This is a genomic window from Rhizobium herbae (assembly GCF_019511375.1).
GTDB classification, from domain to species: Bacteria; Pseudomonadota; Alphaproteobacteria; order Rhizobiales; family Rhizobiaceae; genus Pararhizobium; species Pararhizobium herbae_A.
Genome location: NZ_JAEUAO010000004.1, coordinates 114,601 through 172,271, shown reverse-complemented (window position 1 = coordinate 172,271; position 57,671 = coordinate 114,601). Strand labels below are relative to the sequence as shown.

General features: G+C 62.7%; 48 protein-coding genes (2 of these 48 only partly in view). 27 read left to right on the top strand and 21 right to left on the bottom strand.

All coding sequences use genetic code 11. The features are described 5' to 3' along the window. The 6 genes from JNB71_RS17580 to JNB71_RS17555 form a co-directional block, all read right to left on the bottom strand. On the bottom strand, positions 1-1,291 hold the 5' portion of the coding sequence (locus tag JNB71_RS17580; RefSeq protein WP_220373108.1) for a GH1 family beta-glucosidase. Its footprint begins 83 nt before the window's first position; 1,291 of the gene's 1,374 nt are visible here — the first part of the coding sequence; the start codon lies at positions 1,289-1,291; its stop codon lies off the left edge, out of view. Positions 1,292-1,716: 425 nt separating this feature from the next. Next, positions 1,717-2,901 carry a Gfo/Idh/MocA family protein gene (locus JNB71_RS17575; protein WP_220373107.1) on the bottom strand — a complete coding sequence of 395 codons (1,185 nt, stop codon included), beginning with the start codon at positions 2,899-2,901 and terminating at the stop codon, positions 1,717-1,719. Between the two features lie 166 nt (positions 2,902-3,067). After that, complete coding sequence (locus JNB71_RS17570; RefSeq protein ID WP_220373106.1) at positions 3,068-4,120, bottom strand: sugar phosphate isomerase/epimerase family protein; 1,053 nt, start codon at positions 4,118-4,120, stop codon at positions 3,068-3,070. 255 nt (positions 4,121-4,375) lie between these two features. Further along, positions 4,376-5,329: a substrate-binding domain-containing protein gene (locus tag JNB71_RS17565; protein ID WP_220373105.1), complete on the bottom strand. Its 954-nt coding sequence runs from the start codon at positions 5,327-5,329 to the stop codon at positions 4,376-4,378. Positions 5,330-5,395: 66 nt separating this feature from the next. Beyond that, on the bottom strand, positions 5,396-6,400 hold the full coding sequence (locus tag JNB71_RS17560) for an ABC transporter permease (protein WP_220373104.1): 1,005 nt from the start codon (positions 6,398-6,400) through the stop codon (positions 5,396-5,398). A gap of 63 nt (positions 6,401-6,463) precedes the next feature. Further along, a complete protein-coding gene (locus tag JNB71_RS17555; protein WP_220373103.1) occupies positions 6,464-7,990 on the bottom strand; it encodes a sugar ABC transporter ATP-binding protein in 1,527 nt (508 codons plus the stop codon). Between the two features lie 163 nt (positions 7,991-8,153). Here JNB71_RS17555 and JNB71_RS17550 point away from each other — a divergent pair, with 163 nt between their 5' ends. Together JNB71_RS17550 and JNB71_RS17545 are read left to right on the top strand one after the other, a co-directional pair. Continuing rightward, positions 8,154-9,179: a LacI family DNA-binding transcriptional regulator gene (locus JNB71_RS17550; protein ID WP_220373102.1), complete on the top strand. Its 1,026-nt coding sequence runs from the start codon at positions 8,154-8,156 to the stop codon at positions 9,177-9,179. 10 nt (positions 9,180-9,189) lie between these two features. Then, on the top strand, positions 9,190-9,561 hold the full coding sequence (locus JNB71_RS17545; protein ID WP_220373101.1) for a VOC family protein: 372 nt from the start codon (positions 9,190-9,192) through the stop codon (positions 9,559-9,561). 258 nt (positions 9,562-9,819) lie between these two features. On the opposite strand, the gene JNB71_RS17540 is transcribed toward JNB71_RS17545, so the two are convergent. The 6 genes from JNB71_RS17540 to JNB71_RS17515 form a co-directional block, all read right to left on the bottom strand. Beyond that, the gene (locus JNB71_RS17540) at positions 9,820-11,334 is read right to left on the bottom strand and encodes a methyl-accepting chemotaxis protein (RefSeq protein WP_220373100.1); all 1,515 of its coding nucleotides are present in this window, start codon (positions 11,332-11,334) and stop codon (positions 9,820-9,822) included. A gap of 300 nt (positions 11,335-11,634) precedes the next feature. Beyond that, the gene (gene xylA, locus JNB71_RS17535) at positions 11,635-12,945 is read right to left on the bottom strand and encodes a xylose isomerase (RefSeq protein ID WP_220373099.1); all 1,311 of its coding nucleotides are present in this window, start codon (positions 12,943-12,945) and stop codon (positions 11,635-11,637) included. Positions 12,946-13,113: 168 nt separating this feature from the next. Continuing rightward, entirely contained in the window at positions 13,114-14,568 is a 1,455-nt protein-coding gene (gene xylB, locus JNB71_RS17530; protein ID WP_220373098.1) for a xylulokinase, read from the bottom strand. A 65-nt stretch (positions 14,569-14,633) separates the two neighbouring features. Then, positions 14,634-15,671: a LacI family DNA-binding transcriptional regulator gene (locus tag JNB71_RS17525; RefSeq protein WP_220373097.1), complete on the bottom strand. Its 1,038-nt coding sequence runs from the start codon at positions 15,669-15,671 to the stop codon at positions 14,634-14,636. Positions 15,672-16,069: 398 nt separating this feature from the next. Next, entirely contained in the window at positions 16,070-17,662 is a 1,593-nt protein-coding gene (locus JNB71_RS17520; protein WP_220373096.1) for a DHA2 family efflux MFS transporter permease subunit, read from the bottom strand. Positions 17,663-17,916: 254 nt separating this feature from the next. Next, positions 17,917-19,140: an HlyD family secretion protein gene (locus tag JNB71_RS17515; protein ID WP_220373095.1), complete on the bottom strand. Its 1,224-nt coding sequence runs from the start codon at positions 19,138-19,140 to the stop codon at positions 17,917-17,919. 126 nt (positions 19,141-19,266) lie between these two features. Between JNB71_RS17515 and JNB71_RS17510 the strand changes: the two genes are divergently transcribed. From JNB71_RS17510 to JNB71_RS17490, 5 genes are all read left to right on the top strand, one after another. Beyond that, entirely contained in the window at positions 19,267-19,980 is a 714-nt protein-coding gene (locus JNB71_RS17510) for a TetR/AcrR family transcriptional regulator (protein ID WP_220373094.1), read from the top strand. Positions 19,981-20,148: 168 nt separating this feature from the next. After that, a complete protein-coding gene (locus JNB71_RS17505; protein ID WP_220373093.1) occupies positions 20,149-20,898 on the top strand; it encodes a TerC family protein in 750 nt (249 codons plus the stop codon). Positions 20,899-21,538: 640 nt separating this feature from the next. Beyond that, positions 21,539-22,996, top strand: coding sequence for a glutamate--tRNA ligase (gltX, locus tag JNB71_RS17500; protein ID WP_220373092.1), 1,458 nt, complete (start codon positions 21,539-21,541; stop codon positions 22,994-22,996). 199 nt (positions 22,997-23,195) lie between these two features. Further along, entirely contained in the window at positions 23,196-24,692 is a 1,497-nt protein-coding gene (gene lysS, locus JNB71_RS17495; protein ID WP_220373091.1) for a lysine--tRNA ligase, read from the top strand. A 109-nt stretch (positions 24,693-24,801) separates the two neighbouring features. After that, positions 24,802-24,975 carry a DUF1328 domain-containing protein gene (locus JNB71_RS17490; protein ID WP_220373090.1) on the top strand — a complete coding sequence of 58 codons (174 nt, stop codon included), beginning with the start codon at positions 24,802-24,804 and terminating at the stop codon, positions 24,973-24,975. A 112-nt stretch (positions 24,976-25,087) separates the two neighbouring features. Here JNB71_RS17490 and JNB71_RS24525 read toward each other — a convergent pair whose 3' ends face one another. After that, entirely contained in the window at positions 25,088-25,942 is an 855-nt protein-coding gene (locus tag JNB71_RS24525) for a hypothetical protein (protein WP_223215907.1), read from the bottom strand. 257 nt (positions 25,943-26,199) lie between these two features. On the opposite strand from JNB71_RS24525, the gene JNB71_RS17480 reads away from it, so the two are divergent. The 13 genes from JNB71_RS17480 (at position 26,200) to mnhG (ending at position 42,571) form a co-directional block, all read left to right on the top strand. Beyond that, positions 26,200-27,435: an NAD(P)/FAD-dependent oxidoreductase gene (locus JNB71_RS17480; protein ID WP_220373089.1), complete on the top strand. Its 1,236-nt coding sequence runs from the start codon at positions 26,200-26,202 to the stop codon at positions 27,433-27,435. A gap of 91 nt (positions 27,436-27,526) precedes the next feature. Then, positions 27,527-28,486 (top strand): nucleoside hydrolase, encoded by a 960-nt coding sequence (locus JNB71_RS17475; RefSeq protein ID WP_220373088.1) that lies wholly within the window; start codon positions 27,527-27,529, stop codon positions 28,484-28,486. 60 nt (positions 28,487-28,546) lie between these two features. After that, the gene (locus tag JNB71_RS17470) at positions 28,547-29,557 is read left to right on the top strand and encodes a ligase-associated DNA damage response exonuclease (RefSeq protein ID WP_220373371.1); all 1,011 of its coding nucleotides are present in this window, start codon (positions 28,547-28,549) and stop codon (positions 29,555-29,557) included. A gap of 3 nt (positions 29,558-29,560) precedes the next feature. Then, the gene (locus tag JNB71_RS17465) at positions 29,561-31,210 is read left to right on the top strand and encodes a cisplatin damage response ATP-dependent DNA ligase (protein ID WP_220373087.1); all 1,650 of its coding nucleotides are present in this window, start codon (positions 29,561-29,563) and stop codon (positions 31,208-31,210) included. 45 nt (positions 31,211-31,255) lie between these two features. Then, positions 31,256-31,444: a DUF3008 family protein gene (locus JNB71_RS17460; RefSeq protein ID WP_018328029.1), complete on the top strand. Its 189-nt coding sequence runs from the start codon at positions 31,256-31,258 to the stop codon at positions 31,442-31,444. Positions 31,445-31,566: 122 nt separating this feature from the next. Further along, positions 31,567-34,218 (top strand): bifunctional diguanylate cyclase/phosphodiesterase, encoded by a 2,652-nt coding sequence (locus tag JNB71_RS17455; RefSeq protein ID WP_346657283.1) that lies wholly within the window; start codon positions 31,567-31,569, stop codon positions 34,216-34,218. A gap of 412 nt (positions 34,219-34,630) precedes the next feature. Continuing rightward, positions 34,631-36,064, top strand: coding sequence for an efflux transporter outer membrane subunit (locus JNB71_RS17450; RefSeq protein ID WP_220373086.1), 1,434 nt, complete (start codon positions 34,631-34,633; stop codon positions 36,062-36,064). Positions 36,065-36,553: 489 nt separating this feature from the next. Continuing rightward, positions 36,554-39,466 (top strand): monovalent cation/H+ antiporter subunit A, encoded by a 2,913-nt coding sequence (locus JNB71_RS17445; protein ID WP_220373085.1) that lies wholly within the window; start codon positions 36,554-36,556, stop codon positions 39,464-39,466. Further along, entirely contained in the window at positions 39,466-39,801 is a 336-nt protein-coding gene (locus tag JNB71_RS17440) for a Na+/H+ antiporter subunit C (RefSeq protein WP_220373084.1), read from the top strand. The genes JNB71_RS17445 and JNB71_RS17440 overlap by 1 nt, the downstream gene beginning before the upstream one ends. Positions 39,802-39,807: 6 nt before the next feature. Beyond that, complete coding sequence (locus JNB71_RS17435) at positions 39,808-41,424, top strand: monovalent cation/H+ antiporter subunit D (RefSeq protein ID WP_220373083.1); 1,617 nt, start codon at positions 39,808-39,810, stop codon at positions 41,422-41,424. A gap of 3 nt (positions 41,425-41,427) precedes the next feature. Beyond that, positions 41,428-41,916, top strand: a complete 489-nt coding sequence (locus JNB71_RS17430) for a Na+/H+ antiporter subunit E (protein WP_220373082.1) — start codon at positions 41,428-41,430, stop codon at positions 41,914-41,916. Then, a complete protein-coding gene (locus JNB71_RS17425; RefSeq protein WP_220373081.1) occupies positions 41,913-42,194 on the top strand; it encodes a K+/H+ antiporter subunit F in 282 nt (93 codons plus the stop codon). The genes JNB71_RS17430 and JNB71_RS17425 overlap by 4 nt, the downstream gene beginning before the upstream one ends. Then, positions 42,191-42,571, top strand: coding sequence for a monovalent cation/H(+) antiporter subunit G (mnhG, locus tag JNB71_RS17420; protein ID WP_220373080.1), 381 nt, complete (start codon positions 42,191-42,193; stop codon positions 42,569-42,571). Before JNB71_RS17425 ends, mnhG begins: the two co-directional genes overlap by 4 nt. A gap of 10 nt (positions 42,572-42,581) precedes the next feature. Here the strand turns inward: mnhG and cobM are convergent, their stop codons facing one another. After that, positions 42,582-43,340, bottom strand: coding sequence for a precorrin-4 C(11)-methyltransferase (cobM, locus tag JNB71_RS17415; protein ID WP_220373079.1), 759 nt, complete (start codon positions 43,338-43,340; stop codon positions 42,582-42,584). After that, positions 43,337-44,599 (bottom strand): precorrin-6y C5,15-methyltransferase (decarboxylating) subunit CbiE, encoded by a 1,263-nt coding sequence (cbiE, locus tag JNB71_RS17410; protein WP_220373078.1) that lies wholly within the window; start codon positions 44,597-44,599, stop codon positions 43,337-43,339. The genes cobM and cbiE overlap by 4 nt, the downstream gene beginning before the upstream one ends. Between cbiE and JNB71_RS17405 the strand changes: the two genes are divergently transcribed. After that, a complete protein-coding gene (locus JNB71_RS17405) occupies positions 44,598-45,368 on the top strand; it encodes a cobalt-precorrin-6A reductase (protein WP_220373077.1) in 771 nt (256 codons plus the stop codon). The genes cbiE and JNB71_RS17405 overlap by 2 nt on opposite strands. Here JNB71_RS17405 and JNB71_RS17400 read toward each other — a convergent pair. The 5 genes from JNB71_RS17400 to cobF form a co-directional block, all read right to left on the bottom strand. Next, on the bottom strand, positions 45,332-46,096 hold the full coding sequence (locus JNB71_RS17400; RefSeq protein WP_220373076.1) for a precorrin-3B C(17)-methyltransferase: 765 nt from the start codon (positions 46,094-46,096) through the stop codon (positions 45,332-45,334). The two genes, JNB71_RS17405 and JNB71_RS17400, sit on opposite strands and share 37 nt — an antisense overlap. Further along, positions 46,093-46,830, bottom strand: coding sequence for a precorrin-2 C(20)-methyltransferase (locus JNB71_RS17395; protein WP_220373075.1), 738 nt, complete (start codon positions 46,828-46,830; stop codon positions 46,093-46,095). Before JNB71_RS17395 ends, JNB71_RS17400 begins: the two co-directional genes overlap by 4 nt. Next, the gene (locus tag JNB71_RS17390) at positions 46,827-47,459 is read right to left on the bottom strand and encodes a precorrin-8X methylmutase (protein WP_220373074.1); all 633 of its coding nucleotides are present in this window, start codon (positions 47,457-47,459) and stop codon (positions 46,827-46,829) included. Before JNB71_RS17390 ends, JNB71_RS17395 begins: the two co-directional genes overlap by 4 nt. A 2-nt stretch (positions 47,460-47,461) precedes the next feature. Next, a complete protein-coding gene (gene cobG / locus JNB71_RS17385) occupies positions 47,462-48,832 on the bottom strand; it encodes a precorrin-3B synthase (protein ID WP_220373073.1) in 1,371 nt (456 codons plus the stop codon). Between the two features lie 147 nt (positions 48,833-48,979). Continuing rightward, complete coding sequence (cobF, locus tag JNB71_RS17380) at positions 48,980-49,750, bottom strand: precorrin-6A synthase (deacetylating) (protein ID WP_220373072.1); 771 nt, start codon at positions 49,748-49,750, stop codon at positions 48,980-48,982. A gap of 348 nt (positions 49,751-50,098) precedes the next feature. On the opposite strand from cobF, the gene JNB71_RS17375 reads away from it, so the two are divergent. From JNB71_RS17375 to JNB71_RS17365, 3 genes are all read left to right on the top strand, one after another. Then, positions 50,099-51,865 (top strand): type I secretion system permease/ATPase, encoded by a 1,767-nt coding sequence (locus JNB71_RS17375; RefSeq protein ID WP_220373071.1) that lies wholly within the window; start codon positions 50,099-50,101, stop codon positions 51,863-51,865. 11 nt (positions 51,866-51,876) lie between these two features. Continuing rightward, entirely contained in the window at positions 51,877-53,190 is a 1,314-nt protein-coding gene (locus JNB71_RS17370; RefSeq protein WP_220373369.1) for an HlyD family type I secretion periplasmic adaptor subunit, read from the top strand. A gap of 124 nt (positions 53,191-53,314) precedes the next feature. Beyond that, positions 53,315-54,223 carry a DMT family transporter gene (locus JNB71_RS17365; protein ID WP_220373070.1) on the top strand — a complete coding sequence of 303 codons (909 nt, stop codon included), beginning with the start codon at positions 53,315-53,317 and terminating at the stop codon, positions 54,221-54,223. Here the strand turns inward: JNB71_RS17365 and ung are convergent. Beyond that, positions 54,208-54,921 carry a uracil-DNA glycosylase gene (gene ung / locus JNB71_RS17360; protein ID WP_220373069.1) on the bottom strand — a complete coding sequence of 238 codons (714 nt, stop codon included), beginning with the start codon at positions 54,919-54,921 and terminating at the stop codon, positions 54,208-54,210. The two genes, JNB71_RS17365 and ung, sit on opposite strands and share 16 nt — an antisense overlap. Before the next feature lie 185 nt (positions 54,922-55,106). Between ung and modA the strand changes: the two genes are divergently transcribed. The 3 genes in view from modA to modC are tightly spaced (at most 48 nt apart) and all read left to right on the top strand, a layout consistent with a single transcriptional unit that may run on beyond the window. Then, positions 55,107-55,901 (top strand): molybdate ABC transporter substrate-binding protein, encoded by a 795-nt coding sequence (gene modA, locus JNB71_RS17355; protein WP_220373068.1) that lies wholly within the window; start codon positions 55,107-55,109, stop codon positions 55,899-55,901. A 48-nt stretch (positions 55,902-55,949) separates the two neighbouring features. Next, complete coding sequence (modB, locus tag JNB71_RS17350; RefSeq protein WP_018328055.1) at positions 55,950-56,651, top strand: molybdate ABC transporter permease subunit; 702 nt, start codon at positions 55,950-55,952, stop codon at positions 56,649-56,651. Beyond that, positions 56,648-57,671, top strand: partial view of a molybdenum ABC transporter ATP-binding protein gene (gene modC / locus JNB71_RS17345; protein WP_220373067.1) — the 5' portion only. It continues 44 nt past the right edge of the window; 1,024 of the gene's 1,068 nt are visible here — the first part of the coding sequence; the start codon lies at positions 56,648-56,650; its stop codon lies beyond the right edge, outside the window. The genes modB and modC overlap by 4 nt, the downstream gene beginning before the upstream one ends.

Genomic DNA, 57,671 nt, shown 5'->3' with positions numbered 1-57,671 from the left:
GGGTTTCGTAGTCGACATGGACGATGCCGAAGCGCATCCTGTAGCCTTCCGCCCATTCGAAATTGTCCATCAGGCTCCAGGCGAAATAGCCCTTCATCGGATAGCCTTCGGCGATCAGGTCGGCCGTGACCGAGAGGTGGTCGGCGATATAGTCGAGCCGCGGCTGGTCGTCGACCGCGCCGTTTTCGACGCCCATATTGTAGCAGGCGCCGTTCTCGGTGATGTAGCAATCCGGCAGTTCGTAACGCGCGTTCACAGTGCGGATCAGGTCGCCGAGCGCCTGCGGGAAAACCTCCCAGCCGATATCGGTCTTGACGTTGCTGACCGGCTTGGCGCTGACCGTTGCCGGATACTCGGCGCCTTCGACCGGATCGTTGGAGACACGCATCGGCGTGTAGTAGTTGACCCCCCACCAGTCGGTCTTCTGGCTGATCGTCGCCATGTCGCCATCCTCGATCGCCGGCATGCGGCTACCGAGCGCAGAGAGGAAGCTCTCCGGATATTCACCCTTGAAGACCGGGCCGAAGAAGACGCCGTTGTGAAAATCGAAGGCACGCTCGGCCGCCGCCTTGTCTTCGGCGCTGTCGCTGCCGGCATAGACATGCATGGGGTTGATGACGATGCCGACCGGCAGTTTCGGTTGCGCCTCGCGCACGGTGGCAACGCCAAGGCCATGGGCGAGATTGGTGAAATGCAGCGCGCGAAGTGCTGCATCCATGTTGCGCTCGCCTGGCGCGTGGATGCCCCAGAGATGGCTGAGCCAGACGGAGCACCACGGCTCGTTGAACGTGGCGACCGCATCCAGCCGATCGCCGAGGCGAGCGATCACCGTCTTGGCATAGCGCTGGTAGGCATAAGCTGTTGAGCGCGCCGTCCAGCCACCGTCGCCCATCAGGGCCAGCGGCAGGTCCCAATGGTAGAGCGTCGCGAAGGCCTTGATATTACGGGCCTTAAGGCCGTCGACGAGGCGGTCGTAGAAATCCAGGCCCTTCTCGTTGACCGGGCCGGTGCCCTCCGGAATGATCCGCGGCCAGGCTATGGAAAAGCGGTAGGCCCCGACGCCGAGGCTCTCGATCAGGTCGAGGTCTTCCTCCAGCCGATTGTAGTGGTCGCACGCAATATCGCCGTTGTGGCCCTGATAGACCCGGCTCGGCATGTTGGAGAAGGCGTCCCAGATGGACGGCTTGCGCCCGTCGGCCTTCGTCGCACCCTCGATCTGGAACGAGGCTGTGGCAACGCCGAAGAGGAAATCGCCGGGAAAGCGAGCGGCAAGTGTCTTGGGGTCGATCATGAAATTGCTCCGGGAAAGCGGCTCTATCTGCAACGTTGCAGTAAAACGGTTTGCGAAAAAGTCAACCTCGCGGTTGGCGAAGGCGTGGCAAGGCTGAAAGCCACAGCAAGGATGGGCCATTCATGTTTCAGGAAAAAGAATGGCCTCGTAGTCCTGAACACCGTTCAAAATATGGAGACACGGTAGGCGAAGCCGGCTTGCCCCTCACCCTAACGCTCTCCCCGCATGCGGGGAGAGGGGACATGCTCTGCTCGACTGCGGAGATTGGGGACAACGGGTGCGGCAATGTCTCCCTTCTCCCCGTTCTAACGGGGAGAAGGTGCCCGCCAGGGCGGATGAGGGGCCATTCTTTCCGTGTGCCGACAGAGATGATAACAGTTAGCATAGCAGCAGGCGCGAGCCGGATAAAGATCGCCAAAGCAAACCTAAACCTTCACCCACGCCCCGTTGCGCTTGGACGACTGGACGCAGGCATCGACGAACACCATGCCCTTCATGCCATCGTCGATTGTCGGATAGATGACAGCCGGGTCGACAGCCTCGCCCTTGCGGCGGGCGAAGATGGCGCGGGCGGCTTCGGTGTAGATATTGGCGAAGCCTTCGAGATAGCCTTCCGGATGACCTGACGGGATGCGCGAGACGCGGGCGGCGGACGGGCCGGAACCTGCGCCGGCACGGGTGATCAGCCGCTTCGGCTCGCCGAACGGCGTGTACCACAGGTAGTTCGGATCCTTCTGCGTCCATTCCAGGCCCCCCTTGGTGCCATAGACGCGCACCATCAGGCCGTTCTCGTGCCCTGGGGCGACCTGGCTGCACCAGAGCAGGCCCTTGGCGCGCTCGCCGTCCCTTTCCTTGAAGCGCATCATCACATGGGCGTTGTCGTCCAGCGCCCGGCCCTTGACGAAGCTGTCGAGATCGGCGGCAAGCTCTTCCAGTTCGAGGCCGGAGACGAAGGCGCCGAGGTTATAGGCATGGGTGCCGATATCGCCGGTGGAACCGCCCGCACCCGACTTGGCCGGATCGGTCCGCCAGGCGGCCTGTTTCTGGCCGGACTGCTCGATGTTTTCCGTCAGCCAGTCCTGCGGATATTCCATCTGCACCAGCCGGACCGCACCGATATCGCCATTCGCGACCATCGAGCGGGCCTGGCGGACCATCGGATAGCCGGTGTAATTGTGGGTCAGCACGAACAGCGCATCGCTCTCGTCGGCCAGCTTCTTCAGCTTTTTCGCGTCCGAAAGCGTCGAGGTCAGCGGCTTGTCGCAGATCACATGGATGCCGCGCTTGAGGAATTCCTTGGCAGCTTCGTAGTGCACATGGTTCGGCGTGACGATGGCGACCGCCTCGATGCCGTTCTTCAACTTGGCTTCGCGGATCGCCATTTCCCTGAAATCGGAATAGCTGCGCGACGGATCGAGGCCGAGTTCGGCGCCTGAGGTCTTGGCCTTTTCCGGTGTCGAGGACAGGGCGCCTGCGACCAGCTCGAAGTGATCGTCGAGACGCGCCGCGATACGGTGAACCGCGCCAATGAACGCGCCCGACCCGCCGCCAACCATACCGAGCCGAATGCGCTTTTCGCGCGTTGTCGAAGAGCTTCCTTCGATTGCCATTGTGTTCTCCTGAAATTCAATTGGTGTTGATGGCCCCTAATCCGCCCTATCGGGCACCTTCTCCCCGCAGGCGAGGAGAAGGACCGTCCCCCCAGCTCCGCGCCAAATCAGGGCACGTCCCCTCTCCCCGCTTGCGGGGAGAGGGTTAGGGTGAGGGGCAAGTTTCTCAAAGCCCGAGCATCCGCCGGTTGGCCGCTTCGTCGGTGCCGCTGTCGGCGAAATCGTCGAAAGCCTTTTCGGTAACGCGGATGATGTGATGCCTGACGAATTCCGCGCCTTCCCGCGCGCCGTCTTCCGGATGCTTCAGGGCGCATTCCCATTCGACCACGGCCCAGCCGGCAAAATCGTTGGCGGCCATCTTGGAGAAGATAGCGCCGAAATCGACCTGGCCGTCGCCCAGCGAGCGGAACCGTCCGGCCCGGTTGACCCAGCCCTGATAACCGCCATAGACGCCCTGCCTGCCGGTCGGATTGAACTCGGCGTCCTTGACGTGGAACATCCGGATGCGATCCTTGTAGATGTCGATGTTTTCCAGATAGTCGAGGCATTGCAGCACGTAGTGCGAGGGGTCGTAGAGCATGTTGGCGCGGGCGTGGTTGCCGGTGCGCTCCAGGAACATCTCGTAGGTGACGCCGTCATGCAGGTCTTCGCCCGGATGGATCTCGTAGCAGACATCGACGCCGCAATCCTCCGCATGGTCGAGGATCGGCTTCCAGCGGCGGGCAAGCTCGTCGAAGGCGGTCTCCACCAGTCCGGCCGGACGCTGCGGCCACGGGTAGACAAAGGGCCAGGCGAGCGCGCCGGAAAAGCTCGCCATCGCATTGAGGCCGAGGTTTTTCGATGCGGTCAGCGCCAGCTTGACCTGATCGACCGCCCATTGCTGGCGTGCCTTGGGGTTGCCACGGACTTCGGGCGCAGCAAACCCGTCGAAGGCTTCGTCATAGGCGGGGTGGACGGCGACGAGCTGCCCCTGAAGATGGGTCGAGAGTTCGGTCACCTCGATGCCGTTGTCGCGCGCCTTGCCTGCGAACTCATCGCAATAGGCCTTGGATTCGGCCGCTTTTTTCAGGTCGATCAGGCGTCCGTCCCAGCTCGGTACCTGGACGCCCTTGTAGCCGCAATCGGCGGCCCATTTGGTGATCTCGCCCCAGGAGTTGAACGGGGCGGCATCGCCGGCGAATTGTGCGAGAAAGAGCGCGGGGCCCTTGATGGTCTTCATCTGTCGTCTCCTCCATCGAAAGAAGGCCGCTCATCCCGGCCACATCGATAAAATCTCGAAAAAACCTCTCCGTCGCACTAATATAGTAGCAACGGCTTAACCTGAAACGTTGCAGGACGCCCCGGAAGCTATCATGTTTGCGTCAGCGGGCAATCCGCTTCGGCATAGATTTCGGGAAAATCGTCGGGGCAACCAGGATGACAATGAAAGGCTGCCCGTCATCGCGCGACGGGCAGCCCAAGCATCAGATCAGCATCAGAACGGCGAATCGGGGAAATAGAAATCCTTCGCATTCTCCTTGGTGATCAGCGTCGCATCGATGGTGTAGACGCCGCGAACCGGCACCTGGCCATAGAAATTGGCAGCCGTCATCTCAAGCGCCGTACCGATCATTGCCGGCGGATAAAGCACGTCGACCGGGATCATCTTGTCGCCCTCCATCACCCTCTTGACCATGTCCTTCGAGCCGGCGCCGGCCACGACGTACTGGATGTCCGTGCGCTTGGCCTGCTCGATCGCCTGCAGCACGCCGACGGCCATGTCGTCGTCCTGGCACCAGACGACGTCGATCTTCGGATACTTGGTCAGATAGTCCTGCATGACCTTGAAGGCGTCGTCGCGGTTCCAGTTGCCGAACTGACGGTCGAGAACCTTGATGTTGGAGCCTTCGATGCCCTTGTCGAAACCGTCCTGACGCTGCTGGTCGATCGGGATCGGCAGGCCACGGATGACGACGACTTCAGCGTCCGGCGTGGTTGCCTTGATATATTCGCCCGCGGTCTGGCCCAGTGCCGGGTTGTTGCCGGCGACGTAGAGGTCGCGAACCGTGTTGTCGTTGACGCTCGGGGCGCGATCGACAAGCGCGACGAACGTACCCTTGCCCTTGACTTCCTTGATGGCGTTGACCAGCGGATCCGGGTCGGACGGCAGGATGACGAGCGCGTCGATGCCCTGGGTCTCGAGGTCCTGCACGGCATTGGCCTGACTTGCCGGATCCGGTGACGTCTTGACGATGACGTTGAGGCCCGGATGCTGCTCCATCAGGAGCTTGGCTACGCGCTCGGCGTGAAACACCACGCCTGCCGTCCAGCCGTGGTCGGCGGCCGGGATCGAAACGCCGATCGTGACCTTCTTTTCCTCCTGCGCGTGGGCCACGCCGGTCAGCGCCATCATGGCAACGGCTGCAACGCCCATTAGTCCTTTACGCATGTTTCTCTCTCCCTGGTGATGCGGGCCTTTCGTCTTTGAGACAGGGCGACCCATGAACCCGGTTGTTCACGATTTCCGCACAAGCGAGCGCTGCACGAGCATCGCGATGATGATGATCGCACCCTGGATGGCGCCGATCAGATACTCGCTGATGAAATTGGAAAGCAGCATGATGTTGCCGACGAGTTCGAGGATGAAGGCGCCGCAGATCGTGCCCCAGACACGCCCCGCCCCGCCCTTGAGCGCCGTACCGCCAACCACGACGGCGGTGATCGCCTGCAACTCCCAGAGGATGCCGGTTGTCGCCGAGGTCGATCCTAGGCGCGGCACGTAAAGGAGAACCGCGATCGCGACGCAAAGCCCCTGGATGACGAAGGCGATGGTGCGCACACGATTGACCGGAATGCCGGAATAGCGGGCGACATCGCTGTTCGACCCGACGGCGACGACATGTCGGCCATAGCGGGTGCGGTAAAGGACGAAAGCGGCAATGCCAGTGACCGCAAGAATGACCGCGATGGGAACCGGCATGCCGAGGATCGAACCGAAATAGGCGGGCCGGTACATTTCCTGGAGTTCCGGCTCGCGCAGCGTGATCGCCCCGCCCTGCGACAGCCAGGTGGTCAGGCCGCGATAGATGCCCATCGTGCCGAGCGTCGCGATAAAGGGTTCGATCCGGCCGACCGTGGTGATCAGGCCATTGGCAAGGCCGCAGAGTGCGCCGGCAATGACCGTGAACAGAACGGCCGCGGTCAGCATCAGCGCGGGATCGGCAATGGCACCCGAATTCATGAACAGGATCATCAGGCTTGCGACAAAGGCGACCATCGAGCCGACGGAAAGGTCGAGGTCGCCCGATGAGATGACGAAGGTGGCGCCGACGGCGATGATGGCGATGAAGGCGCTGCGGGTCGCGACATTGGCGAGATTGGTGATGCCGATGAAATTCGGATTGACGATCGCGCCGAGAATGAGGAGTAGCACCAGGGCCGCGAAGGGCGCGACAGCCCGAAGGTCGATATCCCGCCAGGTCCGGCGCCGGATTTCCCGGGTTTTCTCGTTGACGCTCATATCCAAACCAACCTCCCGTCCCATTGTCCCTGGGAATTTTCTGCTTCGCGCCGTTGTGCCCGGTCAGGCGACCGCCTTTTTCTTCAGTCCTGCCGCATAGCGCATGATTTCCTGCTCGGAGATTTCCTCACCCTCCAGCATGCCGACGATCCGTCCCTCGCGCATGACCGCGACGCGGGTGCAAAGGCCGATCACCTCGGGCATTTCCGAGGAGACGACGACGATCGCGCGGCCGTCGCGGGCGAGCGCCGAGATGAAATGATAGATCTGCTGCTTGGTGCCGACGTCGATGCCGCGGGTCGGCTCGTCGATGATGATGATCTCCGGCTCGGTTTCCATCACCTTGGCGAGAAGCAGCTTCTGCTGGTTGCCGCCCGACATGCGGCCGGCGACCACATTGCCGTCGCGCACCCGGATGTCGAAGCGCCGGCGTGCCCGCTCCAGGGCGGACGCCTCGCTGGCGGGGCTGAGATAGCCGAACTTGCCGTGCTTCTCCAGTGACTGCAGCGTCAGATTGGCGGTCATGCGCGAATTGAGAAGCAACCCCTTCGCCTTGCGATCCTTGGTCATGTAGGCAAGGCCGCAACGGTTTGCAGCGTGGGCGTCGCCGGACGGCACCGCCTCCCCCTTTATGAACACCTCACCGGAGGCGCGAGAGCGCAAGCCGGCAACCGCCTCCATCAATTCGGTCCGGCCCGAGCCGATCATGCCGGAGAAGCCGAGGATCTCGCCCTTGCGGACATCGAAGCTCGCGTCGCGGACATAGCCGGTCGAAAGCGCGTTGACGCTGAGCACGACCTCTTCGTCGACATTCGGCTCCCGCTTGGCCGGATAGAGCTTGGACAACTCGCGGCCGACCATCAGCTGGGCGATCGATTCGCCGTCCAGCATCGATGTCGGCGACGTCTTGATCCACTGGCCGTCGCGCAGCACCGTGACCCGGTCCGTCAGCTCCATGACCTCATCGAGCTTGTGCGACACGAATACGAAGCTCGTGCCCTGGTCGCGCAGCTTGCGGACCTGCCGGAACAGGAAATTGGTTTCTTCGCGCGACAAGACGGCCGTGGGCTCGTCCATGAACACGACGCGCGCGTCGCGGCTGATCGCCTTGGCAATCTCGACCATCTGCTTGTCGGCGATGGAAAGCGTGCTGATCATCGCGTTCTCATCGACATGCGAGCCGAGGAGATCAAGGACGCGGCGCGCCTCGGAGCGCATGTACTTGCGGTCGAGCACGCCGAAGCGGGTGACTTCGCGACCGAGAAACAGGCTCTCCGTGACGGTCAGGTGTTCGGCCAGATTGAGTTCCTGATGGATGATGACGATGCCGAGCGCCTCTGCCGCGCCATTGGGCGGCAGCTTGACCGGATTGCCGTCGAGAATGATTTCGCCGGAGGTCGGCTGCTCGAAGCCGGAGAGGATCTTGACGAGGGTCGACTTTCCGGCGCCGTTTTCCCCCATCAGCGCATGGATCTCGCCGGCACGCAGGTCGAAATTGACGCTGAAGAGCACCTGCACGCCGCTGAAAGATTTGCTTATTCGCCTCGCGGACAGCACCACCGCGCCAGCGTCGACGGCCTCCGAATCCATCACGTCCTCCTTGCGGCTCCCATCCGCCAACAAATATGTAAACCTTTACATAGAGCGTGTAAAGGTTTACATCTGCGCATAAGACGGAATTTCCGAGGCCGCCCTTTGACGCCCGGGGAAGTCTGTGTAGTGTCCCGCCGAGCTAACCCCAAGGCAGAACGCAGTGTCGAATTCCACGCCGGCAACAATCGAGGACGTCGCCCGGATCGCCGAGGTTTCGATCGCGACGGTCTCGCGGGCGATCCACACGCCCGAAAAGGTGGCGAACTCGACGCGCCTCAAGGTCAACCAGGCGATTGCCATCACCGGCTATACGACCAACGCCATGGCGCGCAGCCTCAGGCTCGGCCGGTCGAACATGATTCTCGTCGTGGCACCCGACATCGGCGACCCGAACTTCTCCAACATCCTCGTTGGCCTGGAAAACGAGGCGCGGTCGCATGGTTACGGCGTGCTGATCGGCCATACCCAGAACGACCCGCAGCGCGGGCTGGAATATCTGAAGTTCCTCAATTCCAACCAGGCGGCCGGGCTGATCCTGTTCACCGGCATCCTGCCCTTCGGCCATCAGGCCATGACCGCCCGCCTGCCGCCCAGCGTCGGCGTCTTCGAACCGGTGTTTAACGGCGGCATACCCTATGTCGGCGTCGACGATATCGAAGGCGCGCGCAAGGCGATCGATCTCCTGATCGCCGAAGGCCACCGCAAGATCGCCTTCGTCGGCGATTCCCGCACCCGGCTCGCCCACAGACGGCGGCGCATGGGCTACGAGGCCGGGATGGACGCCGCCGGAATCGGTGCCGATCTGCGCATCGTGCTCGAAGGCGACGGCACCATCGAAAGCGGCCGGCTGGCGGTCGAGCAGCTGTTCATGCGCGATACGCTGCCGAGCGCCTTCATGTGCGTCAACGACCAGACTGCGATCGGCGTGATGATCGGCCTTGGCGCGCGCGGCTATGATGTCCCGCGGGACTTTTCGGTGACGGGTTTCGACGACGTGCCGCAGGCGGTGTTCACGTCGCCGGCCCTCACCACCATCCGCCAGCCGCGAACACTGATCGGCAAACATGCGATGGCGCTGCTGCTGGAGCTGCTGTCCGACGGCCAGCCGGCCGAGACGGAAATCCTGCTGCGTCCCGATCTCGTCGTCCGCAACTCGGTTTCGGCGCCGTCGCGCGCCTGGCGATAGGGGCGCGGCTTTGCGACTGGGCCGACTGGTTCTTTATGCGCGGGACGTGGAGGCGATGGTCGGCTTCTATGAAAAGCATTTCGCCTTCAGACCACTCCGGCTGACGAACGACCGGATCATCGAGCTCGTTGCATCGGATGGCGGCGCCAATCTGATGATTCACCCGGCGGGCCGGGCGCAGAAGATGGGCCAATCGTTGGTGAAACTGGTCTTCGACGTCGAGGATGTCCAAGCTTTCTGTGCCAAATGCGCCAGCGAGGGACTTGAATTCGGATCGCTGCACCGAGCCGACGGCTATGTGTTCGCCAACGCCAAGGATCCGTGCGGAAACTCCATTTCGGTTTCCAGCCGGTCGTTCAGGCAGTCACCCGGGAAACGGTGAGCCGCCATGCTCCAAGCGTAAAATATGTCATGTCGGCCGATTGAGCTGCGGCGTTGCCGCATCAGGTCGCAGAGGGCCGGCAAGCTCTCGCGTCCCGGCCTCTCTTTAAAAATCAAGGCTGCATCAGACGTAGCCGTTGACGTTTTCCAAGAGTTCCTAGCTGCCGGACTTCGGCTGTCGGGTGCGCAATTCGGCACGCCTTGACGAAGCGCTGAGGCTTGCGCTCAGCACTGCGCCAAGCGTCCGGCCATCTATCGATCAGGCGTAACGACGTTGCGCGGGGTGCAGCACGACATTGGCGGTTCGGCGCGGCTGCGAGACGACAAAACGATCGGCAAGCCCCTTCAGGCCGGCGCTGACGCGCATCAGATTGTGGGTCGCGGCATGGGTCTGCTCGACCATGGCGGCATTTTGCTGGGTCATCTGATCCATGCCCGTTACCGCCGTGTTGATCTCGCTGATGCCGATCGCCTGCTCGCGCGCAGATCCGGCGATGGCATCGATATGCCCGTTGATGTGCGTCACCTGCTCGCCGATGGTGCGCAGTGCCTCGCCGGTACGGTTGACCAGGGAAACGCCCGTCAACACATCCTCGAAGGACTTGTCGATCAGCGACTTGATTTCCTGGGCCGCAGCAGCCGATTTTTGCGCCAGTTCGCGAACTTCCTGAGCGACCACGGCGAAACCCTTCCCCGCATCGCCCGCACGGGCAGCCTCGACTCCGGCATTCAGGGCAAGCAGATTCGTCTGGAACGAGATCTGGTCGATAACGCTGATGATCTGGGTAATCTTTTGCGAGGATTCCTCGATCGCGCTCATGGCGGCAACGGCCTGTTCGACGACCTCGCCGGATTTGCGGGCTTCTTCGGTCGCATGACCAACGACGCGGCGGGCTTCCTCGGTGCGGATTGCCGCCTCCTTAGAGATCGTCGTGATCTCCTCAAGAGCGGCTGCAGTCTGCTCGAGCGAGGCGGCCTGCTGCTCGGTGCGGCGGGCCATATCATCCACCGCGGTCACCAGTTCGCCGGCATTGCCCGAGGTCTCGCCTGCGGCAAGCACGATCGATCCGAGTGTCTCGTCGAGTGTGGCGAGCGCCGAATTGAAATTGGACCGCAGTTCGCCGAACTGCGGTGCGAGCGCCTGGTCGATCGAAGCAGTAAGGTCTCCCCTGGCAAGCCCGGTCAAGGACTTGTCCAGCGCGGAAAGCGCCTCGTCCTGCTGTGCGCCGAGCGCCTGACGCTCCGCCTCCACCTTTGCTCGCTCGGCCTGCAAGGTTTCGAGATAGACCGATATCGCGTAGTCCATGTCGATGAACGCCGCCTTCATGATAGCCGTGACCTCGGCGCTGATGGTCTTGGCTTTCTTGTTGTAGAGGAAACCTTCCAGATGCTTCTCCACCACGGCCTTGATGATCGATTCCATGATCAGCGCGTAACCACCGATATACCAGCGCGGCTCGAGACCAAGGCGGGCATGGGCCTTGCCGATTGCAGTCACCGCATCGACATAGGTCTCATCAAAAGCGCCGCTCGCGATCTGATCCCAATGCAGGGCTTGACGGGACTTGGCGCTCTTGACGTGCGCGTCGCTGGAAAAGAATTTTGCGGTGATCGGATTGGTGGTCGCCTTGCGGTAGAAAGCATCGAGCGCGCCGTCAAGCGAGGCCGAAATGGTGGGCTTTGCCCGCCCCAGGGCAATACGCTCCTCGTCGCCGAGTCCGACGAAATCCAGCCGCTCCTTGAGGTGTTGGGGTCTGGAAGCAGAAACAGTCATGCCGGTCATCCTACATCGAAAATTGAAAAGAGATGCGGACTGCTCGATCGGCTTCATGCCGGCAGGTAAGAATACGCGCCTGGCAAGCGTTAGGACGCCATGGTTAAGATTGCCTTTAAGCCGCGACGGGCCGAATGGTCGCAAAATTATTTATCTTGTTGATTTTATTTGTTGATCTTGCTTCTACGACATTTGTCGACAAAATGTCGCATAAGACCAAAGGCACTATCAAAGCGGCTTTCAGAAGAAAGGGCGCCGGTAGCGCCCTTCCGAAATGCTTCATGGAAATTGCCCGAACGCTCAGACGTAGCGGTTGACGACGTTTTCCAAGAGTTCCTGCTTGCCGGATTTCGGCTGCGGGTTGATGTCCCTTGCCTCGACATAGTGCGCGATCTCTTCCAGCGAATATTCGCCGCGCAACATCTTCTGGCTTTCGGGCGAATCCCAACCGGCATAGCGTTCGGAAAGCGGCTGGGACAGCGCCTTGTCCTCGATCATCTTCGCTGCCGCCTTCAGGCCGCGGGCGCAGCAATCCATGCCGCCGATGTGGCCGATCAAAAGGTCTGCCGGATCGAGCGACTGGCGGCGCAGCTTGGCATCGAAGTTGGTGCCGCCCGTCGTAAAGCCGCCGCCTGCCAGAACATGGTAGTAGGCGAGCGCCATTTCCGGAACGTTGTTGGGGAACTGGTCCGTATCCCAGCCGGACTGGTAGTCGTTGCGGTTCATGTCGATCGAGCCGAAGATGCCGAGTGCGTTGGCAAGCGCCAGTTCATGCTCGAAGGAGTGGCCGGCGAGGATCGCATGGCCCTGCTCGATATTGACCTTCACCTCGTTTTCGAGGCCGTTCTTCTTGAGGAAGCCGTAGACGGTCGCGACGTCGTAGTCGTACTGGTGCTTGGTCGGCTCCTGCGGCTTCGGCTCAATCAGGATCTTGCCCTTGAAGCCGATCTTGTGCTTGTATTCGACGACCAAGTTAAGGAAGCGGCCGAGTTGGTCCAGTTCGCGCTTGAGGTCGGTATTCAGCAGGGTCTCATAGCCTTCGCGGCCGCCCCAGAGAACGTAGTTTTCGCCACCGAGTTTCTGCGTCGCGTCCATGCAGGTCTTCACGGTCGCGGCGGAGAAGGCAAAGACGTCCGGATCCGGATTGGTCGCGGCGCCCGACATGAAGCGGCGGTTGGAGAAGAGGTTGGCCGTGCCCCAGAGCAGCTTGACGCCGGTGGCTGCCTGCTTCTCGGCGAAGTAATCGACGATCTCGTTGAGGTTCTTGGTGTTCTCGGCGAAGTTCTTGCCTTCCGGACGCACGTCGGCGTCGTGGAAGCAATAGTAGGGCACGCCGAGCAGTGAGAAGAATTCGAAGGCGACGTCGGCCTTCAGTTTCGCGGCCTTCATCGTGTCTTCGAACCACGGGCGCAGGAAGGTCTGGCCGCCGAAGGGGTCGCCGCCCGGCCAGGTGAATGTGTGCCAGTAGGCGACCGCAAAGCGCAGGTGGTCTTCCATGCGCTTGCCAAGGACGATCTCGTCCGGCTGGTAGTGGCGGAAGGCCAGCGGGTTGGTGCTGTCGGGGCCTTCATACTTGATCTTGGCGATATCGCCGAAGAAACCGGTGCTCATCGTGTTGTCTCCTTTGGGTTTCATATCGTTTCAAACGGTGCGGCAGAGCCGTCCCCCTCACCCTGCCCTCTCCCCGGGGGAGAGGGGAAAGGAGGCGCGGCAGCGGATCTCTTCTCCCCCACGGGGAGAAGGTGCCGGCAGGCGGACGAGGGCGCGCAGCCCCTCGCCTCAGACCGCGGCGGACCTGATCGCCGGATAGAGCCGGCAATAGCGTTGATAGGCATCTTCATACGCCCCCTTGAGCGCAGCGTCGGGCTGAACGGTTTCGGCAGTCGCGGGGGCTGTGAAGACCGACAACGGATCGGCCCTGGTAGCGGCGACGAGACCAAGGCGGGCAGCCCCGAAGGCAGCGCCGAAATCGCCATCCGCCGGTATTTCGACGGGAATGCCGAGCGCCGTCGCGATCGACTTCAGCCAGTAGCGCGAGCGCGAACCGCCACCGATGGCGGTGACGCGGGATAAGGTGGTGCCGGCGGCCTTGAGGGCTTCCAGGCTATCGCGGAGCGCAAAGGACACCCCTTCGAGAACCGCCTGGGTCAGCACGACTCGACTGCTTTCATGGCCGAGACCGGCGAAGACGCCGCGGATCGCTGCATCGTTGTGCGGCGTGCGCTCGCCGGAAAGATAGGGCAGGAAGGTCACGCCCGAGGGCGCCTTCAGCGTCTCGCCGAGTTCCCCCGTCAGCTCGCCGGCACTTCTGCCGGTTACGCCGGAGTGCCAGTTGAGCGCGTCGGTCGCCGACAGGATGACGCCCATCTGGTGCCAGGTGTCTGGAAGCGCGTGGCAGAAAGCGTGGACGGCGCTTGCCGGATTGGGCAGGTAGCTGGAATTGGCGGCGAACAGCACGCCGGAGGTGCCGAGCGAGACGAAGGCATTTCCCTCGCCGACCGTGCCCATGCCGCAGGCGGAGGCGGCATTGTCGCCGGCGCCGCCGGCAACGACGACGCCTGAGCCCATGCCCCAGCTGGCGGCAAGATCGCTCCTCAATTGGCCGCCCGCCTCGGTACCTTCCACCAGGCTCGGCATCTGACGCTCCTTGAGGCCGGTTGCGGAAAGCAGGCTTTCCGACCAGGCGCGCTTGCCAGTGTCCAGCCAGGAGGTCCCGGCAGAATCGGACATTTCCGAGATATGCTCGCCGGTCAGCCAGAGACGCAAGTAATCCTTGGGCAGGAGTACCCAACGGACCTTGGCAAAGATTTCCGGTTCGTTTTCGGCAACCCAGACCAGCTTCGGCGCGGTGAAGCCGGGAAAAACGATGTTGCCGGTCAGGGCGCGGAACTGGGGATCGGCATCGAGGGCCGCAGCCTGTCTGAAACTGCGCGTATCGTTCCAGAGGATGCAGGGGCGCAGCACCTTGTCCTGATCGTCGAGCAGTGTCGCCCCGTGCATGTGGCCGGAAAGGCCGATGCCTTTGACGGCGGCGAGTTCTGCCGGATGGGCCGCCTTCAGCCCGGCGATCGCCTCTTCCGTCGCCCGGATCCAGTGTGCCGGATCCTGCTCCGACCAGCCCGGATGCGGACGCGAGACGTCGATGGCGCCCAATGCCGAACCGATGAGCCGCTGGCCGGCATCGATCAACAGCGCCTTTACCCCGGACGTGCCGAGGTCGATCCCCAGATACATGAAGGTCTCCCTATAGTCTTTATAGTTCTTTATCGTTCGTTGCCCTGCCGGGGCTTTGGCTTTCGTCACCCTTCGTCGAAGGGCAGATTGTCCTTGAGGAAAATGTCGATGTAGATGCGCTCCTGCGCGCCGATGACCGCGGCGCCATCGGCCTTGGCCTTCAGCACCCGCACGGCGCTGCGCACTTCGTGGCCGGCATCCTGATTGAGGACGGCGTCGATCAGCCCCTCATTCAGCGCCGCGCGCGTATGCCGCGTCAGTTCATGGGCAATGACGCAGACCGGCGGGGCGTCCTTTCGCTGCTTCAAGGCGGCGATCAGGCCACGATTGCCGGCACCGAGGCTGTAGATGCCGACAGTCCCGGGCGATGCGGCAAGCGCCTCGCTGACAAGCTTTTCCGTCAGCACTGGATCATCCTGTCCCTCGATAACCGGCAGCAGCGTGTGTCCGGGAAAGTCCTCGTCCATCACCGCGCGAAACCCGTCGAGGCGTTCGCGATGGTCGCGCACCAGCATTGAACCGGCAAGCACGGCGATCGGCCCGGGTCGGCCACCGAGGAAACGGCCCAGCAGGCTTGCCGCCGTTCGCCCTGCCGCAACGTTGTCCACCCCGGCGAAATGATCGCGCGCGGAGCCGGCCAGATCTGAAACCAGCGTCACGACCGGAATGCGGTCGGCCCGCAGGCGGTTTACGGCGGCGATCACTTCCGGGGATTCAACCGCCACCACCGCGACACCGGCCGGCGCCGTCGCGCGGACCTCGTCGAGCGCCGCAACCAGGGCTTCGGCGTCGAAGGCCGGAACCTTGACGATGGAAATCACCATCCGCTCCAGCGGCCCGCGGGCCATCGCCGCATGCACTTCGGCTTCAAGACCGCGCATGAAGGAATTATCGCCGGAGGGCAAGATGAAGACGAACGGGTATATACGGCTTTTGGCGAGGTTCGCCGCCGCCACATCGCGGACGTAGCCAATCCTCTCGATCGCCTGCTCGACACGGTCGCGGGTCACCTTGCGAACACCTGCCCGCTTGTTCAAGACCCTGTCTACGGTCGCAAGGCTGACCCCCGCCGCAGCGGCAATATCGTGAACTGTCGGGCGCATGTTTCCTCCGCGAGAACCTTTACCGGAAAATTTGAGGTACGTAAATCAGAAAATTACTCCGGCATTGTGAAATGCGGTTGGCACGCCGTCGAGCGCTAGGCAAGACGCTTGCTTGAAGACGTTCCTGAAGGCCGCATTGCCATCGCTTCTCCCGGCTTGAGCGAGAGCCGCGTCCGTAGCGGAATTTGTGACATGGACGAGCGCAAAGCCGCGTTTGGCCAATTCGGACTGAGCCTGTTGCCGGGGAAGGGCACGCATGGACATCGACGGAAAAGAGAGAGCGCGTCGAGAGCGGAAGAAAAGCGTCGCTGTTCATGCAGACTGCCCCGAGAAATCACCTTGGGGCAGTCTGGTCGATCACACTGGTCGCGTACAGAGGTTTTCGCGACGGCTGCAGGTCAATGACCGCCCCCGCCGCCGCCCGGCGCAGCCTGCGGCTTCTTGATCAGGAACGCGGCCACGACCAGGGCTGCGAACAGGAAGGTGAGGATCAGGAAGACATCGATGAAGGACAGGATCGTCGCCTGCTGCTGCACCATGCCGGAGAGTTTCTGGATGGCGATCGTTGCGCCGTCGAGGCCGTGCGAATTGTATTTCGCGATCATGTTGTTGAGCTGGTCGATGGCTTCCGGGTTGCCCCACTGAACATGCTCCTGAAGCCGGGCATAGTGCTCTTCCTGGCGCTGCGTCAGGATGGTGTTGATTGCAGCCAGGCCGACGGCGCCACCAAGATTGCGGGTCAGGTTGAACAGGCCGGAGGCGCCGCGAACCCGCTCCGGAGACAGCGTTCCGAGCGCGACGTTGTTGATCGGCACCATGCAGAGCATCAGGCCGCAACCGCGCAGGATCTGCGGAACGAGGAGTTCGTAGAAATCCCAGTCGGCGGTCATGTGGCTCATCATCCAGGTGCCGGAGGCGAAGCTGGCAAAGCCGATCGCCATCATCACACGCGGATCGAGCTTTGTCGACAACTTGCCGGCGATCGGCGCAGTGCAGAACATCGCAAGGCCCGAAACGAACATGGTTTGCCCGATCATCAGCGAATCATAGCCGCGGATCCGGCCGAGATAGAGCGGATAGAGATAGGTCAGGCCATAGAGCCCGATGCCCATGATGAAGGAGAACAACGAACCGAAGGCGAAGTTGCGGTTGGCGAAGGCTCTGAGATCGACGATCGGGAACTCGACCTCGAAGGCGCGGTAGAAGAAGACAAGAGCCCCCAGGGTGGAGGCGATTGCACCCATGAAGATATATTCGTCGCTGAACCAGTCATTGGCATTGCCTTCCTCGAGCACGTATTCGAGCGAGCCGAGGAAGACGGCCATGGAGAGCAGGCCCCACCAGTCGAACTTCTTCATCAGGCCGAGTTCGGGCTTGTCGAAGTCGATGAAATTCCAGGTGATGATCGTCACCAGGATGCCGGGGATGATGTTGACGAGGAAAAGCCAGTGCCAGGAGAAGGCATGGCTGAGATAGCCGCCGACCGTCGGGCCGATGGTCGGGGCGAGCGTGGCGACGAGGCCGATGATCGGAGAGACGATGCTGCGCTTGGACGGCGGGAAGATCGTGAAGGCGGCCGCAAAGACTGACGGGATCATGCCGCCGCCGATGAAGCCCTGCAGTGCCCGGTAGACAATCATCTGGTCGATATTGGTGGCAGTAGCCGCCAGCGCGCTGGCGATTGTGAAGCCGGCCGCCGAAACCGAAAAGAGGATGCGGGTGGAGACGATGCGCGCCAGCGTGCCCGACAGCGGGATCATGATCACTTCGGCGATCAGGTAGGCCGTCTGCACCCAGGCGACCTCGTCGGAGCCGGCGCTGAGGCCCGCCTGGATTTCCGCAAGCGAAGCCGAGACGATCTGAATGTCGAGGATCGACATGAACATGCCGAAGACCATCGCGAAGAAGGCGATCAGGCGCTTCGGATCCATCCGCTCGGCCGCGCCGGCGGCAGGAAGCGGGATCGTGCCCGCAGTGGCAGTGGCAGCCATCGGCTCTTGCTCCCGGCCCGGCTCCCGTTGCGAAGAACGGTGCGGCCATTTTGGTCATAAAAAATGCACTGCCCCACCGGGCCTGGAGATTGCGCGAGAAGCCCCTCATCCGCCCTTCGGGCACCTTCTCCCCGTCATGACGGGGAGAAGGACAAGCCGCAAAACCCCGGAAAGGTCCCCTCTCCCCGCGAGCGGGGAGAGGGCTAGGGTGAGGGGCTTTTTGAGAGCATGGACCTATCCCACCAGAAACCCGATCACTTGACCGCGGCGACAGCCTGGTGCTGCGGCGCCGTGCGGGTATCGACATCAACGACGACGCTCAAACCCGCGCGCAACCGTCCGCTGTCAAGCACGTCCTTCGGGAAGACGATGCGGACCGGCACACGCTGGATCACCTTGGTGAAGTTGCCCGTGGCGTTTTCAGCCGGCAGCAGCGAGAAGACCGAGCCGGAGGCCGGCGAGATCGACTGCACGGTGCCGACGATCGGCTCCTCGTCGAAGGCGTCCACATGGATGCTGACCTTCGAGCCCGGCACCATGTGGGCGATCTGCGTTTCCTTGAAATTGGCGTCGATATAGAGTTGGTCGACCGGAACAAGGGCAGCCAGGCGCTGGCCGGCGGACACCAGGTCTCCGTCCTGGACGGCCAGATTGCCGACGATACCGTCATAGGGCGCTTTCAGCACCGTGAAGCCGAGGTCGCGCTCCGCCTTGTCACGCGCCAGTTCGAGCGAGCGGATGGTGCTCTCGGCTTCGGCGCGCTGGGCAGTCAGGACCGCGATGTTGGCGTTCGCGGCAACGATATTGGCGTCCGCACCGGCAAGGTTGGCCTTGGCCTGGTCGAGCGCAACCTGCGCGCTGTCGAGGTCGGCGACCGTACCGACTGCCTTTGACTGGAGGTCGCTGGCACGCCTGAAAGTGATTTCGGCGCCCCGGACGCTCGCCTCAAGCGCGGCCTTCTGGGCCCGCGTCTGCTGCAGGCTGGCCTTGGCGCCGGCGATCTGCGCGTCAAAGCGCTGCAGCGACAGCTTTTCAGTGTCGATCTGCGCCTTGGCCTGGTCGGCAGCGATGCGGTAATCTTCCTTGTCGAGCGTGATCAGCGGGTCGCCGGCCTTGACATGCTGGTTGGCAACGACGTTGACCTTCTCGACATAGCCCGAAACCTTCGGCGAGATCGAGGCGATGTCGCCTTCGACATAGGCATCGTCGGTCGAGATCATGAAGCGGCCATTGGTCCACCAGTCGTAGCCGTACCAGCCGCCGGCGGCGAGCGCAGCCATGGCGATCATCGGCATCAGAAGCTTGCGACGCTTCGGCGTCGGCTTTTCCTCAGCCCCGACAGCCTGCGGTGCCGCTTGCCCTTCGGTAGCGGGCTCGGTTACGCTCTTGGCCTGGGTCGCGATGTGTTCGTTGGGAGCTTCGAAATCGTCGCCCACTGGCCGAACACGCGCAGCACCGGTCTTGCTTGAAACTGACATTGCATCACCAACCCTTATGTGGGACAATTCGAACCGAACCGTTCAGTTCGATTGACTTAGCGCCAAATCGGCCGCATATCAAGAGTGAATCGAACCGATCGGTTCGAGAAAGTTAACGAGACAAGAATGTCCGGAGCAGACGAGAAACTGGCAGAACCGAATGTGACGAAGACTTCGGGTAGTGAGAACTGCCCGGCAGACCTGGGCGCTCTTCCTGGCCGCCGCGCCGCCGGCGAGGATCCGGCCAAACGCGATCAGATCATCGAGGGCGCCAAGCGCGTCTTCATGAGCGTCGGCTTCGACGCCGCCAGCATGAACGACATCACCCGCGAAGCGGGCGTCTCGAAGGGCACGATCTATGTCTATTTCGAGAACAAGGAAGACCTGTTTTCGGCGATGATCGAGCGCCAGCGCGCACTCTTCCTCGCCTCGGTCCGTACGGCGCTGGCCGAACACGAGGATCCCGTCGAGGTCAGTCTTTACAAATTCGGCGTCCACTTCGTCACGCACATGACCGACGAAAAGGTCATCAGCGCGATGCGCACCGTCATCGGCGTCCGCGACCGGATGCCTGCCCTTTGCCAACGCTTCTTCAAGGGGCCCGAGAATCTGCTGACGGTGGTGCGGGAGTTTCTGGAGTACAATGTCGCTGCAGGCAACCTGAACATCGACGACATCGATCTCGCGGCAAGCCAGTTTCTCGACCTCTCCAGCGGCAGCTTCTTCAAGCTGCGCCTCTTCGGAACAATGGAGACCGCACCGCCGCCGGAGGAAATTGATCGGGTCATCAGAGGCGCGGTTCGTGTCTTCATGGCCGCCTACGGGCCGCAGCGGAGCTGACGAGCGAGCCAGACGGGGAATTAACGGTATCCCCGGCAGCCGGATGGCCTGCAGCGCTTGTCACGGCGCAGATTCTGCATACATAGGGAAAGTCATTTCGCCCGCGCCACCCCTCGGTTGCGCGGGCTCCCTTATGTGCCCTTAGAATCGAGGAAGGAACCACCCCCGATGCAGGACATTTTGCTCCTTTTGCAAGATCCGACCGCCTGGATTGCCCTGATCACGCTGATCGTCATGGAGGTCGTGCTCGGCATCGACAACCTCATCTTCATCTCGATCCTGACCAACAAGCTGCCGGCGGAGCACCGCGAGAAGGCGCGTCGCATCGGCATCGGCCTGGCGCTGCTCATGCGGCTCGGCCTTTTGGGCACGATCGCCTGGATCGTGCAGCTGACGACGCCGGTGTTCGAGGCATTCGGCCATGGCTTCTCCTGGAAGGACATGATCCTGATCGCCGGCGGCCTGTTCCTCGTCTGGAAGGCCACCAAGGAAATCCACCACAATGTCGATCCGCAGGACCACGAGGAGGATTTCATTGCCAGCTCGGCGACCACCGGCTTTGCCGCAGCGATCGGCCAGATCCTGCTGCTCGACCTGGTGTTCTCCATCGACAGCATCATCACCGCGGTTGGCATGACACCGCATCTGCCGATCATGGTGGTCGCCGTCATCGTCGCCGTCACCGTCATGCTGGTGGCGTCCGGCCCGCTTGCCCGATTCATCGAGAGGAACCCGACCATCGTCATGCTGGCGCTCGGCTTCCTCCTGATGATCGGCACGACGCTGATCGCCGAAGGTGCCGGCTTCCATGTACCCAAGGGCTATGTCTACGCTGCCATGGCCTTTTCTGCCCTTGTCGAAGTGCTCAACATGCTGTCGCGCCGCAAGCGCCAGAAGGAAAAGGCTGCGCAACACTGACTACGCGATAGAACCGGGGCAAGGAGCCCGAGAGCACGAAGGGAGCGCTGCCGGATGGCGGCGCTTCCTGTTCTGCCGTGTCGCTGCTCATCGGGAGCCTGTCGCGACCGGCGACAGGACATGAAAAAGCCCCGGGACCGCCCATCCCGAGGCTTTTCAACGTTTGCACACAGTGAGGATACGAAGCCGAAGGGGTAAGGAGCTCGTCTGCCTTTTCGTCGGCTACGAAGAGAAACCGGAAAAATCTCCGTATTCTCCATCTCCCTCGCGTCCGGTTGTCACGGATTCGCATTCCTCACCGAGAAAACGGCCGGCCGCAGCAAAGGTTCCGGCCTTTCTCGACAATTTTTCCGTCTATGTGCAGGATTTACGGCCCCTGGGCCAAGCCCTTGCCGCCGCTCCCTGTCGAAAAACGCACGATTTGCAGGTAGCCGCACTCAAAACGCCGGCCATCGCTGGAGCGCAGTTTTCCTTGACGCGCCCGGTTGAATATGGTCTCACGCCAGCCAAATGGAATTTCCGGTATTTTCCGCCATTTCAGGCATCAATCGGGCATTTCCTTCCCTTAAAGCATGCGCCTTCGCGTCCGGCATCACTCCCCGGCACCAAGGCCGAAAGCACGTCAACGCGGGCCAGGATCATGACAGACAGACCAGTCCGGGTGCGGATTGCACCTTCCCCCACCGGCGAGCCGCATGTCGGCACCGCCTACATCGCCCTTTTCAACTATCTCTTCGCGAAGAAGCACGGCGGCGAATTCATCCTGCGCATCGAGGACACCGATGCGACCCGCTCGACGCCGGAGTTCGAGCAGAAGGTGCTGGACGCGCTGAAATGGTGTGGGCTGAAATGGTCTGAAGGCCCGGATATCGGCGGTCCCTATGGCCCTTACCGGCAGAGCGACCGCAAGGATCTCTACCGCCCCTACGTCGAGAAGATCGTCGAAAACGGCCATGGCTTCCGCTGTTTCTGCACGCCCGAGCGGCTCGAGCAGATGCGCGAGGCGCAGCGCGCCGCCGGCAAGCCGCCGAAATATGACGGCCTGTGCCTCAGCCTTTCGGCGGAGGAAGTCACCGGCCGCGTCAATGCGGGCGAGCCGCATGTGGTGCGGATGAAGATCCCGACCGAAGGCTCGTGCAAGTTCCATGACGGCGTCTATGGCGACGTGGAAATCCCGTGGGATGCGGTCGACATGCAGGTCCTGCTCAAGGCCGACGGCATGCCGACCTATCATATGGCCAACGTCGTCGACGACCACATGATGAAGATCACCCATGTCGCCCGCGGCGAGGAGTGGCTGGCCTCGGTGCCGAAGCACATCCTGATCTACCGGTATCTCGGCCTCGAGCCGCCGGTGTTCATGCACCTGTCGCTGATGCGCAATGCCGACAAGTCGAAGCTGTCGAAGCGCAAGAACCCGACCTCGATCTCCTATTACACGGCGCTCGGCTACTTGCCGGAGGCGCTCATGAACTTCCTCGGCCTGTTCTTCATCCAGATCGCCGAGGGCGAGGAGATGCTGACCATGGATCAGCTCGCCGAAAAATTCGATCCGGAAAACCTCTCGAAGGCCGGCGCGATCTTCGACATCCAGAAGCTCGACTGGCTGAACGGCCGCTGGCTGCGCGAGGGTCTGAGCGAAGAGGAATTTGCCGCCCGCGTGCTTTCCTGGGCAATGGAAAACGACCGCGTCAAGCAGGGCCTCAAGCTCTCCCAGTCGCGCATCACCAAGTTCGGCGAACTGCCCGACCTGGCCGGCTTCCTGTTCAAGTCGGATCTCGGCCTCGATGCGTCCTCCTTCGCCAAGGTGAAGTCGTCGCCCGACGAGCTGGTCGCCATCTTCAACGAAGTGCAGCCCTCGCTCGAGAAGATCCTCGAATGGAACGTCGAAGCGATCGAGGCCGAACTGCGCGCGGTGGCCGAACGCCTCGACAAGAAGCTGAAGGTGGTCGTCGCGCCGCTCTTCATCGCCGTTTCGGGCTCATCGCGTTCGCTGCCGCTGTTCGATTCCATGGCGATCCTCGGCCGCTCGGTCGTGCGCCAGCGCCTGAAGGTTGCGGGCCAGGTCGTGGCGAGCATGGCAGGCAGCGGGAAGTAAAAACAGGCTCCCTCTTCTCCCCGGTGGGGAGAAGTGCCGAGCGCGAGCGAGGCGATAAGGGGGTCCTTCGGCAAACTTTGAGATCTGTGGCTCGCCGTCATCCGGCCCTGCGGGCCACCTTCTCCCCGAGGGAAGAGAGGGAGAGGGCCGCAGCCGCAGAAATTCTTGAGAACACAAGCCCTATCAAAGGCACGACACGATGAACGACAAGACCCAGGAAACAGCCCTCTCCTCCGACGTCACGGAAGTGCGCGCCCAGAAGCTGAAGCTGTTGCGCGAGCAGATCGGCGACGTCTATCCGGCGCATTTCCATCGCTCGATCACCAATGGCGAACTGGCGCAAAAATACGAGAGCCTTGAGCCCGATACCGAGACGCAGGATGTCGTGACCGTTGCCGGCCGCGTCTATTCCTCGCGCAATTCCGGCATGTTCATGGATATCCGGGACGCGAGCGGCAAGATCCAGATCTTTTCCCACAAGGATACGACGCCGGAAGAGGCGCGCGCACTGCTGCCGATGATCGACCTCGGCGACATCATCGGCGTCACCGGCGTCGTCCGCCGCACCAAGCGCGGCGAACTGACGATCAACGCGCAACAGATCACCATGCTGACCAAGTCGCTGCTGCCGATGCCGGAAAAGTGGCACGGCGTCTCCGACATCGAGCTGCGCTACCGCAAGCGCCATCTCGACATCATGACCAACGAGGAATCCAAGCTCCGCTTCCAGAGCCGCTCGAAGATTGTCTCCGGCATCCGCCGCTTCATGGAAAACGACGGCTTCATGGAAGTCGAGACGCCGATGCTGCACTCGGTCTATGGCGGCGCCACCGCCGAGCCCTTCAAGACGCACCACAACACGCTGAAGCTCGACATGTACCTGCGCATCGCGCCCGAGCTGTTCCTGAAGCGCACCCTGGTTTCCGGCCTCACAGACAAGGTGTTCGAGATCAACCGCAACTTCCGCAACGAAGGCGTCTCTACGCGGCACAATCCCGAATTCACCATGATGGAGTGCTACTGGGCCTATGCCGATTACGAGGACATCATGGACCTCGTCGAGCGGCTCTTCTCCGAGCTGGCGATAAAGGTGCATGGCAGCACGGAATTCGCCTATGGCGACAAGGAGCTCTCCTTCAAGGGGCCGTTCCGCCGCGTGCCGATGCCGGATGCCGTCAAGGAGGCCACGGGCATCGATTTCCTGGCGATCAAGACCGATGAAGAAGCGCGTGCCGCCGCCAGGGCTGCCGGCTTCGAGATCGAGAAGGACTGGACCTGGGGCGAATGCCTCGCCTTCATCTTCGAAGAGAGGGTCGAGCCGACCCTCATCCAGCCGGCCCATGTCACGCATTTCCCGAAGGACATCTCGCCCTTTGCCAAGGAAGTGCCGGGCGAGCCGCGCCTCGTCGAGCGCTTCGAGACCTATTGCAACACCTGGGAACTCGGCAACGCCTTTTCGGAACTCAACGATCCGGAAGAGCAGCGCGCCCGCATGGTCGAGCAATTGGAGCAGGCGCATGCGCGCGGCGAGAAGGCAAAGCAGCTGGACGACGAATTCCTCGACGCCATCGACCAGGGCATGCCGCCCGCCGGGGGCCTTGGCATCGGCGTCGACCGGTTGATCATGCTGCTCACCAATGCACCGTCGATCCGCGACGTCATCCTCTTCCCGGCCCGCCGCAGCAAGGCGGACTGAGACCCTCGTCGCGAGCGCGCCGCCCGCAGGCGGCGTATCTCCTCCGGCAAATGGAACTTTTACCGATCCCGCGCGTCAATCCGTGCAGAATCGGCAAAGGAACCTTGCCATGCTCAAATGGGCTCTTATCTTTCTGGTCATTTCGCTGATCACAGGATTTCTCGGGTTTTCCGGGGTCTCGGCCGCAGCCGCGACGATCTCGCGCGTGCTCTTCGCCATCGCCCTGATCATCTTCCTGATCTTCGTGGCTCTCGCCTTCCTCGCTACCAGCGCAGTCGTTTGACAGGGGAACGAACGCCTGCGCGTGTATGGCAAACGGCCCGGCTCGGCAAGCGGCTCTGCTTCTTCGTTTTTGTAAAGCGGATTGATGTTTCAGGTCGATTCGGCCTCCGGGTCTAGTGGCCAGCCCCCTCGCCCCCGGCCTTTTCGGCACCTCGATCGGCGGGCGCCTCCCCGGCCGGTTCAGCGCTTTGGCCCCAGACCATTGCCATCATCGAGCCGAGCAAACCTTTCTCCTGCTTCGCTTCACCATGCTCCGGCAGCGGCTCTTCGCCCTGTTCCGGTGCTGCGGCCTCGGCGCCGTGCTCGACAGCGGCTTCTGCCTGGTCAGCCGCGGCTTCCTCGCCATGCGCGCCCGATGCCGAGCCGACGGCTCCCGCTGTGGCTGCAGCGGCAGCGCCGATCGGATCGAAGCAATCCGACTTGTCGTCCATCGCCGTCATCGTGCTCTTGATATCGTCGGTCGTCAGAGCGACTTCGCGGCCGTAGAACAGGCCCGCCGTGTTGGCCGTGCCTTCATTGTAGCGCGCAACGAACGGTGTGCTCATGCCCGGCATCCGCGTCGGATCGGGCGCAAACAGCACTTCCGCGCCGATGGCCGGTCCGCGTCGTTCGGCGCGGTCCTGCGGGCCGGCCTGGTCGAGAACGACGACCTGATAGAGATCGGCCTTTTCTTGCCTGGCAAGCAGGCCGGTGATCCGCAACGCCGTGCGCACGCGATCGACGCCGCCGGCGCTTTCGATGCTGACATATTTGCGGATCCAGCGCTGGCCGTTGCGGCGCACTTTCAGCGTTTCGACGGTGGTGCACGCAAGGCCTGAGAGCGAAGGGGCCCTCTCACGGGCGACACCCAGGAGCGCATCCGTGCCGGAATAGACGGCAAACGCGCCGGATGCGCCGGACAGGACGAGGACGCCGGCGATGACGAACATGACTTTCCGGGGGCGTATCTTCTTGAAGACCGCCTTCACGCGCGTCGCTCCGCCATTCGCTCAACTCCAACCATTCATGAACCGAGACGACAGTCTACGCGCGCGACGTTTCGGAAGTTTAAACGCCGTGGCGACCTTGACGACGATAGCTGGCACAAGTCCGCAAAGCCGAACTTGCACGCTGTTTCGCCAGGAACAGGGAAATTGCAGTGAAAATTTCGCGGGAGACGGCTTGATCGAAACCATATGGCGGGCGAAGACAGGCGGCAAGCAGGCAGGTAGGCTCGGAGCAGGATATGGCACGCATTGGCATCGCGGGGGCGGGCATCATCGGATGCGCCACCGCCGTTCATCTGATCGAGCAGGGTCACGACGTCACCGTGTTCGAAAAGGATCCGGGCGGCCTGCCCGCCTCCGTCGGCAATGCCGGCATTCTCGCCGTGCCGGAGATCGATCCGCTGGCGCGTCCCGACATGATCCTGTCCGCACCTAAATGGCTGCTCGACCCGCTCGGGCCGCTGACCCTGCGCTGGCAGGACCTGCCGGCGCTGACGCCGTGGCTGGTGAGCCTCCTCATGGCGGCCACGCCGGCCCGGGTCAAACAGTCGCGGATTGCGCTCCTGGGCTTGATGCGCGAAGCCCTTGGAGCGCACGAACACCTTGCACGGGTGACCGGCCTTTCCGGCCACATGAAGCCAACCGGCGCGCTGACGATCTTCGACAGCGAAAAGGCGGTTGACGACGCCTTTCGCCACGGCCGCGAGAACGCGACGCTGCTTGGCTATGCGGTCGAGAAACTCGATGTCGGACAGGCACGCGCCCGCGTGCCGGCGCTGGAAGGCAAGTTCGCCGGCGGAGTCTTTTCCGCCGGCTACCAGACTTTCCTCGATCCGCTCGCCTTGCTCAGGCATCTCCAGGCCTATGTCCGAGAACGCGCAACGCTTGTCGATGCCGCGGTGGAGAGCGTTCGACAGGAGGCCAATGGCGTCACCTTCCTCGCGACAGGGGAAGCGCCCGCGACCTTCGACAAGGTGGTGATAGCGGCCGGAGTCTGGTCTCGCACCCTGGTGCGGCAGCTGGGCTTGAGGGTCCTGCTCGAAACCGAGCGCGGCTACAACACGACCTTCACCAATCCGCAGGTGACGCTAGACCTGCCGGTTTTCTTCGCCGAACACGGCTTCGTCGCCACGCCCCTGCGGAATGCCTTGCGCGTTGGCGGTGCGGTGGAACTGGCAAAGCCGGAAGCCCCGGCCAATTTCGCCCGCGCCGCCGCCATGCGCCAGAAGATGCGGCGCTACGTCCCGAGCCTGCCGGAAACCGGCGGCACCGAATGGATGGGTCGCCGGCCGTCGACACCGGACTCGGTGCCCGTCATCAGCCTTTGCCCGGCCGACCCGCGCATCGCGCTGGCTTTCGGCCACGGTCATCTCGGCCTGACGCTTTCGGCCATCACCGGCCGGAAGATCGCCCAGCTGCTGAATTCCGGCGAAACTCCGGACCTTGGTCCCTTCAGCATCCAGCGCTTCCAATGACGCCCGGCGCGCCGCGGTTGACTTACGACGGCCGTGGCAGTTTCAGTCGCGACAGTTCCGCAGCATTTCAAAACAAAGAAAAGAAGGCATCATGCACAAGGTAATTTTTGATACGGACCCCGGCGTCGACGATGCGATGGCGCTGCTTTTCCTGCACAATCATCCTGAAATCGACCTGATCGGCATCACCTCGGTATTCGGCAATGCCTCGATCGACACGACGACGCGCAATGCGCTGTACCTGAAGCAGCAGTGGAACATCCCCGCTCCCGTCGCCAGGGGAGCCGGCGAAACGCTCGATCCGGCGCGTCCGCATGTCGACTGGCCGACCGGCATCCATGGCCATGACGGGCTCGGCAATATCGGCGCCCCGGAAACCGTCGATCTTGCCTGCGATCCGCGGCCCGCGCATCGCTTCATCATCGAGACCGTGCGCGCCAATCCGGGCGAAGTGACGCTCGTTGCCGTCGGCCGCATGACCAATCTCGCGCTCGCTCTGCGCGATGATCCGGACATTGCCGTGCTCGTCAAGGAAGTCGTCATCATGGGCGGCGCATTCGACATGCGCGGCAACATCACGCCGGCCGCCGAAGCCAATATCCACGGCGACCCCGAAGCCGCCGATGCGGTGATGACTGCCCCCTGGCCGGTCGTCGTCGTCGGCCTCGACGTCACGGAGGAGACGGTGATGACCCGCGCAAGGCTCGCGGCCATCGTCGCAACCGGCGGCGAACGGGCGAAGCTGCTCTCCGACATCTCGCAATTCTACATCGATTTCTACGAGCAGCATGTCGAGGACGGCATGGTGATCCATGACAGCTGCGCCTGCGTCTATGTCGTCGCGCCGCATCTCTTCACGCTGCGCAGCGGCGCGATCCGCGTCGTCTGCGGCGGCATTGCCGACGGCCAGACGATCCAGAAGGCCGACGATCACCTGTTCCCGCCGAGTGCGTGGGACAATCTGCCGAGCCAGAACGTCTGCGTGGGGATCGACGCCGACGCGGTGCTCGACCTGATCTCCGAGACCCTCGCGCTGAACCCGGCAGCCTGACGCATAAAAATTCAACCGCGATGGCTGGCAGCCGGTGGATTGCCAGCTATCTTCGTTTCCATGAAACCGGAAACGCTGCTCTATCCGACGCCCAAGGGTCTCTATTGCGAGAAGGGCGGCTTTTACATCGATCCCGTTCAGCCGGTCGAAAAGGCGCTGATCACGCATGGCCATGCCGACCATGCGCGCGCCGGTCACACCCATGTTCTCGCGACCCAGGAGACGCTGGACATCATGCGCATCCGCTATGGCGATGCCTTCTGCGTCAGCTCGCAAGCAGCCGTGCTCGGCGCGCGAACCGGCATCGGCGACATCACCGCCAGCTTTCACCCGGCCGGCCATGTCCTCGGTTCCGCGCAGATCGCGGTCGAGGCCAACGGCACCCGCATCGTCGTTTCCGGCGACTACAAGCGGCGGCGCGATCCGACCTGTGCCGCTTTCGAGCCGGTGCCCTGCGATGTGTTCATCACCGAGGCGACATTCGGCCTGCCGGTCTTCCACCACCCCGACGACCGCGGCGAGGTCGCCAAGCTTCTTACCTCGCTGCGTCAGTTTCCCGAGCGCGCCCATATAATCGGCGCCTATGCGCTCGGCAAGGCGCAGCGGATCATCGCCCTTTTGCGGGAAGCGGGCTACGACCAGCCGATCTACATCCACGGCGCTCTGGCCAGGCTCTGCGATTACTACGAGGAACGAGGCATCGGCCTCGGCGACATTCGCCCGGCGACCCAAGACGTGCAGGACAGGCAATCCTTTGCCGGAGCTGTCGTCATTGGCCCTCCCGCCGCGTTCGCCGACAAATGGGCGAGGCGCTTTCCCGATCCCGTCGCGATCTTCGCTTCCGGCTGGATGCTGGTTCGCCAGCGGGCCAAGCAGCGCGGAGTCGAATTGCCGATGATCATTTCGGATCACTGCGACTGGACGGAGCTGACCGAGACCATCCGCGAAATCAATCCGGCGCAGGTCTGGGTGACCCATGGCCGCGAGGAGGCGCTGGTGCGCTGGTGCGAGCTTGAGGGTATCGCTGCCCGGCCGCTGCATCTCGTCGGCTATGACGACGAGGGGGAATAGCCGATGCGCGCCTTCGCCGAACTGCTCGACCGCTTGGTCCTCACCCCGCAGCGCAACGCCAAGATCAAGCTGATGGCGGACTATTTTCGCAACGCTCCCGATCCCGATCGCGGCTATGCGCTGGCGGCGATCGCCGGCACGCTGACGCTCAAGACCGTCAAGCCGAACGTGCTCAGGCAACTGGTGCTGGAGCGTTTGGACGAGGTCCTGTTCCGCTATTCCTACGACTATATCGGCGATCTTGCCGAGACGATCTCGCTGGTCTGGGAAAGACAGGCCGGGGGGGAAACGGCGCAGCAGGACCTTTCGCTCGGCGCCGTCATGCACCAACTTGAAATGGCCGGCCGCGCCAATGTGCATGGCCTCGTCCGCAGCCTGCTCGACCAGCTCGAAGGGTCGAGCCGCTTCGCCCTCCTCAAGCTGATCACCGGCGGCTTGCGCATCGGCGTTTCGGCACGGCTCGTCAAGCAGGCGCTCGCCGACATGGGCAATGTCGATATCACCGAGATCGAGACCCTGTGGCACGGCCTGTCACCGCCCTACACGGCACTGTTCCGCTGGCTCGACGGCAAGTCGGACAAGCCGCAGCTGGACATGCCGGCCGTCTTCCATGCCGTCATGCTGGCAACGCCGGTGGCAGACAACGATCTCGCGACGCTCGACCCGAAGGCATTCGCTGCGGAATGGAAATGGGACGGCATTCGCGTGCAGCTTGCCAACCTGGCGGGCACCCGCCGGCTCTATTCGCGCAGCGGCGACGATATTTCCGGTGCCTTTCCCGATATTCTCGAGGCAGCGGATTTCGAGGGCATCATCGATGGCGAACTGCTGGTCGGCGGCACGATGCGCACCAATCGGGCCACCCGAACCTTTTCCGACCTGCAGCAACGACTGAACAGGAAGACCGTTACCCGCAGGATGCTGGAGGAATACCCGGCTTTCATCCGTGGCTACGACCTGTTGTTCTGCGGCCGGCGCGATATCCGGCAGGAAAGTTTCCTGACGCGGCGGGCAGAACTTTCCGCGCTCATCGACAAGGCTGCCCCTTCGCGCTTCGACCTGTCGCCTCTCGTGCCTTTCTCAAGCTGGGAGGAGCTCGATCGGCTGCGCGCCGATCCGCCCGATCCCGTCATCGAAGGGATCATGCTGAAACGGCTGGATTCGCCCTATACTGCCGGCCGGTCGAAAGGGCCGTGGTTCAAGTGGAAACGCGAGCCGTACAATGTCGATGCCGTGCTGATGTATGCCCAGCGCGGGCACGGCAAGCGGTCGAGCTACTATTCGGATTTCACCTTCGGCGTCTGGACGCAAAGCGACGGCAAGGACGTGCTGGTGCCGGTCGGCAAGGCCTATTTCGGCTTTACCGACGCAGAACTGGAGGTCCTTGACAGATATGTTCGCAACAATACCGTCGAACGGTTTGGGCCGGTTCGGGCAATCCGCGCCGAGCCGGACCACGGCTTCGTCGTCGAGGTCGCCTTCGAGGGCATCAACTTTTCCACCCGTCACAAGTCCGGGGTCGCCATGCGTTTTCCCCGCATTTCCAGGCTTCGAACGGACAAGTTGCCACGCGACGCCGACCGGCTTGAAACGCTGCTGGCCATGATCGGCCAGCCGGGAGCCGATATGGTGGAAATCAGGGAACCAATTTAGCGGGTGACGGTTAACCGGGCAGTATCCGACCAAAGGAGAAAGACGATGCCTGCCAAATCCCAAGCCCAGCAGAAGGCTGCCGGAGCAGCACTTGCCGCCAAACGCGGCGATATGAAGAAATCCGAGCTCAAGGGTGCTTCCAAGAGCATGGAAAAATCCATGTCTGAAAAGGAACTCAAGGAGCTGGCGGAAACGGATCGCAAGAAACTGCCGGAGAAGAAGAAATCCAAGTAAGTACGCCGTCCGAAATTCAGCCTTTGCGCACATATTATTAAGACGACCTTGCGACAATGCGGCCCGACTGCTGGTGATGAAAAGAACGGCTTGGGGCTTACGTGATTTCGAGAAGGTCGATTGTGTTCAGAACATCAACGTTAGGTCGGTTCTTCAAGCCGAACTATCTGCCGACTTATGTTGCTCTCATCATCGTGGTGACCGCGGGAATTTTTGCCGAGCAGCAAAACCGCGCGGTCCATGCCGCCAAGTCCCGCGCCGCCGTCGCTGCTCAGCTTGGCCCGATTCGTTCACGGCTTGAAGCCTACATCAACGGCGATATCCAGCTTGTCCGGGGCCTTGTCGCAACGATCGCAACCGAGCCGAGCATGAACCAGAAGCGGTTCGCGGATCTGGCGCGCAATCTTTTCAACGAGCACTCGCGGCTGCGCAACATCGTGGCAGCACCCAATCTCATCGTATCCCTCGTCTATCCGATGAAGGGAAACGAAAAGGTCTTGGGGCTCAACTACCGCAAGAACGAGAAACAACGTGCCGCGGCGATGCGCGTTCGCGATTCCGGCAAGATGGTGCTGGCCGGTCCGCTCGAACTTGTCCAAGGCGGCACCGGCCTCATCGGCCGCTTTCCGGTGGCTCTTTCGGCAGGTGGCGCGTCCAACCGCTTCTGGGGCATCGTCTCTGCGGTCATCGACGTCGAGCGGCTCTATCGGGACAGTGGCCTCACTTCAGAAACGCTGCAACTCGACATCGCAATTTCGGGACGCGACGGCCTCGGGAAAAAGGGCGCGTTGTTTTACGGCGACAGCGCGGTCACAAGCGCCGACCCGGTCGAAGTCACGGTGTTTCTGCCCGGCGGCTGCTGGGTGATCAACGCCGTCCCGAAGGGTGGCTGGGTGGACACACCGCCGAACGCGTGGCTGGTCCGCACCCTCGTCATGCTCGGCGGTCTCTTCATTGTCGTGCCGATGTTCATCACCGGCCGGCTGATGGGGGAACGGCAACGCAACATCCGTGTCCTGGAACACAACAAGGATCAGTTGCAGGAGCTGTCCCACCGCCTGAAAATCGCGCTCGACGCATCGCAGATCGGCATCTGGGAACTCGACATCTCCTCCGGCAAGCTCCTTTGGGACAACCGGATGAAGGAACTCTACGGTCTGCGCGGGGGCGTGCGCGAGGTTTACGAGGACTGGCGCGACGCGCTGCATCCGGACGACTTGCGCAGAGCCGAAGAGGAATTCAGCGAGGCCCTTCTCCGGGGCGCGAACTATATTTCGCGCTTCCGCATTCGCCTGCCCGGCAACGAGATACGGCATATCCGCGCCGTCGGTTCGATATACACCGGCGCCGGCGGAAGGAAAAAAATCGTCGGCGTCAACTGGGACGTGACCGCCGACGTCGAGAACAACGAGCGGCTCGAAGCCGCCAAAGGACAGGCCGAGGCCCACAGCGCCGAACTGGAAGCAGCCCGGCACCGCATGGAATTCAATGCCCTCCACGATCCGTTGACGGCCCTGCCGAACCGCCGCTACCTCGACGAAATTCTGGCTGACCGACGATCGAGTGCCGCGACGCGGGAGCTTGCCAGCATTTTCCACATCGATCTCGACCGCTTCAAGGAAATCAACGACACGCTCGGCCATGCGGCCGGCGATGAAATCCTGCGGCACGCGGCACAAATCCTGCGGGACAACACCGACGCCGACGATTTCGTCGGCCGCATCGGTGGTGACGAGTTCGTCATCATCTCCCCTAACGGCGGTGTCGAGGGCCATGACACCGCCCTGGCGCAGCAAATCATCGACGCCATGAGCGTGCCCGTCAAATATAAGGACCAGGACTGCCGCATCGGCGTCAGCATCGGCATCGCCCATCAGACGAGACGGGATGAGGCACTGACCCAGGTTCTGATCAATGCCGACATCGCGCTCTACGAGGCAAAGCGCCGCGGCAGGAACCGCCACGAGGTGTTTACCCATTCGCTGAAGACGGCGGTCGTCAAGACGAAGCAGACAGCGGACGAAATCCTGCGCGGGCTCGAGCAGAACGAGTTCATCGCCCATTTCCAACCGCAATTCTGTCCCGCCAGCCTGGATATCATCGGTGTCGAGGCACTGGCGCGATGGGATCATCCCACCAAGGGACTGCTTGCGCCGCACGCCTTCCTCAAGACGGCGGAAGACATCAACGTCCTTGCCGAAATCGACCAGCGGATCCTCGAACAGGCGCTGTTCCAGTCACGCCGCTGGGAAGCGATCGGCATTGAGATTCCGAAAGTGTCGGTCAATCTCTCCTACCACCGGCTGCATGACGAAAAGCTGGTCGACCGTCTCAGCCAGTTGACTATTCCAAAGGGCAAAGTCGCGTTCGAATTGCTCGAATCGATTTCCTTCGACGAGAGCGACATGACGGTCCTGTCCAATATCGAGCAGATCAAGAACCTCGGCATCGATATCGAAGTCGACGATTTCGGCACCGGCTATGCCTCGATCGTCAGCCTGTTGAAGCTGACGCCGCGCCGCCTCAAGATCGACCGGCAGCTGGTCATGCCGATCCTCACCTCCGCCAAGCAGCGCCAGCTCGTCGCTTCCATCATCGACATCGGCTCGTCGCTCGGCATCGAGGTCATTGCCGAGGGGGTGGAAACGATGGAGCATGCCCGCATCCTCCAAGAGCTCGGCTGCCATGGCCTGCAGGGCTATGCGTTGGCCCGGCCGATGAGCGCCAACGATCTCGCCAATTTCGCGCGCGAGCGGCGGTGGCTCGCGGCTTGACTCGTCCTGCTGCGTCAGGGAATACGCGCATAGCACGGCCGTTGACCCGGCGATTCGCCGCATCTGCAGGCTGCATGCCACACTGTGGCGAAATGTCGGCCTCGAGCCGCGACAGCGCACCCTGAAATTTTCAGAGATGAGTAACCTTTGTGGGTCACGCTGTGTTCGGTGATTCGGGCGGCTCGCTGGCCACACCGCTGGTTGAGAGCGCCTGCCGGGGAATTTTCTTCGTACCCCTTGAAATCAGCGGCGCAACGACCAAGCCGTGGCACTTGGGAAACACCCGACCGTGGGGATCGCCCGATTGCCCCCGATGTTTGCAATTGTCCCCTCGCCAGCGGCGCGGAAAATGTTAAACACGGGAAAAGTGAATCGTTTGTTACCGGCTCGTGGCGGCCGGATGGGGATTTAGATGAAAACAGTAAAAGTGCTCCTTCCCTTAAGCCTTCTTCTCCTTTCCGGCTGCGTTGTCGGTCCCGACTATCAGGCTCCAAACGCAGCACTGCCGGCAAAGTTTTCGCAAGGCGGCCAGGAGCAGGCCGATGTCACCCTGAACCCCTGGTGGGAAGCCTTCCGCGACAAGAAATTGAACAGTCTCGTGGCTCGGGGCATGGGCGAAAACCTTGATGTCCAGCAGTCGCTCGAGCGCATTGTCGAGGCTCGTGCCAACGTGATCGTTGCCGGCGCCGGTGGCCTGCCCCAAGTCAACCTTGGCGGATCGGCCACTGCGGAAGGACAGGACGGCTCGTTCATTGGGGGCGGCCATACGGAAACCAAAACGCTTTCGGCCGGCGGCGACGCGTCGTGGCTGCTTGACCTGTTCGGCCAGTATCGCCGCGCCAGGGAATCGGCGACTGCTTCGCTCGACGCCGCCTACGATGACGTCAACGTCGCCCGTCTTGCCTACCTGTCCGACCTGGCCACCACCTACATCGAGGCTCGGTATAACCAGGAAGCGTACGCATTGCAGCAGCAGAGCCTCGCCTCGCGGCGCGAGACCCTGAAGCTGACCGAGGACATCAAGGCGGCGGGTGCCGCGTCAAGCCTCGACGTTGTTCAGGCCGAAGGCCTCGTCAATACGACGCTCGCCGAACTGCCTGGCTATCAGACGGGGTTCAATCAGGCAGCAAACCATATCGCCACGCTGCTCGGTCTGCCGGCGACATCGGTGACCGCCGAGCTGCGCAAGGGGGCGGCGCAACCCTGGCCGCGCTACAACACCAAGATCGGCATCCCTGCCGACCTGATCCGCAATCGTCCCGACATTCGCAGGGCAGAGCGCCAGCTCGCAGCCGCCACTGCATCGATCGGCGTCGCCGAAGCCCAGCTCTATCCGAGCCTGACGCTGAGCGGCACCATCGACGCCTCCCGCATCATCGCATCCACTGCCACCGGCGGTCTCTCCAATTGGTCCTTCGGCCCGAGCCTCAACCTGCCAATCTTCAATGGCGGCCGTCTGAGGGCCAATGTCGACATCGCCAAGTCCAGTGCTCAACAGCAGTATCTCGCCTGGAAGCAGGTCGTGCTGAACGGTGTCGAGGAAGTCGAGAACGCGCTGGTCAGTCTGCGCAACAACTACGAGACCGTTGCAGCACTGCGCAAGGTCGTCGACTCCTCCGAACGAGCACTCGGGCTGGCGCGTGAGAGCTACAAGGGAGGCGCAACGTCGCTGCTCGACGTGCTGGATGCAGAACGCTCGCTCGCCGCGTCCCGTGTCTCGCTCGCGGCCAGTATCCGCAACCTGGCCAACAGCTACGTTTCCCTGAACGTCGCCATCGGCGGCGGTTCAGCCATCGAACCGCCGCAGGCTAAGCCCAGCGAGGTCAAATCGGCCGCAGCCTACTGAACGGTGCAGACATGACGATGACGGGCGCGGCTGATTTCGATCGGCCGCGTTTTCGTTTGCAATACCGATGACACTGTTCCTCATCGTTCTTTAAAGACACGAACGGCCGTAGCAAAGGCTGCGAGTCGGGCCACACGGCCGATTTCCGTCTCGAAATATTTCTGCCGGCTTGAAGATTACGTTTCGTTACAAAACCACCGCCTGACCATTTCCCGGCATGCTCCGATCGAGGCGCAGCCGCAGGTGAAAACGGCCGCGGCCGATGCAGCCCTTCCGGCGGCAACGAATTGCCGCAGCCGTCATTTTTTATCATGGCGGCGGGTTGGCATCGGGGTGGAAAGCAGACATAAAAATACAATGCCCTTGCGCCGTTTCGCGGCGCGCTTCGGGCGCGATCCTCGCGCGCAGATGCCAGGGCATTCGCAGACCCCTTGCGGTCTTCCCGGTCGAAAACTTTAAGGAAACGGGCCCATAGAGATCGCGGAAACATTGCTCCTGGTCCTGATCCTCGCGCCTTTCGCGGGAAGCCTCGCTGCAATCTGCATTCCGACCGACAAGGCGACGCCCGCCGCCTGGCTTTCCGGAGGTGTCGCCCTCTTTTGTCTTGCGACAGCGGCCGGTCTCTATCCCGTCATCGCCTCCGGCAGGGTCCTTCGCCACGATGTGCATTGGCTTCCTGAACTCGGGCTGAATTTCACCCTGCGCATGGATGGCTTTGCCTGGATGTTTGCGAGCCTGGTGACGGCGATCGGCTTGCTCGTCGTCGTCTACGCCCGCTACTATATGTCGGCCAGCGATCCAGTGCCGCGTTTCTTTTCGCTGTTCCTCGCCTTCATGGGCGCGATGCTCGGCGTCGTCCTTTCGGGAAATCTCATTCTTCTGGCGATCTTCTGGGAACTGACGAGCATCGTCTCCTTCCTGCTGATCGGCTACTGGCACCACAATGCGCATGCCCGCGAAGGCGCCCGCATGGCACTGACGATCACCGGCACCGGCGGCCTGTGCATGTTCGTGGGACTGATGCTGATCGGCCATATCGTCGGCAGTTACGATCTCGATATCGTCCTCTCCTCGGGCGACGCGATCCGCAACGATCCGCTCTACACGACCGTGCTGGTCCTCATTCTTCTCGGCGCGCTGACCAAGAGCGCGCAGTTCCCGTTCCATTTCTGGCTGCCGCATGCCATGGCTGCGCCAACGCCGGTCTCGGCCTATCTGCACTCGGCGACGCTCGTCAAAGCGGGTGTCTTCCTGCTCACCCGGCTCTGGCCGGTCCTGGCGGGCACCGACGCCTGGTTCTGGATCGTCGGCCTGGCGGGGCTGAGCACGCTGCTGCTTGGCGCCTATTTCGCGATTTTCCAGCAGGACATGAAGGGACTGCTCGCCTATTCGACGATCAGCCATCTCGGCCTGATCACCGTGCTGCTCAGCCTCGGCAGCCCGCTGGCTGCGGTCGCCGCGATCTTCCACACGATGAACCATGCGACCTTCAAGGCCTCCCTGTTCATGGCGGCGGGGATCATCGACCATGAAACCGGCACCCGCGACATGCGGCGGCTGAGCGGCCTCTTTCGACACATGCCGTTTACGGCAACGCTCGCCATGGTCGCCAGCGCCGCGATGGCCGGCGTGCCGTTGCTCAATGGCTTCCTGTCGAAGGAAATGTTCTTCGCCGAGGCGATCGAGACGCACAAATACAACATCCTCGATACGGTGACGCCCTATGTGGCAACGCTGGCGAGCATGTTTGCCGTGACCTACTCGCTGCGCTTCATCCACAGCGTCTTTTTCGGCCCGCAACCGCACGACCTGCCGAAAATGCCGCACGAGCCGCCGCACTGGATGCGCGCGCCGATCGAATTCCTGGTGTTCGCCTGCCTGGTCGTCGGCATCGTCCCCTCCTGGACCATCGGCCCTTTCCTGCATACGGCCGTCAAATCGGTGCTCGGCGATGCAACACCCGTCTACAGCCTTGCGGTCTGGCATGGCTGGAACCTGCCGCTGTTCATGAGCGTGATCGCGCTTGTCGGCGGTGTCGGCCTGTTCCTGATCATGAAGCCCTACCTCGCCACCAGCGTCGAGGGGCCGCCGTTCTTCCGTCGCCTCGAGGGCCAGCGCATCTTCGAGCGCGTGCTCGTCACCCTGTCGTGGAAATGGGCGCGGTCGATCGAGATGCGGGCCGGCACGCGCCGCCTGCAGCCCCAGATGCGCATCCTCGTTGCCGTCGCCTTGCTCGCTGGCGCGGTGACGCTGCTGACACAAGGGTTCAAGCCGGCGGCGATCTTTCTGCGCAGCGTCGATCCGGCCTTTGCGTTGATCTGGCTGATCGGCATGATCTGCGCCGTCGGCGCCGCCTATCAGGCGAAATTCCACCGGCTGGCGGCTCTGGTCCTGCTTGGCGGCGCGGGTCTTGTGACCTGCATTACCTTCGTCTGGCTTTCGGCGCCAGATCTCGCGGTTACGCAACTGCTTGTCGAGATCGTCACCACGGTGCTGATCCTGCTCGGCCTGCGCTGGCTGCCGAAGCGCATCGAAGACCCAAACGATCCGGAGATCATGACGTTTTCCACCCGCATGCGCCGTCTGCGCGATCTGGCTTTCGCCCTGTTTGCCGGCCTCGGCATGATGATCATCTCCTACACGATGATGAGCCGCGAGATGCCCGAGACGATTTCGAGCTATTTCCTCGAGCGCGCTTATAGCGAAGGCGGCGGCACCAATGTCGTCAACGTCATCCTCGTCGATTTCCGCGGCTTCGACACGCTGGGCGAGATCGCCGTGCTCTGCATCGTGGCTCTGACGGTGTTCGCGCTGCTCTTGCGCTTCCGCCCGGCGACCGAAAGCCTTGAAACGCCTGAACAGCAGCGCATGCAGAACGCCTTCGACGACGAGCATCCGCACCGCAAGACGGGCGACAGCATCGCCGAATACCTGCTTGTTCCTTCGGTGATCATGCGCTGGATGTTTCCCGTCATCGGCATGCTTTCAGCCTTCCTGTTCTTCCGCGGCCACGACCTTCCAGGCGGTGGTTTTGCGGCCGGCATCGCCATGTCGATCGGCTTCATCCTGCAATATATGGCCGGCGGCACGCGCTGGGTCGAGGAGCGGCTGCGCATCCACCCGCTGCGCTGGATGGCGATCGGCCTCGTCATTGCCGCCGCAACCGGGCTCGGCTCGTGGCTGTTCGGCTATCCGTTCCTCACGTCGCATGCCCAGTACGCGTCACTGCCGATCATCGGCAAGATCCCGCTGGCGACCGCAATCCTGTTTGATCTCGGCGTCTTCTCGCTGGTGCTCGGCGCTACCGTGCTGATCCTGATCGCGCTCGCCCACCAGTCGGTACGTGCACCCCGCGCTCACCTCATCAGGGCTGCGAGAGCGGCTGCGAAGGAGGGCAGCTGATGGAACTCGTGCTTTCCGCAGCCATCGGCGTACTGAGCGCTTCCGGCGTCTGGCTGCTGTTCAGGCCGCGCACCTATCAGGTGATCATCGGCCTCTCGCTCCTGTCCTATGCCGTCAATCTCTTCATCTTCGGCATGGGACGTCTGAGAGTGAACGCGCCACCCCTGCTCGAGCCGGGTGGCGCCGGTGGGCTTTTGACACATACCGACCCCATTCCACAGGCGCTGGTATTGACCGCCATCGTCATCGGCTTCGCCATGACGGCGCTCTTCCTCGTCGTGCTGCTCGCCTCGCGCGGCTTTACCGGAACCGACCATGTCGACGGCAGGGAGTAGCGCGGCATGAACGGGCTGCACCACCTGATCGTCCTGCCGATCCTCCTGCCGCTGGTGACAGCGGCGGTGTTGATCCCTGTCGACGAGCGCAATCGCACGACAAAGGGCGTCATCGGCTTCGTCTCGACCATCCTGGTCTTTCTCGCCGGCGTCGTTCTCATGCGCGCCGCCGCCACCTCCCAGGACGGCGCGAGCGTCTACCTGCTCGGCAACTGGCCGGCACCCTTCGGCATTGTCCTGGTGCTCGACCGCCTCTCGGCGCTGATGCTGGTCCTGACTTCGGTGCTGGCGCTGGCGACGCAGGCGTTTTCGATGTCGAAATGGCATCGGATGGGCCACCATTTCCATTCGCTGTTCCAGCTCATGCTTGCCGGGTTGAACGGCGCTTTCCTGACCGGCGACCTTTTCAACCTCTTCGTCTTCTTCGAAATGATGCTGGCGGCCTCCTACGGGCTGCTGCTGCACGGCTCGGGGCCGCTGCGCGTCAAGGCCGGGCTGCATTATATCGCCGTCAACCTTGCCGCCTCCTCGCTGTTCCTGATCGGCGTCAGCATGATCTATGGCGCGACCGGCACGCTCAACATGGCCGACCTTGCAATGCGGATCGGCACGATCGGCCCGGAAAGCCGGATGCTGATGGAGGCGGGTGCTGCCCTTCTCGGCATCGCCTTCCTCGTCAAGGCCGGCATGTGGCCGCTCGGCTTCTGGCTGCCCGCGGCCTATTCGGCGGCAACGCCGCCGGTCGCTGCGATCTTCGCCATCCTCACCAAGGTCGGCGTCTACATCCTCCTTCGCCTCTCGCTCCTGCTGTTCGGCAGCGATGCGGGGAACTCAGCCGGTTTCGGGCAACCCGTCCTGCTCTATGGCGGCTTGCTGACCATCGGTTTCGGCGCGATCGGCGTCCTTGCCTCGCAGGCGATGGGCCGGCTGGCCGGATACTGCGTCCTGGTTTCCTCCGGCACGCTGATGGCGGCCATCGGGCTTGGCAATGGCGCGGTCATCGGCGGCGCGCTGTTCTATCTCGTCAGTTCGACGCTGACGATCTGCGCCTTTTTCCTGCTGATCGAACTGGTCGAGCGTGCCCGTGACGCAGGCGCCGACGTTCTGGCCGTCACCATGGAAGCCTACGGCGATATCGACGAGAACGAGGAGGAAAAGGAGGAGGGCGTGGCGGTACCCGGCACCATGGCCGTGCTTGGCCTCTCCTTCTCTGCCTGCGCCATTCTCCTCTCGGGCTTGCCGCCACTCTCCGGCTTCATCGCGAAATTCGCAATGCTGCACGGCCTGTTCAATCCGGGCAGCTTTGGCGGTGACGCGCCGGTTTCGGGAGCGGAATGGACCTATACCGCGCTGCTCATCCTTTCCGGTCTCGCCGCGATGATCGCGATGAACCGCGTCGGTATCCGCACTTTCTGGACCTCGATCGAAGGTACCATCCCGCGCGTCTTCCTGATCGAGATCGCCCCGGTCCTCATGCTTCTCGCGGTTTGCGCCTTCATGAGCCTGCAGGCCGGCTCGGCGATGCGCTATATGGACGCCACCGCCAAGGCACTGTCCGAGCCGCAAAACTACATCGGCCGAGTGATGTCGGCACCGCGCGCCGGGCCGACGGGAGGGCAATGAGCGATGCGCTACTGGTTCCCCTATCCGCTGCTCTCCCTGTCGCTTCTCGCACTCTGGCTTCTGATCAACCAGTCGCTTTCGATCGGACATATCCTGCTCGGCAGCACGCTTGGCATTTCATGGGCCTGGATCATGGTCAACCTGCAGCCGGACAAGACCCGGCTGCACAAACTTCGCCGCATTGCCGTCCTCACCGGCCGCGTCGCCGTCGACGTGGTGCGCTCCAATCTCACCGTCATGCGCGTGATCCTGGGCACCGGAAGCCGTCCGGTGAATTCCGGCTTCGTGGCAATCGACCTCAGCCTGCGCGACGACAATGCGCTGGCACTGCTCGCCTGTATCCTGACGGCGACGCCCGGCACGGCATGGCTGGAATTCGACCGGCAGACGGGCGTTCTCACCATCCACGTCCTCGATCTCGAAAACGGCGCGCGCTGGTCAGATCTGATCAAGTGCCGTTACGAGGCGCCGCTGAAGGAGATATTCGAATGAATGAGCTCTTCATCATCTGGTCGATTCTCATCTCCCAGATATTGATCGGCCTGGCGATGGGATGCGCCCTGTTTCGCATCGCCCGCGGTCCGCGCGCGCAGGATCGCATCCTCGGCCTCGATGCGCTTTATATCACCGCCATGTTGCTGCTGCTGACATTCGGCATCCGCACCGCCAATTCGATCTATTTCGAGGCGGCGCTGATCATCGCCCTGCTCGGCTTCGTCTCCTCGATCGCCTTTGCCAAATTCCTGATGCGCGGCGAGGTGATCGAATGACCCATTTGACCGACCTTCCGGTCTGGGCGGCGATCCCGGTCTGCCTGCTGCTTCTTGGTGGTTCGGCCATCACCCTGGTCGGCTCGATCGGCCTGATCAGGTTGAAGACCTTCTACGGCCGCCTGCATGCACCGACGCTGAGCTCCAGCGCCGGCACCGTCCTGATCTGCCTTGCCTCGATGATCGCCTTTGCCGTGTTGCAGAACCGCTGGATTTTCCACGAGGTCCTGATCATCATCTTCGTCATCCTGACGACGCCGGTGACGCTGATGCTGCTCGGGCAGTCGGCGCTCTACCGCGATCGCATCGAGGGGAGCACGGACGTGCCGCGCAAGACGACGGGTCCGGAGCCCGACCTGTCGGCGATCGATATCTGACCCGCAAAGACTATTCGCGGCCGCGGAAGCGGCGCTGGTAGGCGGCGTCATACAGCGAGCTCTCGCGAAAGCCGCTGGCTTCCAGCGTCCGGCCGACGAAGATCAGGGCCGTGCGCTCGATGGGCTCCGCCGCAACCTTGGCCTCGATATCGCCAAGCGTTCCCCGCACCACCCGCTCGTCCGGCCAGGAAGCCTTGACGACGATGGCAACCGGGCAATCGGCGCCGTAAAGCGGCATCAGTTCCCCGACTACCTGCGGCAGTGCATGGATCGCCAGATGGATCGCCAGCGTCGCACCCGTCGCACCGAAACCGGCCAGCGTCTCCGCATTCGGCATCGGCGACGCGCGGCCGGAAACACGCGTCAGCACGAGGCTCTGGGCGACGGCGGGAATGGTGAGTTCCCGGCCAAGGGTGGCGGCAGCAGCGGCAAAGGCGGGGACGCCCGGCGTCATCGTATAGTCAAGCCCGTGCTTCTCCAGCCGGCGGATCTGCTCGGCTACGGCGCTCCAGACCGAGAGATCGCCGGAATGTAGCCGTGCCACATCGTGCCCCTCCGCTGCAGCCTTGACATATTCGGCCTCGATCTCATCGAGCGACATCGGTGCTGTATCGACGATACGGGCATCCGGCGGACAATATTGCAGCAGTTCCGGCGAAACGATCGAGCCGGCATAAAGGCAGACCGGACAACGGGCGATCAGGTCCCGGCCGCGAACGGTGATCAGATCCGCGGCACCCGGGCCTGCGCCGATGAAATGAACTGTCATGCTGTTTCCTCTTGAAATTCCGGCTTTGCCCATGACCATTGCGTCACCGGCATGGCCGGGCGCCAGCCTGTCATCGCTCCGACCGGCGAAGCGCGGGCGATATCGATGCGGATGAGCGAGCCGCCCAGCCGGGCATGGTGATCGAGAAGCACTGCTTCCATCTGCGTCGTCACGGCATTCGCGACCAGTCGGCCACCGGGCTTCAAAGCCGCAAGTGCCGCATCCATGACACCGTCTTCGCTGCCTCCACCGCCGATGAAGATCGCGTCCGGAGCCGGCAATCCGTCAAGCGCAGCAGGCGCCGTGCCTTGAACGACGATGAGACCCGGCACGCCGAAGTTCGCCGCATTCCGCCTGATGCGTTCCGCGCGTTCGGCAGAGCCCTCGACCGCGATTGCCTTCATGGCCGGGTCCGACAGCATCCATTCGATGCCGATCGATCCCGAGCCGGCGCCGATATCCCAGAGCAATTCGCCGCGACGCGGCGCCAGCGCCGACAGGGTCAGCGCGCGAATTTCACGCTTGGTGATCTGGCCGTCATGCTCAAACAGGCTGTCGTCGAGCCCCTTTGCCAGCGGCAGCACCCGCGCGCCTTCACCCGCCACGACCTCGACGGCGCAGATGTTCAGCGGGTTGACGGCGCTCAACGAAAATTCAGACGCAATCTGCAAGGTAACCCGCTCATGCGCTCCGCCCAAAGCCTCGAGCACGGTCAATTTCGATTGGCCAAACCCGGTCCTCGCGAGCAACGCAGCCAGCATCGCCGGGCCTTCGTCGTCCGAGGTCAGGGCCAGAACACGGCCGCCGGGCTGAAGATGGGGCCGGATCAGATCGATGGCACGGCCATGCAGGGAAACCACCGCCGTATCCTGCAGCGCCCAGCCGAGGCGGGAGGCGGCCAGACTGAAAGAGGACGGCGCCGGAAGCACCCGCATCTCGACGGGATCGATATGCCGGGCGAGCGTGACGCCGACGCCGAAGAAGAACGGGTCGCCGGAGGCGAGCACCACGACCGGCGTGCCGCGAAGCGCGACGACGGCCTCCATGGAACGTTCGAACGGGCTCAGCCACGCATGGCGCTCGCCATGGATCAGCGACCCGGCCAATTCCAGATGACGCGCCCCGCCGAAGACCTTTGAAGCCGCAGCAATCCACCGCTTGGCCTCGTCGCCCAGACCCGCTACACCTTCTTCGCCGAGGCCGATGATCGTCAGCCAGGGCGGACTTTTACCGGCAGACAGGGACTGGGCGTCAGACATGAGCAAACACCGCATCCTGATTCTCGGCGGAACGACCGAAGCGCGGCACCTGGCGACGGCGCTGGCGGATCGCGCGGATTGCGACCTGCTGCTGTCTCTGGCCGGACGAACGGCGGAGCCCCTGGCCCAGCCGGTACCCATGCGCAGCGGCGGCTTTGGCGGCAGCGACGGCCTTGGCGAATTCCTCAAGACGGAAAAATTCGACCTGATGATCGACGCGACGCATCCCTTCGCTGCTCGGATTTCGCAGAACGCGGCAATGGCGGCGAAGCGAACCGAAATCCCCTTCTTCGCACTGCGACGTCCCGGCTGGGAACGGCAGGCGGGCGACCGCTGGATCAGCGTTGCCTCGGTTGCCGAAGCAGCCGGAGCGCTGGGCGACACGCCGAGACGCGTCTTCCTCGCGATCGGCCGGCAGGAGGCCTTCCACTTCGAAAGCGCGCCGCAGCACCACTATCTGATCCGCAGTGTCGATCCGGTTACGCCGCCGCTTGGCGTTCGCCATGCGCGTTACCTGCTCGCTACCGGCCCGTTCGAGGAAGAGGCGGAAAGGCAGCTTCTGATGAACAACCGGATCGAGGTCATCGTCGCCAAGAACAGCGGCGGCAAGGCGACCTACGGCAAGATCGCGGCGGCGCGCCGACTTGGCATCGAGGTGATCATGGTCGAGCGCCAAGAGCCGGCCGATGTCCGCGCCGCAGGTACCGTCGAAGAAGCGCTCGCGCTTGTCGATCACCTTTTCTCCCCGGAAATGAACCGCGGCGTATAGACGAGATCCGGCTTGCCCGGACGCGGGATGATCCGTGTTTCCGGCGAGCCGATGATGACGCAGGTCGCCATGTCGGCCTTCTGCGCGTCGGCACTGCCAAGCGGCATCACCAGCATGCGCTCGTCGGGACGACCGGCGGCACGGCCGAAAATCACCGGCGTTTGCGCGGGAAGGACGCCGCGCAGGATGTCGAAGGCTTCGCCCAACTGCCAGGGCCGTGCCTTGCTGATCGGATTGTAGAGCGCGATCACCAGGCCGGCCTCCGCCACCAGCTTCAACCGGCGCGCGATCACATCCCACGGCTTGAGGTTGTCGGAAAGCGAGATGGCGCAGAAATCATGGCCGAGCGGCGCGCCGATGCGGGCGGCCACGGCGAGCATCGCGGTGACGCCGGGCGTCACGACGAGGTCGATCGCGCGCCAGTCCTCCGGTCCCTTGTCGATCGCCTCGCAGATGGCTGCGGCCATGGCGAAGACGCCGGGGTCGCCACCGGATACGACGCAGACATTGACGCCTTCCGCCGCGTGGCGAAGTGCCGCCTGAGCACGATCGAGCTCTTCGCGATTGTCAGAGGCGATACGGTTCTGATCCGGGCGCAGCGACAGGCGGTCAAGATAGGGCCCGTAGCCAAAGAAATCCGTCGATTTCGACACGGCATCGACCGCTTCCGGCGTCATCTGCTGCGGACCGCCGGGGCCGGTGCCGATCACATAGAGGGTGCCGCTCATGAGCGATCCTTCCATCCGGGCACCAGCACCAGCGAGAAATAGGGCGCGTCGTCATCGGCCTTTTCAGCAAGCGGGATCATGGCGGAATTGGCCATCGTGCCGCGCTCGACATAGACCGCCTGGGCGAGCTTGCCGGCGGCGGCGAGCGCCCGGCGGATCTTCGGCAGATTGCGGCCGACCTTCATGATCACGGCCGCTTCCGTATCGCCAAGACGGCGAACGAGCTGCGTCTCGGCCATCGTACCGGGCAGGACGGAGAGAACGTCATCGCCCTGGACGATCGGCAGGCCGGCGAGCGACCAGCAGCCGGACATGGCGGTGATGCCCGGAATGACCTCTACGGGGAACCGCCCGGCCAGCCGGACATGCAGATGCATGTAGGAACCATAGAACATCGGGTCGCCTTCGCTGAGGATGGCAACCGTACGTCCGGCCTCCAGATGTTCGGCAACAGCCGCGGCCGAGGCATCGTAGAAGCCGGTGATCTGGGTCTTGTAGTCGTCGTGATCCTTGTCGATCTCGATCGTCACCGGATAATAGAGCGGCAGCTCGATCAGGCCCGGCTTCAGCAACCCCTCGACCACGGCCCGACCGTTGCCACGTCGCCCTTCCTTGGCGAAATAGGCGAGCACGTCGGCCATCTCCAACGCTTTGACGGCCTTGAGGGTCAGGAGCTCAGGATCGCCCGGACCGGTCCCGACACCGATCAGCCTGCCTGACGAAAGCCCGCTCACAGGCCGGGCCTCGCCAGCGAATTGACCGCAGCCGCCGTCATCGCGCTGCCGCCCAGGCGGCCGCGCACGATGGCATAGGGCACGCCATAGGAATTTTCAGCCAGCGCGTCCTTCGATTCAGCCGCACCGACGAAGCCGACGGGCATGCCGATGATCGCCGCGGGTTTCGGCGCGCCGTCGCGCAGCAGTTCAAGCAGATAGAAGAGGGCCGTCGGGGCGTTGCCGATGGCAACGACTGACCCCGCCAGGCGCTCGACCCAGAGCTTCAGCGCTGCAGCCGAGCGGGTATTGCCGATCTCCCGGGCGATATCGGCGGTCTGCGGCTCGCGCAGCGTGCAGATCACCTCGTTGTCGGCCGGCAGGCGCGCGCGCGTAATGCCGTGGGCAACCATGAAAGCATCGCAAAAGATCGGCGCGCCGCTCCTGAGAGCGGCGCGGGCAGCGGAAACGAACCCGGGCGCGAACTGGAAATATTGAGCAGCCTCCACCAATCCGCAGGCATGCACCATGCGAACAGCGAGATCGGCCTCCTCGTCGGAAAAGCGGGAAAGATCGGCCTCGCTGCGGATAATTGCAAAGGAGCGCTCATAGATTGCGTCGCCATCCCGGATGTAATCGTATTCAGGCATCTCTATCCCTGTCGAACCGCGGCGGCGATGACCTCCGCTCCGAGCCGTGTAAGGCAGGAGCGTGCCGATTCGCCAGCCCGTTTCCTCTCCCGCACCAGCGCCTGGACGCGTTCCATCGCGGTTCTTATCGTTTTCTCTTCGATGTAGGCGTTTGGCGCTGCCGAGGCGGCACCATTTACGACAAGGCCATAGCCCATTGGCGCAGCCGTGATCGTCAGCGCCGACGCCGAGGGTTTGGCGCAGCCTTTTGCGCAACCGGAGACGTGGACCGTCAGCGAGCCATCGAGAAGCGACGGCGCAGCGTCGATCACCGCTTGCGCCGTCACCCGCGTGTCGATCAAAGCGGATGCACAGGCGCCCGCGCCGGCACAGGCGGCGATGTGATTGCGCGGATCGAGCGGAAACGCTCTCAAACCATGGCCCAAAGCCAGGGCCTGGGCGGCACCGACCCGGTCGAGGCCCATTCCGAGGACCATCAAGGCGTGATCGGGCGCCATGCGGATGTGCGTCGCGCCGAAAGTCTCCAGCACCTCAAGGAATGTTCGAAGCTCCCGAGCCCGGATTTGTCCGAATACCAGACCGAACCCCAGGGCCTTGCCGTTTTCGCCAAGATCATGAATGCCTGCAGAATTTGGCGCGGGCTCCACGGGCTCCACGGCATTGACATCAGCCACCGAGACCATGCCGGCTTTCAAGATGGCGGCATCGAGATCGCGCGCGCGGCCACTGTCGCCCATCGCAGCAAGCGATTTCAGAACGGACACGACGGCCGGGGCGACCAACGGCTCGTCGAGCACGGCTATCCGCTTGGCCGTCGCCTCCGTACCGGCAATGGCCAGCAGCCAAAATGTCTGCCCGTCGATCCGGACGGCGCGCAGGCGGATATCGGCGGTCACGCCACCGAGATGCAGGTGCCCGCCACCGTCAACCGTGATCGACAATTTCGGCGCAAGCACAAGCGGTGGCTGGCATGCCGCCACGGCTGCCCGCAGTTGCGCGGCGAGCGGCAACGGATCGACGATCTCGGTAACATCCAGCCCTGCAAGGGGTGGTGTTTCGATCGCGATGCCTTCGGCAATATCGATGCCCGCATCTGCCATTTTCGAGGCAAGAACCGGTACCATAGCGGCCGTCAGCCCGCGGATTTGCAGGCTTCCCCGCGCCGTGACTTCCAGAATGCCGTTTCCGCAGACTTCTGCCGCCTCCGACAAGGCGACCAGTTCCTGCAGCGCAAAGCCCGGTTTTGCCGGGCGCAGACGCACCAGAAGGCCGTCACCCGTCACCATTGGCGTTGCCAGCGACGGACAGGCGCCGCGGCGCATCGAGGATCGATGTCCGGCCGGATTTTCAACTGGTGCAGCACAGATCATCATCGCGTTTGGCTGGTCATCTTTCGTTTCTCAGGCGCGGCGCGTTGCTTCAGATCGCCGTGGCTTCGGTCCGTCCATATAGCATTCTACAGCAGGGACAAACCAGTCGCCATGCGACACGGCCAATAGCGGGATCGACCGCGCCAGCCGCTATTCTTCGAAATCCCCACCCTTCTGCAGCAGATAGATATCCATGATCCAGCCATGCCGTGCCCTTGCTTCCGCCCGGGTTTTCAGGATTTCGTCTTTCACGTCGGCGAGCCGACCGGAGATGACGATCTCCTGCGCCGTACCGAGATAGGCGCCCCAATAGATCCGCGCATCCGGATCCTCGATTTTCATGAAGGCCTGCTCGCCATCCAGCATGACGACTGCCGTCCCGGTTTTCTCCGGAAAGCTCTCCGCAAGCCGGCGCCCCGTAGTAATCTCCACCGGCTTGCCGACGAGATTGAGCGGTATCCGGTGACTGGCGGCGAGCGCCTGGATACTGGTAATCCCGGGAATGACGGAATAATCGAACGGCCCAGTCTCCAGAGCGCGAACCCGCTCGATGATCCGGATCGTGCTGTCATAGAGCATCGGATCGCCCCAGACGAGAAAGGCGCCGGTCTCACCGTCCTTCAACTCCTCGAGTAGCAGCCGTTGATACGCCTCGGCGATTGCCGCATGCCACTGATCGACGCTTTGGTGGTAGGAGCGCCCCGCCGTCTGACGGACCGGGACCGCGAACTCGACGACGCGGCTCTGCGGCCGCGTCACGTAACGCGAAACGATATCGCGGCGGATATCGGCAAGCTGCGCTTTTGCCTCGCCCTTGGTAGGAACGAACAGGACGTCGGCGCGGTTCAGCGCGTTGACCGCCTGAATGGTGATATGCTCCGGATTGCCGGTGCCGATACCCACGATCAGAACGTTTTTCATGCCCAAGCCTTCCACGCCGCGTCCCCGTCTTTGGCCGATTGGCCGGATTGAAGCAAGGGGGCTTGTTTTTTGGCGAAATGCCGCGCCACTGCGTGGACATACTTCAACCTGCGCTTAAGTACCCGATTATACAGCAGAAATATTTTCGAGAAACACAACGCGAAACATGGCAATATGCGACGAGTTCCACTAAGAACGCGAAAAATTCATATATTTAGCGCAAAAAAGCCGGAAACGAACGCGCAAAAGCATGTTCCGACGCGACAGACCCACGGGGTCGTGCGACTTTAATTGTGGCACGCTGGTGCATTCCAATGAGGCGACAGACGTCTCGCGAGGACCTCTACAGTGAAACATTCGAAAAGTAACCAGAGCATTGTCGATCCGATTCTCGCCTTGCGCGACTGCAAGAGTGCCTTCGTCGGCGTCTTCATTGCCAGCGCTCTGGTCAATATTCTCTACCTGACGGGCTCCTTCTTCATGCTGGAGGTCTATGACCGGGTACTGCCCAGCCGAAGCATCCCGACCCTTGTCGCCCTCTGCTTGCTGGCCCTGCTGCTCTATGCTTTCCAAGGTGCCTTCGAAATGGTGCGCGGCCGCATGTTCGTGCGCATTGCCGGCGCCCTCGATGAAGCCCTGAGCGGCCGCATCTATCGCGCCGTGGTTCAGGCCCCGTTGAAACTGCGCACCCAGGGCGACGGCCTGCAGGCCTTGCGCGATTTCGACCAGATTCGCTCGTTCCTCTCCGGATCCGGCCCCGCAGCCTTCCTCGACCTGCCCTGGCTGCCGCTGTATATCGTCATCTGCTTCATGTTTCATTACTGGATCGGTACCGTCGCGGTCCTCGGCTCGCTTATCCTGATCACGCTGACGTTCTTCACCAATCGCGGCACCCAGGCGCCCTCCAAAAGGGCCGCTGAGGCCGGCAACCAGCGCAATGCCTTCGCGCAATCATCGCAGCGCAATGCCGAAGTGATGCAGGCCATGGGCATGCTCGGCCGCATGTCGCAGCTCTGGGATCTTCGAAACACGACCTTCCGGGAACAAAACCGCGAGACCTCCGACGTCGGCAATGGCTATGGCGTGCTCTCAAAGGTGTCGCGCATGGCGCTGCAATCCGCGGTGCTGGCGACCGGTGCGGTTCTCGTCATCCAGGGCTCGGCTTCGCCAGGCATCATTATCGCCGGTTCGATCCTGACGGCCCGCGCTCTCGCGCCGGTCGAGCTGGCGATCGGCAACTGGCGCGGTTTTGTTTCCGCCATGCAAAGCCGGCAAAGGCTGAAGGAACTGCTGACCGCCCTGCCGGAACGCGACGCCCCGCTGGAACTGCCCGTGCCCAAGGAAAAGCTGAGCGCCGAAAGTCTTGCCGGCGGCCCGCCCGGCGGGCAGCGCCTGACCTTCGCCGAAGTCAATTTCAGCGTGAAGGCCGGCAGCGCGCTCGGCGTCATCGGCCCGAGTGCCTCGGGCAAGTCTTCGCTCGCGCGCGCGCTGATCGGCATCTGGCCATCCTATCGCGGCTCTGTCCGGCTCGACGGCGCAGCACTCGACCAGTGGGATAGCGACAGGCTCGGCCGTCATGTCGGCTATCTGCCGCAAGATGTCGAACTGTTCTCGGGCACCGTGGCGCAGAACATCGCGCGGTTTGCGGCCGACGCCTCGGCCGAGGCCGTCGTGTCCGCGGCCCGCGCCGCGCGCGTCCACGATCTCATTCTCAAACTGCCGAACGGCTATGAAACCGAGATGGGTGAAGGCGGCGCGGCGCTTTCCGCCGGCCAGCGCCAGCGTGTCGCGCTGGCGCGCGCGCTCTACGGCGACCCCTTCCTGGTGGTTCTGGACGAACCGAACTCCAACCTCGACGCCGAGGGCGAACAGGCGCTCACCGAAGCGATCATGGGTGTGCGCGCCCGCGGCGGCATCGTCATCGTCGTCGCCCACCGACCGAGCGCGCTTGCCGCCACCGATATGGTGTTGATGATGAGCGAAGGACGGATGCAGGCGTTCGGACCGAGGGATGAAGTCCTTGCACAGATCCTGCGCAAGCAAAACCGCCCGCCACAAATTGCCGGCGCCGCCTCATTGAAAGTCGTGGGTGAAGGCCAGGAGTCCGCATCGTGACCGATACTTCCATGGAAACAAAACCGGTGAACTCCCGCCGCTCTCTCGCCCGGCACGTGACCGCCGTCTCGATCCTCGCCCTCGCCCTCGTCGTCGGCGTTGGCGGCTGGGCGGCAACGACCGAGCTGTCCAGCGCAATCGTGGCTTCCGGCACCGTCGTGGTCGAGAACAACGTCAAGAAAATCCAGCACCTGACCGGCGGAATCGTCGGCGAGGTCCTGGTAAAGGAAGGCGATAGCGTCAAGGCCGGGCAGACCCTGATCAAGCTCGATGGCACGACCGTTCGGGCCAATCTGTCGATCGTGCAGAACACGCTGGCGCAATTCTATGCCCGTCGCGCCCGCCTGGTAGCCGAACAGACCAACTCTGCGGAGTTCAGCATTCCGGAAGACCTGAACGCGCTGACATCGGGCTCAAGCACACCAGCCGTCCTTCTCGAAGAGAGCGAACGCAAGCTGTTCATGAGCCGAAAGAGCGCGCTTGTCGGCATGAAAAGCCAGCTTGCCTCGCGCAAGAGCCAGTTGGCCGACGAAACCAAGGGCCTGACCGTACAGTTGGCAGCCATCGAGGACGCGCTGAAGCTGATCAATGAGGAACTGACGGGACTCGACAAGCTCTATGGCAAGGGCCTGGTGTCCATGCAGCGGCTTACCGAGCTCAAGCGCAACCGCGCCCAGCTGGAAGGCGACCGCGGTGCACGCATCGCCGCCCGGGCTCAGGCGGCCGGCAAATCCAGCGAGATCGACCTGCAGATTCTGCAGCTGGACGAGGACCGCCGCACCGAGATTGCCAAGGAACTGACCGACGTCGAGGGCAAGATAGCCGAATATGAAGACCGCCGCATTGCCGCCCTGGACCAGCTGAAACGGCTCGACATCAGCTCGCCGCTGGATGGCCGGATCTACCAGCTCGCCGTCCATACGGTGAACGGCGTCATCAATCCCGGTGAAGTGTTGATGCTTGTCGTTCCCGGCTCGGACGGCCTGACGGTCGAGGCCAAGATCGCCACGCACGACATCGACCAGATACGCGTGGGGCAGCCGGTCGAAATCCGCTTCAGCGCCTTCAACCAGCGCACCACGCCGATCGTCGAGGCGGAAGTCGTGACCATCGCGCCGGACATTGTCACCGACCAGCGCACCGGCACCAGTTACTACCCTCTGCGTATCAAGCCCAAGGCGGACAGCCTGGCAAAGCTGAAGGGATTGACGCTCTATCCCGGCATGCCGTCGGAGGTCTTCATCAAGATCGCTGACCGCACCGTGATATCCTACCTGGCAAAGCCGCTGACCGAACAGCTGCAGCATACGTTCCGCGAGGAATAAGCTGCCGGCAGCACGCGCGGCGCAACGTCGCGCGTGCTCTCGGAAAACGCCGATTGGGAAATTCCTTGCTGCACTGCAAAAATAGCATGGGCGCCTGCGGCGCAGCCGATGTAAGACCGTTCTCATGACTTCCAAGCGCACCGGCTACATCTTCGTCCTGCTGGCGATCTCGATTTTCTCGATCCAGGACGCGCTTTCCAAGCATCTGGGCAGCCTCTACCCGCCCGTCCTGATCACGATGATCCGCTATTGGGCTTTTACCACCTTTGCGATCGCGCTGGCATCGCGATCACGGGGCGGCCTTTTGGCGGCCGCGAAAACCAAGCGACCGGTCCTGCAGGTCCTGCGTGGCGTTCTGCTTGCATTCCAGATCGTCATCGTCATCTTTTCGTTTGCCGCGGTCGGCCTTGCCCATTCGCAGGCGATCTTTTCCTCCGGGCCGCTTTTCGTCGCCCTTCTCTCCATGCCGCTTCTCGGAGAGCGCGTCGGCTGGCGGCGTTGGACGGCGATCATCATCGGCTTGCTGGGTGTATTGTTGATCCTGGAACCGGGCGGCGGCAGCTTTGATCTCAAGCTGCTGATCCCGCTCGCATCATCGCTGATCTTTGCGATCTACGTGATTTCGACGCGGCTCGTCAGCCGCGACGATACCGCCATGACAAGCTTCTTCTACACGGGGGTCGCCGGTGCCGTGGCGATCACCGCCGTCGGTCCGTTCTACTGGACGACAATTGCGGCGCAGGACTGGGTCTGGATGCTGATGCTCTGCATCACCGGAACGACCAGCCATTTTTTCCTGATCAAGGCCTATGAACTGCTCGACGCAGCCGAGGTCCAGCCGCTCACCTATCTCCAGCTTGTCTTCGCCTCGATCATCGGCGTCGTCGTCTTTGGCGAAACGATCGGCCTGAATGTGATTGCCGGATCGGTGATCGTCGTCTGCGCGGGGATTTTCACCGTCTGGCGCGAAAGCGTCGTTGCCCGTCGGAAGGCCAAGTCGCCCGAGCCACCGTCCTCTCAGACGCTGACCTGAGCCTGCGCCTCGGGATTGGCCGGCAGCGCCCAGTCGATGGGCTCGCGCCCGTTGGCGACGAGAAAATCATTGGCCTTTGAAAAAGGCTTGCTGCCGAAAAACCCGTTATGGGCCGATAGCGGCGACGGGTGTGCCGAGCGGATCACCAGATGGCGCGACCGATCGACGAAGGCCGCCTTCCTCTGAGCATAGGATCCCCACAGGATGAAAACGACCGGACGGGGCTGCTCGTTGATCGCCCGGATAATCGCATCGGTGAACCGTTCCCAACCCTTGCCCTGGTGCGAAGCGGCCATTGCTCGCTCCACCGTCAGCACGCTATTGAGGAGCAGCACACCCTGTCGCGCCCAGCTCTCCAGGAAGCCATGGCGAGCAGGCGGAATGCCGAGATCGCTTTGCAGCTCCTTGTAGATATTGACCAGCGACGGCGGAGAGCGCACACCGGGTTTGACGCTGAACGACAGCCCATGCGCCTGCCCCTCCCCGTGATAGGGGTCCTGGCCGAGGATGACGACCCGCACCGTCTCCAGCGGCGTCAGGTCCAGGGCACGGAAATACTCTGCTCCCTTTGGAAAAATCTGTTTGCCGTCGCGTTTTTCCTCAAGCAGGAATGCCTTCAGCTCGGCCATATAGGAACTGGAGAATTCCGGTGCCAAAACCGCTTTCCAGCTTTCCTCAAGCGTCACACTCGATTCCATCTTCGTTTCCGGCCTCCCTATGCTCGTCCGTCGGACGCTCCCGAATGTAACGGCGGAGTGGTTGATGACAAGCACGAACGTCAAACAGCCGGGAATAACTTTCAATGTATTCATAGAAATATAACGCTGGCCATTCCTCTCAACCCGTTATATCTAGGAAAATATCTCGATCGCCAGGGAACCGCATGCGCACGGAACGTCGAACCTTGCTCAAATTTGTCACCGCCGCTGTCACTGCCCTCTGGTTGAGCGGAATGCCATTTGCCCAGCCGGCAGCCGCCAGTGAAAAAGTGACGGTCTTTGCCGCAGCCAGCCTGAAGAATGCGCTCGATGCCGTCAATGCCGCCTGGCAAAAGGAAGCCGGCAAGGAAGCGACCGTTTCCTATGCGGCAAGCTCGGCGCTCGCCAAGCAGATCGAAGCCGGCGCGCCGGCCGATGTCTTCATCTCCGCCGATCTGGCCTGGATGGACTACGTCGCCGAAAAGAAGCTGATCAAGGACGGCACCCGGGCCAATCTGCTCGGCAACCGGATCGTGCTGGTGGCAGGCAGCAAGGATACGGCACCCGTCGATATCAAGCAGGGTTTCGACCTGAAGGGCCTGCTGGGCGATGAGAAACTTGCGATGGGCGCCGTCGATTCCGTTCCGGCAGGCAAATACGGCAAGGCCGCGCTTGAAAAGCTCGGCGTCTGGTCTGCCGTCGAAAAGAACGTGGCCGGCGCCGAAAACGTCCGCGCAGCACTTCTCCTGGTGTCCAAGGGCGAAGCACCCTATGGCATCGTCTACAAGACGGACGCCGCCGCAGACAAGGGCGTGGCGATCGTCGGCACCTTCCCGGAAGACAGCCACCCGCCTATCGTCTACCCAATCGCGCTCACGGCGGAGAGCAGCAATCCGGATGCCGCCGCCTACCTGGATTTCATCAAATCGGCAAAGGCGGCTGCGCTGTTTGAGGCCCGGGGCTTTAAGATCTTGAACTAAGCAAGAGACGCCCGCCAACGGACGGAGCGCCAAAGACTGGAGCGGCATTTGGACTGGCTGGTTTTGAGCGATGCGGAGTGGATGGCGATCCTTCTCAGCCTGCGCGTATCGTCTGTCGCCATGCTTGCCAGCCTGCCGTTTGCTATCGGGATTGCCTTGATCCTGGCGCGCGGCCGCTTCTGGGGAAAGGCCGTGCTCAACGGAATCGTCCATCTTCCCCTGGTTCTGCCGCCGGTGGTGACCGGCTTTCTGCTACTGATCCTGTTTGGAAAACGTGGGCCGATCGGCGCGTTTCTCGCCGAATATACCGGCATCGTCTTTTCCTTCCGCTGGACAGGCGCAGCGCTTGCCTGCGCCATCATGGCCTTTCCGCTGATGGTGCGCAGCATCCGGCTGTCGATCGAGGCGGTCGACCGCAGGCTCGAGCAGGCAGCAGCCACACTCGGCGCAGGACCCGTCTGGGTTTTCCTGACGGTCACGCTCCCGCTCGTCCTGCCCGGCATCATCGCCGGCATGATTCTCGCCTTTGCCAAGGCGATGGGCGAATTCGGCGCGACGATCACCTTCGTCTCCAACATTCCCGGCGAGACCCAGACGCTTTCCTCGGCGATCTACACCTTTACGCAGGTGCCCGGCGGCGATGCCGGCGCATTTCGCCTGACCATCATTTCCGTCGTGATATCCATGGCGGCGCTGATGATCTCGGAAATGCTGGCAAATCTCGCGGTGAAGAAGATGGACGCCGCATGAGCCTCGAGGTTGCTGTCCGCCATCGTCTCGGCGCGTTTTCCGTTACGGCTGCGTTCTCTGCGGACAAGGGTGTCACCGCCCTCTTCGGCCGCTCCGGATCGGGCAAGACGTCGTTGATCAACATCATCGCCGGGTTGCTGCGCCCCGAAGACGGGCGGCTGGCGTTCAACGGCGATGTTCTCGTCGACAGCGCGGCCCGCATTTTTGTGCCGCCGCACAAACGCCGCTTCGCCTATGTCTTTCAGGAGGCTCGGCTTTTCCCCCACCTGAACGTCCGGCGCAATCTCGGCTACGGCCGCTGGTTCGCCCGGCACGCCGGTGCAGGAGCGGATTTCGACAGGATCGTCGATCTGCTCGGCATCGGAGGGCTGCTCAATCGCGCGCCGGCCAATCTTTCAGGCGGCGAAAAACAGCGTGTGGCCATCGGCCGGGCGTTGCTTTCAAGCCCGCGCCTGCTCTTGATGGACGAGCCTCTGGCCGCGCTCGACGAGGAGCGGAAAGCGGAGATCCTGCCCTATCTGGAGCGGTTGCGGGATGAAACGGGAATTCCCGTCATCTATGTCAGCCATTCGGTCGTCGAAGTCGCCCGGCTGGCCAACAGGGTCATCGTGCTCGAAAACGGCCGGATCAGCGCGTCCGGCGACGCGGCGACGATTTTGAGCGCGCCATCCCCGGCGATCAGCCGCCGCGAGGCGGGCACGCTGATCGAAGGCACCGTTGAGACCAGCGATGTTTCGCACCAGATCACGATCGTTTGCGCCGGCACCGTGAAGATTCAAGTACCGCATCTGGAGGCGCCAGCCGGCAAGTCGGTGCGCCTGCACATCGCGGCCCGCGATGTCATGCTGGCCACCAGCCGACCGGATGGCCTGAGCGCGCTCAACGTCCTGCCGGGCACGATCGTCGGGATCGGAGAAGCGGAGCATGGCATGGTCGATGTGCGTCTGGATTGCGGTGGCGTGACGATCCTGTCGCGGGTGACCACCCTGTCACGCGATCTGCTCCGCCTGCAGGCGGGCA

Coding starts and splice junctions, on each gene's coding strand:
- JNB71_RS17575 (WP_220373107.1), bottom strand. CDS start 2,901: ATGGCAATCGAAGGAAGCTCTTCGACAACGCGCGAAAAGCGCATTCGG.
- JNB71_RS17570 (WP_220373106.1), bottom strand. CDS start 4,120: ATGAAGACCATCAAGGGCCCCGCGCTCTTTCTCGCACAATTCGCCGGC.
- JNB71_RS17565 (WP_220373105.1), bottom strand. CDS start 5,329: ATGCGTAAAGGACTAATGGGCGTTGCAGCCGTTGCCATGATGGCGCTG.
- JNB71_RS17560 (WP_220373104.1), bottom strand. CDS start 6,400: ATGAGCGTCAACGAGAAAACCCGGGAAATCCGGCGCCGGACCTGGCGG.
- JNB71_RS17555 (WP_220373103.1), bottom strand. CDS start 7,990: ATGGATTCGGAGGCCGTCGACGCTGGCGCGGTGGTGCTGTCCGCGAGG.
- JNB71_RS17540 (WP_220373100.1), bottom strand. CDS start 11,334: ATGACTGTTTCTGCTTCCAGACCCCAACACCTCAAGGAGCGGCTGGAT.
- xylA (WP_220373099.1), bottom strand. CDS start 12,945: ATGAGCACCGGTTTCTTCGGCGATATCGCCAAGATCAAGTATGAAGGC.
- xylB (WP_220373098.1), bottom strand. CDS start 14,568: ATGTATCTGGGGATCGACCTCGGCACGTCCGGGGTAAAGGCGCTGTTG.
- JNB71_RS17525 (WP_220373097.1), bottom strand. CDS start 15,671: ATGCGCCCGACAGTTCACGATATTGCCGCTGCGGCGGGGGTCAGCCTT.
- JNB71_RS17520 (WP_220373096.1), bottom strand. CDS start 17,662: ATGGCTGCCACTGCCACTGCGGGCACGATCCCGCTTCCTGCCGCCGGC.
- JNB71_RS17515 (WP_220373095.1), bottom strand. CDS start 19,140: ATGTCAGTTTCAAGCAAGACCGGTGCTGCGCGTGTTCGGCCAGTGGGC.
- JNB71_RS17510 (WP_220373094.1), top strand. CDS start 19,267: ATGTCCGGAGCAGACGAGAAACTGGCAGAACCGAATGTGACGAAGACT.
- JNB71_RS17505 (WP_220373093.1), top strand. CDS start 20,149: ATGCAGGACATTTTGCTCCTTTTGCAAGATCCGACCGCCTGGATTGCC.
- gltX (WP_220373092.1), top strand. CDS start 21,539: ATGACAGACAGACCAGTCCGGGTGCGGATTGCACCTTCCCCCACCGGC.
- lysS (WP_220373091.1), top strand. CDS start 23,196: ATGAACGACAAGACCCAGGAAACAGCCCTCTCCTCCGACGTCACGGAA.
- JNB71_RS17490 (WP_220373090.1), top strand. CDS start 24,802: ATGCTCAAATGGGCTCTTATCTTTCTGGTCATTTCGCTGATCACAGGA.
- JNB71_RS17480 (WP_220373089.1), top strand. CDS start 26,200: ATGGCACGCATTGGCATCGCGGGGGCGGGCATCATCGGATGCGCCACC.
- JNB71_RS17475 (WP_220373088.1), top strand. CDS start 27,527: ATGCACAAGGTAATTTTTGATACGGACCCCGGCGTCGACGATGCGATG.
- JNB71_RS17470 (WP_220373371.1), top strand. CDS start 28,547: ATGAAACCGGAAACGCTGCTCTATCCGACGCCCAAGGGTCTCTATTGC.
- JNB71_RS17465 (WP_220373087.1), top strand. CDS start 29,561: ATGCGCGCCTTCGCCGAACTGCTCGACCGCTTGGTCCTCACCCCGCAG.
- JNB71_RS17460 (WP_018328029.1), top strand. CDS start 31,256: ATGCCTGCCAAATCCCAAGCCCAGCAGAAGGCTGCCGGAGCAGCACTT.
- JNB71_RS17450 (WP_220373086.1), top strand. CDS start 34,631: ATGAAAACAGTAAAAGTGCTCCTTCCCTTAAGCCTTCTTCTCCTTTCC.
- JNB71_RS17440 (WP_220373084.1), top strand. CDS start 39,466: ATGGAACTCGTGCTTTCCGCAGCCATCGGCGTACTGAGCGCTTCCGGC.
- JNB71_RS17435 (WP_220373083.1), top strand. CDS start 39,808: ATGAACGGGCTGCACCACCTGATCGTCCTGCCGATCCTCCTGCCGCTG.
- JNB71_RS17430 (WP_220373082.1), top strand. CDS start 41,428: ATGCGCTACTGGTTCCCCTATCCGCTGCTCTCCCTGTCGCTTCTCGCA.
- JNB71_RS17425 (WP_220373081.1), top strand. CDS start 41,913: ATGAATGAGCTCTTCATCATCTGGTCGATTCTCATCTCCCAGATATTG.
- mnhG (WP_220373080.1), top strand. CDS start 42,191: ATGACCCATTTGACCGACCTTCCGGTCTGGGCGGCGATCCCGGTCTGC.
- cobM (WP_220373079.1), bottom strand. CDS start 43,340: ATGACAGTTCATTTCATCGGCGCAGGCCCGGGTGCCGCGGATCTGATC.
- JNB71_RS17405 (WP_220373077.1), top strand. CDS start 44,598: ATGAGCAAACACCGCATCCTGATTCTCGGCGGAACGACCGAAGCGCGG.
- cbiE (WP_220373078.1), bottom strand. CDS start 44,599: ATGTCTGACGCCCAGTCCCTGTCTGCCGGTAAAAGTCCGCCCTGGCTG.
- JNB71_RS17400 (WP_220373076.1), bottom strand. CDS start 46,096: ATGAGCGGCACCCTCTATGTGATCGGCACCGGCCCCGGCGGTCCGCAG.
- JNB71_RS17390 (WP_220373074.1), bottom strand. CDS start 47,459: ATGCCTGAATACGATTACATCCGGGATGGCGACGCAATCTATGAGCGC.
- cobG (WP_220373073.1), bottom strand. CDS start 48,832: ATGATGATCTGTGCTGCACCAGTTGAAAATCCGGCCGGACATCGATCC.
- cobF (WP_220373072.1), bottom strand. CDS start 49,750: ATGAAAAACGTTCTGATCGTGGGTATCGGCACCGGCAATCCGGAGCAT.
- JNB71_RS17370 (WP_220373369.1), top strand. CDS start 51,877: ATGGAAACAAAACCGGTGAACTCCCGCCGCTCTCTCGCCCGGCACGTG.
- JNB71_RS17365 (WP_220373070.1), top strand. CDS start 53,315: ATGACTTCCAAGCGCACCGGCTACATCTTCGTCCTGCTGGCGATCTCG.
- ung (WP_220373069.1), bottom strand. CDS start 54,921: ATGGAATCGAGTGTGACGCTTGAGGAAAGCTGGAAAGCGGTTTTGGCA.
- modA (WP_220373068.1), top strand. CDS start 55,107: ATGCGCACGGAACGTCGAACCTTGCTCAAATTTGTCACCGCCGCTGTC.